At 63.8% G+C, this 55,205-nt stretch carries 59 protein-coding genes and 2 tRNA genes (2 of these 61 cut by a window edge); 48 read left to right on the top strand and 13 right to left on the bottom strand.

Annotation, left to right across the window (positions count from 1 at the left end; translation table 11 throughout):
- From BSY239_RS15300 to hisF, 21 genes are all read left to right on the top strand, one after another.
- Window positions 1-480, top strand: the 3' end of a protein-coding gene (locus tag BSY239_RS15300) for an MFS transporter (RefSeq protein WP_069047548.1). 723 nt of this gene lie to the left of the window's left edge; the window shows 480 of its 1,203 coding nt (coding positions 724-1,203); its start codon lies beyond the left edge, outside the window; the stop codon is at window positions 478-480.
- Between the two features lie 53 nt (window positions 481-533).
- Entirely contained in the window at window positions 534-1,235 is a 702-nt protein-coding gene (locus BSY239_RS15295) for a transposase (RefSeq protein ID WP_069047547.1), read from the top strand.
- Window positions 1,236-1,420: 185 nt separating this feature from the next.
- The gene (locus BSY239_RS15290) at window positions 1,421-6,199 is read left to right on the top strand and encodes a glutamate synthase-related protein (RefSeq protein ID WP_069047546.1); all 4,779 of its coding nucleotides are present in this window, start codon (window positions 1,421-1,423) and stop codon (window positions 6,197-6,199) included.
- Between the two features lie 26 nt (window positions 6,200-6,225).
- Entirely contained in the window at window positions 6,226-7,707 is a 1,482-nt protein-coding gene (locus BSY239_RS15285; protein ID WP_069047545.1) for a glutamate synthase subunit beta, read from the top strand.
- Window positions 7,708-7,795: 88 nt separating this feature from the next.
- On the top strand, window positions 7,796-8,620 hold the full coding sequence (locus BSY239_RS15280; RefSeq protein WP_069047544.1) for an ABC transporter ATP-binding protein: 825 nt from the start codon (window positions 7,796-7,798) through the stop codon (window positions 8,618-8,620).
- Window positions 8,617-9,399: a lipid asymmetry maintenance ABC transporter permease subunit MlaE gene (gene mlaE, locus BSY239_RS15275; RefSeq protein WP_442905750.1), complete on the top strand. Its 783-nt coding sequence runs from the start codon at window positions 8,617-8,619 to the stop codon at window positions 9,397-9,399. The genes BSY239_RS15280 and mlaE overlap by 4 nt, the downstream gene beginning before the upstream one ends.
- Before the next feature lie 19 nt (window positions 9,400-9,418).
- Window positions 9,419-9,898 (top strand): outer membrane lipid asymmetry maintenance protein MlaD, encoded by a 480-nt coding sequence (mlaD, locus tag BSY239_RS15270; RefSeq protein ID WP_069047543.1) that lies wholly within the window; start codon window positions 9,419-9,421, stop codon window positions 9,896-9,898.
- Between the two features lie 119 nt (window positions 9,899-10,017).
- Window positions 10,018-10,752 (top strand): MlaA family lipoprotein, encoded by a 735-nt coding sequence (locus tag BSY239_RS15265; protein ID WP_069047542.1) that lies wholly within the window; start codon window positions 10,018-10,020, stop codon window positions 10,750-10,752.
- A gap of 127 nt (window positions 10,753-10,879) precedes the next feature.
- The gene (locus BSY239_RS15260; protein ID WP_069049013.1) at window positions 10,880-11,503 is read left to right on the top strand and encodes an MlaC/ttg2D family ABC transporter substrate-binding protein; all 624 of its coding nucleotides are present in this window, start codon (window positions 10,880-10,882) and stop codon (window positions 11,501-11,503) included.
- Window positions 11,504-11,524: 21 nt separating this feature from the next.
- A complete protein-coding gene (locus BSY239_RS15255) occupies window positions 11,525-11,815 on the top strand; it encodes an STAS domain-containing protein (protein WP_069047541.1) in 291 nt (96 codons plus the stop codon).
- Window positions 11,816-11,952: 137 nt separating this feature from the next.
- Window positions 11,953-12,891 carry an ABC transporter ATP-binding protein gene (locus BSY239_RS15250; protein ID WP_069049012.1) on the top strand — a complete coding sequence of 313 codons (939 nt, stop codon included), beginning with the start codon at window positions 11,953-11,955 and terminating at the stop codon, window positions 12,889-12,891.
- Window positions 12,888-13,643 carry an ABC transporter permease gene (locus BSY239_RS15245; RefSeq protein WP_069047540.1) on the top strand — a complete coding sequence of 252 codons (756 nt, stop codon included), beginning with the start codon at window positions 12,888-12,890 and terminating at the stop codon, window positions 13,641-13,643. The genes BSY239_RS15250 and BSY239_RS15245 overlap by 4 nt, the downstream gene beginning before the upstream one ends.
- Window position 13,644: 1 nt before the next feature.
- The gene (locus BSY239_RS15240; protein ID WP_069047539.1) at window positions 13,645-13,884 is read left to right on the top strand and encodes a BolA family protein; all 240 of its coding nucleotides are present in this window, start codon (window positions 13,645-13,647) and stop codon (window positions 13,882-13,884) included.
- Between the two features lie 14 nt (window positions 13,885-13,898).
- Window positions 13,899-15,179 (top strand): UDP-N-acetylglucosamine 1-carboxyvinyltransferase, encoded by a 1,281-nt coding sequence (gene murA / locus BSY239_RS15235; protein WP_069049011.1) that lies wholly within the window; start codon window positions 13,899-13,901, stop codon window positions 15,177-15,179.
- Entirely contained in the window at window positions 15,176-15,826 is a 651-nt protein-coding gene (hisG, locus tag BSY239_RS15230) for an ATP phosphoribosyltransferase (RefSeq protein ID WP_069047538.1), read from the top strand. Before murA ends, hisG begins: the two co-directional genes overlap by 4 nt.
- Window positions 15,823-17,166, top strand: coding sequence for a histidinol dehydrogenase (gene hisD, locus BSY239_RS15225; RefSeq protein ID WP_069047537.1), 1,344 nt, complete (start codon window positions 15,823-15,825; stop codon window positions 17,164-17,166). Before hisG ends, hisD begins: the two co-directional genes overlap by 4 nt.
- Entirely contained in the window at window positions 17,163-18,251 is a 1,089-nt protein-coding gene (hisC, locus tag BSY239_RS15220; protein ID WP_069047536.1) for a histidinol-phosphate transaminase, read from the top strand. The genes hisD and hisC overlap by 4 nt, the downstream gene beginning before the upstream one ends.
- Window positions 18,248-18,877, top strand: coding sequence for an imidazoleglycerol-phosphate dehydratase HisB (gene hisB / locus BSY239_RS15215; RefSeq protein WP_069047535.1), 630 nt, complete (start codon window positions 18,248-18,250; stop codon window positions 18,875-18,877). Before hisC ends, hisB begins: the two co-directional genes overlap by 4 nt.
- 13 nt (window positions 18,878-18,890) lie before the next feature.
- Entirely contained in the window at window positions 18,891-19,550 is a 660-nt protein-coding gene (gene hisH, locus BSY239_RS15210) for an imidazole glycerol phosphate synthase subunit HisH (protein WP_069047534.1), read from the top strand.
- 18 nt (window positions 19,551-19,568) lie between these two features.
- A complete protein-coding gene (gene hisA / locus BSY239_RS15205; RefSeq protein WP_069047533.1) occupies window positions 19,569-20,309 on the top strand; it encodes a 1-(5-phosphoribosyl)-5-[(5-phosphoribosylamino)methylideneamino]imidazole-4-carboxamide isomerase in 741 nt (246 codons plus the stop codon).
- Window positions 20,310-20,311: 2 nt separating this feature from the next.
- Complete coding sequence (gene hisF / locus BSY239_RS15200; RefSeq protein ID WP_069047532.1) at window positions 20,312-21,091, top strand: imidazole glycerol phosphate synthase subunit HisF; 780 nt, start codon at window positions 20,312-20,314, stop codon at window positions 21,089-21,091.
- Window positions 21,092-21,097: 6 nt separating this feature from the next.
- On the opposite strand, the gene BSY239_RS15195 is transcribed toward hisF, so the two are convergent.
- Window positions 21,098-21,592 (bottom strand): lipopolysaccharide assembly protein LapA domain-containing protein, encoded by a 495-nt coding sequence (locus BSY239_RS15195; RefSeq protein ID WP_069047531.1) that lies wholly within the window; start codon window positions 21,590-21,592, stop codon window positions 21,098-21,100.
- A gap of 124 nt (window positions 21,593-21,716) precedes the next feature.
- Between BSY239_RS15195 and hisI the strand changes: the two genes are divergently transcribed.
- The 7 genes from hisI (at window position 21,717) to tatC (ending at window position 25,046) form a co-directional block, all read left to right on the top strand.
- Window positions 21,717-22,115, top strand: a complete 399-nt coding sequence (gene hisI / locus BSY239_RS15190) for a phosphoribosyl-AMP cyclohydrolase (protein ID WP_172823167.1) — start codon at window positions 21,717-21,719, stop codon at window positions 22,113-22,115.
- Window positions 22,116-22,122: 7 nt separating this feature from the next.
- Entirely contained in the window at window positions 22,123-22,503 is a 381-nt protein-coding gene (locus BSY239_RS15185) for a phosphoribosyl-ATP diphosphatase (RefSeq protein ID WP_069047529.1), read from the top strand.
- 12 nt (window positions 22,504-22,515) lie between these two features.
- Window positions 22,516-22,905, top strand: a complete 390-nt coding sequence (locus BSY239_RS15180) for a DUF4870 family protein (RefSeq protein ID WP_069047528.1) — start codon at window positions 22,516-22,518, stop codon at window positions 22,903-22,905.
- Window positions 22,906-22,923: 18 nt separating this feature from the next.
- Window positions 22,924-23,286: a histidine triad nucleotide-binding protein gene (locus BSY239_RS15175; RefSeq protein WP_069047527.1), complete on the top strand. Its 363-nt coding sequence runs from the start codon at window positions 22,924-22,926 to the stop codon at window positions 23,284-23,286.
- 132 nt (window positions 23,287-23,418) lie between these two features.
- Window positions 23,419-23,661 (top strand): Sec-independent protein translocase subunit TatA, encoded by a 243-nt coding sequence (gene tatA / locus BSY239_RS15170; protein WP_069047526.1) that lies wholly within the window; start codon window positions 23,419-23,421, stop codon window positions 23,659-23,661.
- A gap of 93 nt (window positions 23,662-23,754) precedes the next feature.
- A complete protein-coding gene (locus tag BSY239_RS15165; RefSeq protein ID WP_069047525.1) occupies window positions 23,755-24,249 on the top strand; it encodes a Sec-independent protein translocase subunit TatA/TatB in 495 nt (164 codons plus the stop codon).
- Entirely contained in the window at window positions 24,249-25,046 is a 798-nt protein-coding gene (gene tatC / locus BSY239_RS15160) for a twin-arginine translocase subunit TatC (RefSeq protein ID WP_069047524.1), read from the top strand. Before BSY239_RS15165 ends, tatC begins: the two co-directional genes overlap by 1 nt.
- A gap of 18 nt (window positions 25,047-25,064) precedes the next feature.
- Here the strand turns inward: tatC and BSY239_RS15155 are convergent, their stop codons facing one another.
- On the bottom strand, window positions 25,065-26,222 hold the full coding sequence (locus BSY239_RS15155) for a S1C family serine protease (protein ID WP_069047523.1): 1,158 nt from the start codon (window positions 26,220-26,222) through the stop codon (window positions 25,065-25,067).
- A gap of 143 nt (window positions 26,223-26,365) precedes the next feature.
- Between BSY239_RS15155 and BSY239_RS15150 the strand changes: the two genes are divergently transcribed.
- On the top strand, window positions 26,366-27,151 hold the full coding sequence (locus BSY239_RS15150; RefSeq protein WP_069049010.1) for a Nif3-like dinuclear metal center hexameric protein: 786 nt from the start codon (window positions 26,366-26,368) through the stop codon (window positions 27,149-27,151).
- A gap of 6 nt (window positions 27,152-27,157) precedes the next feature.
- Window positions 27,158-28,204 carry a 4-hydroxythreonine-4-phosphate dehydrogenase PdxA gene (gene pdxA / locus BSY239_RS15145; protein WP_069047522.1) on the top strand — a complete coding sequence of 349 codons (1,047 nt, stop codon included), beginning with the start codon at window positions 27,158-27,160 and terminating at the stop codon, window positions 28,202-28,204.
- Here the strand turns inward: pdxA and mscL are convergent.
- Window positions 28,194-28,622 (bottom strand): large conductance mechanosensitive channel protein MscL, encoded by a 429-nt coding sequence (mscL, locus tag BSY239_RS15140; RefSeq protein WP_069047521.1) that lies wholly within the window; start codon window positions 28,620-28,622, stop codon window positions 28,194-28,196. The genes pdxA and mscL overlap by 11 nt on opposite strands.
- A gap of 250 nt (window positions 28,623-28,872) precedes the next feature.
- Between mscL and petA the strand changes: the two genes are divergently transcribed.
- The 11 genes from petA to BSY239_RS15080 all read left to right on the top strand — a co-directional run bounded on the left by petA (window position 28,873) and on the right by BSY239_RS15080 (window position 40,088).
- Window positions 28,873-29,481 (top strand): ubiquinol-cytochrome c reductase iron-sulfur subunit, encoded by a 609-nt coding sequence (petA, locus tag BSY239_RS15135; RefSeq protein ID WP_069047520.1) that lies wholly within the window; start codon window positions 28,873-28,875, stop codon window positions 29,479-29,481.
- A 49-nt stretch (window positions 29,482-29,530) separates the two neighbouring features.
- The gene (locus tag BSY239_RS15130) at window positions 29,531-30,931 is read left to right on the top strand and encodes a cytochrome b (RefSeq protein ID WP_069047519.1); all 1,401 of its coding nucleotides are present in this window, start codon (window positions 29,531-29,533) and stop codon (window positions 30,929-30,931) included.
- A gap of 32 nt (window positions 30,932-30,963) precedes the next feature.
- Window positions 30,964-31,719 (top strand): cytochrome c1, encoded by a 756-nt coding sequence (locus tag BSY239_RS15125; protein ID WP_069047518.1) that lies wholly within the window; start codon window positions 30,964-30,966, stop codon window positions 31,717-31,719.
- Between the two features lie 115 nt (window positions 31,720-31,834).
- Window positions 31,835-32,446, top strand: coding sequence for a glutathione S-transferase N-terminal domain-containing protein (locus BSY239_RS15120; RefSeq protein ID WP_056273171.1), 612 nt, complete (start codon window positions 31,835-31,837; stop codon window positions 32,444-32,446).
- 48 nt (window positions 32,447-32,494) lie between these two features.
- Window positions 32,495-33,058, top strand: a complete 564-nt coding sequence (locus BSY239_RS15115) for a ClpXP protease specificity-enhancing factor (RefSeq protein ID WP_069047517.1) — start codon at window positions 32,495-32,497, stop codon at window positions 33,056-33,058.
- A 15-nt stretch (window positions 33,059-33,073) separates the two neighbouring features.
- A tRNA-Thr gene (locus BSY239_RS15110) sits at window positions 33,074-33,149 on the top strand.
- A gap of 409 nt (window positions 33,150-33,558) precedes the next feature.
- Complete coding sequence (locus tag BSY239_RS15100) at window positions 33,559-34,509, top strand: M23 family metallopeptidase (RefSeq protein WP_069047515.1); 951 nt, start codon at window positions 33,559-33,561, stop codon at window positions 34,507-34,509.
- Between the two features lie 164 nt (window positions 34,510-34,673).
- A complete protein-coding gene (gene secA, locus BSY239_RS15095) occupies window positions 34,674-37,427 on the top strand; it encodes a preprotein translocase subunit SecA (protein WP_069047514.1) in 2,754 nt (917 codons plus the stop codon).
- Window positions 37,428-37,493: 66 nt separating this feature from the next.
- Window positions 37,494-38,741, top strand: a complete 1,248-nt coding sequence (gene argJ / locus BSY239_RS15090; protein WP_069047513.1) for a bifunctional glutamate N-acetyltransferase/amino-acid acetyltransferase ArgJ — start codon at window positions 37,494-37,496, stop codon at window positions 38,739-38,741.
- Between the two features lie 10 nt (window positions 38,742-38,751).
- The gene (locus BSY239_RS15085) at window positions 38,752-39,630 is read left to right on the top strand and encodes an ATP-binding protein (RefSeq protein WP_069047512.1); all 879 of its coding nucleotides are present in this window, start codon (window positions 38,752-38,754) and stop codon (window positions 39,628-39,630) included.
- The gene (locus BSY239_RS15080) at window positions 39,627-40,088 is read left to right on the top strand and encodes an NUDIX domain-containing protein (protein WP_069047511.1); all 462 of its coding nucleotides are present in this window, start codon (window positions 39,627-39,629) and stop codon (window positions 40,086-40,088) included. The genes BSY239_RS15085 and BSY239_RS15080 overlap by 4 nt, the downstream gene beginning before the upstream one ends.
- A gap of 10 nt (window positions 40,089-40,098) precedes the next feature.
- On the opposite strand, the gene BSY239_RS15075 is transcribed toward BSY239_RS15080, so the two are convergent.
- From BSY239_RS15075 to BSY239_RS15040, 8 genes are all read right to left on the bottom strand, one after another.
- Complete coding sequence (locus tag BSY239_RS15075; protein WP_069047510.1) at window positions 40,099-40,302, bottom strand: DNA gyrase inhibitor YacG; 204 nt, start codon at window positions 40,300-40,302, stop codon at window positions 40,099-40,101.
- A gap of 19 nt (window positions 40,303-40,321) precedes the next feature.
- Window positions 40,322-41,077, bottom strand: a complete 756-nt coding sequence (gene zapD / locus BSY239_RS15070) for a cell division protein ZapD (RefSeq protein WP_069047509.1) — start codon at window positions 41,075-41,077, stop codon at window positions 40,322-40,324.
- A gap of 42 nt (window positions 41,078-41,119) precedes the next feature.
- On the bottom strand, window positions 41,120-41,737 hold the full coding sequence (gene coaE / locus BSY239_RS15065; protein ID WP_069047508.1) for a dephospho-CoA kinase: 618 nt from the start codon (window positions 41,735-41,737) through the stop codon (window positions 41,120-41,122).
- Entirely contained in the window at window positions 41,734-42,597 is an 864-nt protein-coding gene (locus BSY239_RS15060) for a prepilin peptidase (RefSeq protein ID WP_069047507.1), read from the bottom strand. The genes coaE and BSY239_RS15060 overlap by 4 nt, the downstream gene beginning before the upstream one ends.
- The gene (locus tag BSY239_RS15055) at window positions 42,597-43,814 is read right to left on the bottom strand and encodes a type II secretion system F family protein (protein WP_069047506.1); all 1,218 of its coding nucleotides are present in this window, start codon (window positions 43,812-43,814) and stop codon (window positions 42,597-42,599) included. Before BSY239_RS15055 ends, BSY239_RS15060 begins: the two co-directional genes overlap by 1 nt.
- 32 nt (window positions 43,815-43,846) lie before the next feature.
- Window positions 43,847-45,541 (bottom strand): type IV-A pilus assembly ATPase PilB, encoded by a 1,695-nt coding sequence (gene pilB, locus BSY239_RS15050; RefSeq protein WP_442905749.1) that lies wholly within the window; start codon window positions 45,539-45,541, stop codon window positions 43,847-43,849.
- Between the two features lie 211 nt (window positions 45,542-45,752).
- Window positions 45,753-45,829 (bottom strand) — tRNA-Pro (locus tag BSY239_RS15045).
- Window positions 45,830-45,877: 48 nt separating this feature from the next.
- The gene (locus tag BSY239_RS15040) at window positions 45,878-46,807 is read right to left on the bottom strand and encodes a polyprenyl synthetase family protein (protein ID WP_083240201.1); all 930 of its coding nucleotides are present in this window, start codon (window positions 46,805-46,807) and stop codon (window positions 45,878-45,880) included.
- A gap of 267 nt (window positions 46,808-47,074) precedes the next feature.
- On the opposite strand from BSY239_RS15040, the gene rplU reads away from it, so the two are divergent.
- From rplU to proB, 4 genes are all read left to right on the top strand, one after another.
- Complete coding sequence (rplU, locus tag BSY239_RS15035; protein WP_069047504.1) at window positions 47,075-47,386, top strand: 50S ribosomal protein L21; 312 nt, start codon at window positions 47,075-47,077, stop codon at window positions 47,384-47,386.
- Between the two features lie 13 nt (window positions 47,387-47,399).
- Window positions 47,400-47,657, top strand: coding sequence for a 50S ribosomal protein L27 (gene rpmA / locus BSY239_RS15030; RefSeq protein WP_056273119.1), 258 nt, complete (start codon window positions 47,400-47,402; stop codon window positions 47,655-47,657).
- Between the two features lie 140 nt (window positions 47,658-47,797).
- Window positions 47,798-48,868 carry an Obg family GTPase CgtA gene (gene cgtA / locus BSY239_RS15025; RefSeq protein ID WP_069047503.1) on the top strand — a complete coding sequence of 357 codons (1,071 nt, stop codon included), beginning with the start codon at window positions 47,798-47,800 and terminating at the stop codon, window positions 48,866-48,868.
- Between the two features lie 20 nt (window positions 48,869-48,888).
- The gene (proB, locus tag BSY239_RS15020; protein WP_442905804.1) at window positions 48,889-50,052 is read left to right on the top strand and encodes a glutamate 5-kinase; all 1,164 of its coding nucleotides are present in this window, start codon (window positions 48,889-48,891) and stop codon (window positions 50,050-50,052) included.
- Between the two features lie 21 nt (window positions 50,053-50,073).
- On the opposite strand, the gene BSY239_RS15015 is transcribed toward proB, so the two are convergent.
- On the bottom strand, window positions 50,074-50,604 hold the full coding sequence (locus BSY239_RS15015) for a CNP1-like family protein (protein ID WP_069047501.1): 531 nt from the start codon (window positions 50,602-50,604) through the stop codon (window positions 50,074-50,076).
- Entirely contained in the window at window positions 50,601-51,239 is a 639-nt protein-coding gene (locus BSY239_RS15010) for an RNA pyrophosphohydrolase (RefSeq protein ID WP_069047500.1), read from the bottom strand. Before BSY239_RS15010 ends, BSY239_RS15015 begins: the two co-directional genes overlap by 4 nt.
- Window positions 51,240-51,418: 179 nt before the next feature.
- On the opposite strand from BSY239_RS15010, the gene BSY239_RS15005 reads away from it, so the two are divergent.
- The 3 genes from BSY239_RS15005 to lysS all read left to right on the top strand — a co-directional run.
- Window positions 51,419-53,164 carry a proline--tRNA ligase gene (locus BSY239_RS15005; protein WP_069047499.1) on the top strand — a complete coding sequence of 582 codons (1,746 nt, stop codon included), beginning with the start codon at window positions 51,419-51,421 and terminating at the stop codon, window positions 53,162-53,164.
- Window positions 53,161-53,790 carry a lytic transglycosylase domain-containing protein gene (locus tag BSY239_RS15000; RefSeq protein ID WP_069047498.1) on the top strand — a complete coding sequence of 210 codons (630 nt, stop codon included), beginning with the start codon at window positions 53,161-53,163 and terminating at the stop codon, window positions 53,788-53,790. Before BSY239_RS15005 ends, BSY239_RS15000 begins: the two co-directional genes overlap by 4 nt.
- 79 nt (window positions 53,791-53,869) lie before the next feature.
- Window positions 53,870-55,205: the 5' portion of a lysine--tRNA ligase gene (gene lysS / locus BSY239_RS14995; protein WP_069047497.1), read on the top strand. 218 nt of this gene lie beyond the right edge of the window; only the first 1,336 of its 1,554 coding nucleotides appear in the window; it begins with the start codon at window positions 53,870-53,872; its stop codon lies beyond the right edge, outside the window.

Raw genomic sequence — 55,205 nt, 5'->3', positions numbered from 1 at the left:
GCCGGATACACGGCGGCGGCGGTGGGTGGCTTCAGTGCACTGGCCGCCGGCATCAACATGGTGGGCAACATCGGCGCTGGCCGGTTGCTGGCGCGGGGTGTGCGCCCTGGCGTGTTGTTGGCCAGTGGTTTTTGCGCCATGGGGCTTGGCTCCGTGATCACGTTTGCAGCGGCAGGGCATCCCGTGGCGCAATACCTGGCCGTGCTGGTGTTCTCAGGCGTGGGCGGGCTGATCCCCGGCACCTTGTTCGGTCTGGCGGTGGTGCTGGCGCCGGGCGAAGACACCGTGTCCACCACGGTCGGCTGGATGCAGCAGTTCTCGGCTCTTGGCCAGTTCATCGGCCCGCCGCTGGTGGCCTGGGTCGCCACCCTGGCCGGTGGCTGGCAGTCCACCTGGTGGGTCACGGGCGCTTCGTCTGTGCTGGGGCTGCTGCTGGCTGGCCGCCTGCAAGCGGCGTGGCACCAGCGGGGTGGTGTCTAATCGGGGTCAGTCTAATCGGGGTCAGATTCCAATTTCCCAGCTTCCCAAACGCCATGGCCCGCCTTCCTCGCCTCACCGTTGCCGGATATCCCCACCACGTGATCCAGCGCGGCAACAACCGCCAGCCCATCGTCAAGACCGATGCCGACCGCGAGGTGCTGCTCGAACTCATGGGCGAAAACGCGAAAAAGCACCAGGTGGCGATCAACGCCTATGTGCTGATGGACAACCACTTCCACTTGCTGCTCACACCCGAGACAGGCGAGGGTGTGCCGCTGATGATGCAGGCGGTGGGCAGGCGCTACGTGCGGTACTTCAACGACCTGTACCAGCGCACCGGCACGCTGTGGGAGGGGCGGTACAAGTCCACCCTGATCCAGACCGACCGTTACCTGCTGGCCTGCATGGCGTACCTGGACCTGAACCCCGTGCGCGCGGGCATCGTCAACGATCCCAAGCAATACGTCTGGTCCAGCCACCGCCACTTCATCGGACAGACCAGCGACCGGCGGGTGACGCCCCATCCCTTGGTGTGGAGTCTGGGGAACACGCCCTTTGCGCGGGAGGCGGCCTACACCGAATTGGTGCGTGCCGGGCTCGCCGCCGATGCACAACAGGCGATCACGCACGCCACACTGCACGGCTGGGCGCTGGGCGACGAAGGCTTTGTGGAGACCCTGCAGAAGCAGACAAGTCGGCGAATCAGCGAAGCGCGCGCCGGTCGACCTCCGATGCCACCTTCGGACGGAGGCTGATCACGATGTGCGGCGGTGCAGCTCCGCTCGGACTTGATCTGTCCCCAATTAAGATCGATCTGAAAATCGTGCGCACGAAATTGGAATCTGACCCCCATTAATCTGCTTGGCATTGTTGTTGCAATGCAATATGCTCCCCAGTCCGCGATTTGCATCAACGCCCCACGAACCGAGAAGGAAGCGCCATGACCACGGCAGCCGAGCAACAGCACCTCCAGCAACACGGTCTGTACGACCCTTCCAACGAGCACGACGCCTGTGGCGTCGGTTTCGTGGCGCACATCAAGGGCGAAAAGAGCCACGGCATCGTGCAGCAGGGCTTGAAGATTCTGGAAAACCTGGACCACCGGGGCGCGGTCGGTGCCGACAAGCTCATGGGCGACGGCGCAGGTCTGTTGATCCAGTTGCCCGACGCGCTGTACCGGGAAGAAATGGCCGCGCAGGGCGTCACCCTGCCGCCGGCCGGCGAGTACGGTGTCGGCATGATCTTCATGCCCAAGGAGCACGCGAGCCGTCTGGCCTGCGAGCAGGAAATGGAGCGCGCCATTGCCGCCGAAGGCCAGGTGCTGTTGGGCTGGCGCAATGTGCCGGTGAACCGCGACATGCCGATGTCGCCCACCGTGCGCGAAAAGGAACCCATCATTCGCCAGGTCTTCATCGGCCGTGGCAACGACGTGATCGTGCAGGACGCGCTGGAGCGCAAGCTGTATGTGATCCGCAAGACGGCCAGTGGCGCGATCCAGCGCCTCAAGCTCACGCACAGCAAAGAGTATTACGTGGTCAGCATGAGCAGCCGCACCGTGGTCTACAAGGGCCTGCTGCTGGCCGATCAGGTGGGCACCTACTTCCGCGATCTGCAAGACGAGCGTTGCGTCTCTGCCCTCGGTCTGGTGCACCAGCGCTTCTCCACCAACACCTTCCCCGAATGGCCACTGGCCCACCCCTACCGCTATGTGGCGCACAACGGCGAGATCAACACCGTCAAGGGCAACTACAACTGGATGAAGGCGCGCGAGGGCGTCATGTCCTCGCCCGTGCTGGGCGCCGACCTGCAGAAGCTGTATCCAATCAGCTTTGCCAGCCAGTCCGACACCGCCACGTTCGACAACTGCCTGGAGCTGCTGACCATGGCGGGTTACCCGCTGGCCCAGGCCGTGATGATGATGATCCCCGAGCCCTGGGAGCAGCACACCACCATGGACGAGCGCCGCAAGGCGTTTTACGAATACCACGCCGCCATGATGGAGCCGTGGGACGGCCCGGCTTCCATCGTCTTCACCGACGGCCGCCAGATCGGCGCCACGCTCGACCGCAACGGCCTGCGTCCTTCGCGTTACTGCATCACCGACGACGACTTCGTGATCATGGGCTCCGAGTCCGGCGTGCTGCCCGTGCCCGAAAACAAGATCGTGCGCAAGTGGCGCCTGCAGCCCGGCAAGATGTTCCTGATCGACCTGGAGCAGGGCCGCATGATCGACGACGAGGAGCTCAAGGCCAACCTCGCCAACAACAAACCCTACAAGCAGTGGATCGACAATCTGCGCATCCGCTTGGACGATGTGGACACCCCGGTGGCCGGTGAATCGGCGCAAGAGCAGCGCATCAGCGCCACCGAGCCGCAGACTGGCGGCATGGAAAACGTCGCCCCCGAGTTGCTGGACCGCCAGCAGGCGTTTGGATACACGCAGGAAGACATCAAGTTCCTGATGAGCCCCATGGCCGCCAATGGCGAAGAGGGCATCGGGTCCATGGGCAACGACAGCCCGCTGGCCGTGCTCTCCGACAAGAACAAGCCGCTGTACAACTACTTCAAGCAGTTGTTCGCGCAAGTGACCAACCCGCCGATCGACCCGATCCGCGAAGCGATCGTGATGTCGCTGGTGTCTTTCATCGGCCCCAAGCCCAACCTGCTCGACATCAACCAGGTCAACCCGCCGATGCGCCTGGAAGTGAGCCAGCCCGTGCTGGACTTCGCCGACATGGCCAAGCTGCGCGACATCGAATCGGCCACGCAGGGCAAGTTCCGCAGCCACACGCTGGACATCACCTATCCCGCAGACTGGGGTCGTGAAGGTGTTGAAGCCAAGCTGGCCTCGTTGTGCGCCGGCGCGGTGGACGCGATCAAGAGTGGCAAGAACATCCTGATCATCAGCGACCGATCGATCAGCGCCACGCAGATCGCCATTCCCGCGTTGCTGGCTCTGTCCGCCATCCACCAGCACCTGGTGCGCGAAGGTCTGCGCACCACGGCCGGCCTGGTGGTGGAAACCGGTACTGCGCGCGAAGTGCACCACTTCGCTGTGCTCGCGGGCTACGGCGCCGAGGCCGTGCACCCCTACCTGGCCATGGAAACGCTCAACGCGATTCACAAAGGCCTGCCGGGCGACCTGAGCGCCGAGAAGGCGATCTACCAGTACGTCAAGGCCATCGGCAAGGGCCTGTCCAAGATCATGTCCAAGATGGGCGTGTCGACCTACATGTCCTATTGCGGCGCGCAGCTGTTCGAAGCCATCGGCCTGAACAGCGCCACCGTGGAGAAGTACTTCACTGGCACCTCCAGCCGCGTGGGCGGCATTGGCGTGTTCGAAATCGCCGAGGAAAGCATCCGCATGCACAAGGCGGCCTTCGGCGACGACCCGGTGCTCGCCACCATGCTCGACGCCGGCGGCGAATACGCCTGGCGCGCCCGCGGTGAAGAGCACATGTGGACGCCCGACGCCATCGCCAAGCTGCAGCACAGCACGCGCGCCAACAACTGGAACACCTACAAGGAATACGCGCAGCTCATCAACGACCAGAGCCGCCGCCACATGACCCTGCGCGGCCTGTTCGAGTTCAAGATCGATCCCGCCAAGGCCATCCCGATCGACGAAGTGGAACCGGCGAAAGAGATCGTCAAGCGTTTCGCCACCGGCGCCATGTCGCTCGGCTCCATCTCCACCGAGGCGCACGCCACGCTGGCCGTGGCCATGAACCGCATCGGCGGCAAGAGCAACACGGGCGAGGGCGGTGAAGACGCGCTGCGTTACCGCAACGAGCTCAAGGGCATCCCGATCAAGCAGGGGCAGACCATGTCCGACCTGCTGGGCAAGGACACCTTTGAAGTCGACTACGTGCTGCAGGCCGGCGACTCCATGCGCTCCAAGATCAAGCAGGTGGCCTCGGGCCGTTTCGGTGTCACGGCCGAGTACCTCAACAGCGCTGACCAGATCCAGATCAAGATGGCCCAGGGCGCCAAGCCCGGCGAGGGCGGTCAGCTGCCCGGCGGCAAGGTGAGCGACTACATCGGCAAGCTGCGCCACAGCGTGCCGGGCGTGGGCCTCATCAGCCCGCCGCCGCACCACGACATCTACTCCATCGAAGACCTGGCGCAGCTGATTCACGACCTGAAGAACGTGGCGCCGCATTCCAGCATCAGCGTCAAGCTGGTCTCTGAAATCGGTGTGGGCACCATCGCCGCGGGCGTGGCCAAGTGCAAGGCCGACCACGTGGTGATCGCCGGCCACGACGGTGGCACCGGCGCTTCGCCCTGGTCGTCCATCAAGCACGCCGGCAGCCCGTGGGAAATCGGTCTGGCCGAAACGCAGCAAACGCTGGTGCTCAACCGCCTGCGCAGCCGCATCCGTGTGCAGGCCGACGGCCAGATGAAGACCGGTCGCGACGTCGCCATCGGCGCGCTGCTGGGCGCCGACGAATTCGGCTTCGCCACCGCACCGCTGGTGGTCGAGGGCTGCATCATGATGCGCAAGTGCCACCTCAACACCTGCCCGGTGGGGGTGGCCACGCAAGATCCGGCGCTGCGCAAGAAATTCAGCGGCAAGCCCGAGCACGTGGTGAACTACTTCTTCTTCATCGCCGAAGAAGTGCGCCAGATCATGGCGCAGCTGGGCATCCGGAAGTTCGACGACCTGATCGGCCGCGCCGACCTGCTCGACATGAAGCAGGGCGTCGAACACTGGAAAGCGCGCGGCCTTGACTTCAGCCGCCTGCTGGCCCTGCCCAACGTGCCGGCCGACGTGCCGCGCCTGCACACGCAGGAGCAGGAACACGGTCTGGACAAGGCGCTGGACAACATCCTGATCGCCAAATCGCGCGCGGCCATCGACAAAGGCGAGCGTGTCCAGTTCATCGAGGTGGCGCGCAACGTCAACCGCTCGGTGGGCGCCATGCTCTCGGGCGCGGTGACCAAGGTGCACCCCGAGGGGCTGCCGGACGATTCCATCCGCATCCAGCTCGAGGGCACAGGCGGCCAGTCGTTCGGCGCTTTCCTGGCCAAGGGCATCACGCTGTATTTGATCGGTGATGCCAACGACTACACCGGCAAAGGCCTCTCCGGTGGCCGCGTGGTGGTGCGCCCGAGCATCGACTTCCGTGGCGAAGCCGCGCGCAACATCATCGTTGGCAACACCGTGATGTACGGCGCCACCACCGGTGAAGCCTTCTTCAGTGGTGTGGCCGGCGAGCGCTTCGCGGTACGCCTCTCCGGTGCCACGGCGGTGGTCGAAGGCACGGGCGACCACGGTTGTGAATACATGACCGGCGGCACCGTGGTGGTGCTGGGCAAGACCGGGCGCAATTTCGCCGCCGGCATGAGCGGCGGCGTGGCCTATGTGTACGACGAAGACGGTCAGTTCGCCAAACGCTGCAACACCGCCATGGTCAGCATGGAGAAAGTGCTGTCTGCCAAAGAGCAGGAAGCCACCATGGACAAGGCGATCTGGCACCGCGGTCAGAGCGACGAAGCGCAGTTGAAGAAGCTGCTCGAAGAGCACAACCGCTGGACCGGCAGCAAGCGCGCGCGCGAACTGCTGGACACCTGGGCGCAGTCGCGCGAGAAGTTCGTGAAGGTCTTCCCGAACGAGTACAAGCGCGCGCTGGGTGAAATCCACGCCCGAAAGAACGCTGCTGAGGTGACCACCAAGGCCCAGGCCACGGCGAAAAAAGCCACCGTCGCCGCCAAATAAGCCAACGCAATCGAAGGACACGCATCATGGGAAAAGTCACCGGCTTCATGGAATACGAGCGTCTGGAAGAGGGCTACAAGCCCGTGCCCGAGCGCCTGAAGCACTACAAGGAATTCGTCGTTGCGCTGGATGACCAGCAGTCCAAGGTGCAGGCCGCGCGCTGCATGGACTGCGGCACGCCGTTCTGCAACAGCGGCTGCCCGGTCAACAACATCATTCCGGACTTCAACGACCTCGTGTACCAGGGCGACTGGAAGAACGCGATCACCGTGCTGCACAGCACCAACAACTTCCCCGAGTTCACCGGCCGCATCTGCCCCGCACCGTGCGAGGCCGCCTGCACGCTCAACGTGAACGACGATCCCGTGGGCATCAAGTCGATCGAGCACGCCATCATCGACCGCGCCTGGGCCGAAGGCTGGGTGCAGCCGCAACCGCCGCGCCACAAGACCGGCAAGAAGGTGGCCGTGGTCGGTTCCGGCCCGGCCGGTATGGCCGCTGCCCAGCAGCTCGCGCGCGCCGGCCACGACGTGACCCTGTTCGAGAAGAACGACCGCGTGGGTGGCCTGCTGCGCTACGGCATTCCCGACTTCAAGATGGAGAAGACCCACATCGACCGCCGCGTCGCGCAGATGGAGGCCGAAGGCGTGGTGTTCCGCACCGGCGTCATGGTCGGCACCCTGCCCAAGGACACCAAGGTGACCAACTGGGCGCAGGAGACGATCACGCCCGAGCAGCTGCAGAAGGACTTCGATGCCGTGCTGCTCACGGGCGGTTCCGAACAGAGCCGTGACCTGCCGGTCCCCGGCCGCGACCTCGATGGCGTGCACTTCGCCATGGAATTCCTGCCGCAGCAAAACAAGGTCAACGCGGGTGACAAGCTCAAGGGCCAGTTGCGCGCCGACGGCAAACACGTGATCGTGATCGGTGGTGGCGACACCGGGTCCGACTGCGTGGGCACCAGCACGCGCCACGGCGCCGTGAGCGTGACCCAGTTCGAGGTGATGCCCCAGCCGCCCGAGCAGGAAGACAAGCCCCTGGTGTGGCCTTACTGGCCGCTCAAGCTGCGCACCAGCTCCAGCCACGACGAAAGTGCCGAGAAGGGCATCCTCCAGCGCGAGTTCGCCATTTCCACCAAGGCCTTCAAGGGCGAAAAGGGCAAGGTCACCGGCCTGACCACCGTGCACGTCGAAATGAAAGACGGCAAGCTGGTCGAGATTCCCGGCACTGAAAAAGAGTACAAGGCCGACCTGGTGCTGCTGGCCATGGGCTTTGTGAACCCGGTGGCCAGCATCCTGGACGGCTTCGGCGTGGACAAAGACGCCCGTGGCAACGCCAAGGCCAGCACCGAGTTCACCGGCGGCTACGCCACCAACGTGCCCAAGGTGTTTGCCGCCGGCGACATGCGCCGTGGTCAGAGCCTGGTGGTCTGGGCGATCCGCGAGGGCCGCCAGGCCGCACGCTCGGTCGACGAATTCCTGATGGGTTTTTCTGATCTGCCGCGCTGAAAACAAACGAAACAAAGCGAGCCTCGGGGTTTACCCCAAATCCCGTATCATTCAAAAGGCCGGGCATCGATTGCCCGGTTTTTGTTTGATGCCCACCGACAACGCACCTCCTCTGGTCGAACTGCGCAACCTCACCTTCGGGTACGGGGAGCGCGCCATCCTCGACAACATCACGCTGACCGTGCCCCGCGGCAAGGTCACGGCGCTCATGGGTGCGTCCGGCGGCGGCAAAACCACGGTGTTGCGCCTCATTGGCGGGCAGCTCCGTGCGCAAAAAGGGCAGACGCTCTTTGATGGACAGGACATCACGGTGATGCGGGCCGAAGCCCTGTACGCCGCGCGCCGGCGCATGGGCATGCTGTTCCAGTTCGGCGCACTGTTCACCGACATGAGCGTGTTCGACAACGTCGCCTTTCCACTGCACGAACACACGAAGCTGCCCGAAGCACTGGTGCGCGACATCGTGCTCATGAAGCTCAACGCGGTGGGTCTGCGCGGTGCGCGCGACCTGATGCCGAGCGAACTGTCCGGCGGCATGGCTCGCCGCGTGGCGCTGGCCCGGGCCATCGCGCTCGACCCCGAGCTCGTGATGTACGACGAGCCCTTCGCCGGTCTGGACCCGATTTCGCTGGGCACCGCCGCCCGGCTCATCCGCCAGCTCAACGATGCCATGGGCCTGACCAGCATCGTGGTCTCGCACGATCTGGATGAGACCTTCCACATCGCCGACCAGGTGATCGTGCTGGCCAACGGGAAGATTGCCGCCCAGGGCACCCCTGAGGAAGTGCGCCACAGCGAGGACCCGCTGGTCAAACAGTTCGTCAACGCCTTGCCCGACGGCCCGGTGCGCTTTCACCACCCCGGCCCCAGCCTCGAAGACGACTTCGGCAACGGCCACAAGGAGGCGGCATGACCGTGGCGTGGATCGCCCGCCTGGGCTTCGCGGTGCGCCACCAGATCACCGACATCGGCACATCCACGCGCCTGCTCGCCCGACTGCTGCTGCTGCTGGGCGCGGCCCTGCGCCGCCCGGCGCTGCTGCGCGACCAGATCCACTTTCTGGGCAACCACTCGCTGGCCCTGATCGGTGTCTCGGGCCTGTTTGTCGGCTTCGTGCTTGGCCTGCAGGGCTACTACACGCTGCGCATCTACGGTGCCACCGAAGCGCTGGGCCTGCTGGTCACGCTCTCGCTGGTGCGTGAACTCGGGCCTGTGATCACCGCGTTGCTGTTTGCCGGACGCGCCGGCACCTCGCTCACCGCCGAGATCGGCCTCATGAAAGCCGGCGAACAGCTCAGTGCCATGGAAATGATGGCGGTGGACCCGGTGCGCCGCGTGCTCGCCCCGCGCTTCTGGGCCGGTGTGATCGTCATGCCCTTGTTGGCCGGCATCTTCAGCGCGGTTGGCGTCGTCGGCGGCTGGGTGGTGGGCGTGCTCATGCTGGGTCTGGACGGTGGCGCCTTCTGGAGCCAGATGCAGGGCGGGGTGGACGTGTGGGCCGATGTGGGCAACGGCGTCATCAAGAGCGTGGTGTTCGGTTTTGCCGTGACCTTCGTGGCCTTGCTCCAGGGCTTCAGCGCCCACCCCACGCCCGAGGGCGTGTCGCGCGCGACCACCCGCACCGTGGTGGTGGCCTCGCTGGCCGTGCTGGCGCTCGATTTCATCCTCACCGCCACGATGTTCAGCATCTGAGCGTCATCCGGAGACCAACATGCAAACTTCCAAAAACGACATCTGGGTCGGCCTGTTCGTGCTGATCGGCGCAGTGGCCATCCTGTTCCTGGCCCTGCAGTCGGCCAACCTGCTGAGCCTGAACTTCGAGAAGACCTACCAGGTGGTGGGCCGCTTCGACAACGCCGGCGGCGTCAAGCCCAAGGCCGCAGTGCGCAGCGCGGGTGTGGTGGTCGGGCGGGTTGAGTCGATCACGTTCGACGACACCACTTTCCAGGCCCACATCACCCTGGCACTCGAATCCAGATACAAGTTTCCCAAGGACAGCTCGCTGAAGATCCTCACGAACGGGCTGCTGGGCGAGCAGTACATCGGCATCGAGCCCGGTGGTGATACCGAGAACATCGCCGCGGGCGCCGTGATCACGCAGACGCAGTCGGCGGTGATCCTGGAGAACCTGATCAGCCAGTTTCTCTTCAACAGCGCGGCCAACAGCGGCGACGCCAAGCCCGCCGAGTAAGCCCAGCAGGGCTTTTGGCGGCGCTTGCGGACAAGACGCCGCAACCTGACAAGAATGCAGCCTGCTGAAGCAACAACGACGCAACAACGATTCGGGCGCAGCGCCCAGGGGGTTCCATGATGAAAAACAAACTCAAGCACACCGGCCGGTCCCCGGCTCTGCTGGCCAGCGCCCTGGCCCTGGCGGTGCTCACCGGTTGTGCCACGGGCCCCGATGCCAACCCGCAAGATCCGCTGGAGCCGTTCAACCGCGGTGTGTACCGCTTCAACGACGCCGTGGACACGGCGGTGCTCAAACCGGTGGCCACGGTCTACAAAGACGTCACCCCCAGCCCGGTGCAGACGGGCGTGAACAACTTCTTCAACAACCTGGGCGACCTGTGGTCGGCGGCCAATGCGGGTCTGCAACTGCGCCCGCGCGAAGCCACCGAAAACCTCATGCGCTTCAGCGTGAACAGCGTGTTCGGCCTGGCCGGCGTGCTGGACATCGCGACCGAAATGGGCATTCCCCGCACCCGTCTGGACTTTGGTCAGACCCTGGGCCGCTGGGGTGCGCCTTCCGGCGCCTACCTCGTGCTGCCGATCTTCGGACCTTCGTCCGTGCGTGACGGCACCGGCCTGGTGGTCGACATGAGCGTGGATCCGGTCTCCGGCATGAACGACGTGTCGGCGCGCAATTCGCTCACCGCGCTGCGCGTGGTCGACACCCGCGCAGGCCTGCTGCGCGCCAGTTCGCTGCTGGAAGAGGCCGCACTCGACAAATACAGCTTCACACGCGATCTCTACCTCAACCGCCGCCAAAGTCAGATCGATGACATGATTGACAAGGGTATCGGCCTGGATGATGGGGAGTGAGGGCGAGTGAGGCGCCGATACGTCTCGCAACGAATGCAGTGGAACTGCTTCATATTTCTGCCCCTCTGATGCACTACGCTGCATTTTCTGCAGTCGGGCCCTTGGCCTCCAAAGGAAAACAACCATGATGAAACGCCGCTCCTGGCTCTCCGCCCTCGTGATCACCGCCGCTGGTGTGATGTCTCTGCCCGCTCTGGCGCAGGAAGAGGCACCCGATGCCTTGGTCAAGCGCATTTCCAGCGACGTGCTGGCCTCGGTGAAGGCCGATCCCGCCATCCAGGCTGGCGATGTGAACCGCATCGTGGCGCTGGTGGATTCCAAGATCCTGCCCAGCGTGAACTTCACGCGCATGACGTCCTCGGCGGTCGGTCGCTTCTGGCGCCAGGCCACACCCGAGCAGCAAAAGCAGCTGCAGGACGAGTTCAAGATCCTGCTCGTGCGAACCTACTCGGGTGCGCTCGGTGAGGTGAAAGACCAGACCGTGACCTTCAAGCCCATGCGCTCCAAGCCCGAAGACACCGAGGTGGTGGTGCGCTCCGAAGTGCGTGGCAAGGGCGATCCGATCCAGCTCGACTACCGCATGGAAAAAACGGCCACCGGCTGGAAGATCTATGACATCAACGTGCTTGGTGTCTGGCTGGTGGAAACCTACCGCACCCAGTTCGCGCAGGAAATCAACGCCAAGGGCATCGATGGCCTGATCGCGTCGCTGGTCCAGCGCAACAAGTCCAACGTCGCCAAGACCAGCTGATCCGTGACGTCTGCCCTGTCCATGGTCGCTGACCCTGTGGCCTTTGCGGCGGCTCTGCCGGCAGAGGTCACGCTGGCCGACGCCGGCAAGACCCTGGTGGAGCTCCAGCACGCGCTGTCCCAGCAGGTCGGCCCGGTGGTGATGCTCGATGCGGCTTCGCTGCGCGTGTTTGACTCATCGGCCGTGGCCGTGCTGCTCGAGCTGCGCCGCCAGCTGCGGGCGCAGGGCAAGACGCTGCAGGTGAGCAACTGGCCGCGGCGGCTGGAAAGCCTCATGGGCCTGTATGGCGTGAGCGAGTTGCTCGCGCCCTGAGCGCTTTGGGAGCGCCACTGGCGCTGGGCCTGGCCCCGTGTCCCGTGCGGACACCCCACCGGGCCTAAAATACGCGGTTCCCCAACCGCCGCCCGATGCCTTGTGCGCGGCCCATGACCTCCGTGGTTTCCTCGCGCATGCCCGCCGTTTCCTTCCAAGACGTCTCCAAAAGCTACCCGTCCTCGCGCGGCACCGTGCAGGCACTGCAGTCGGTGTCGTTCGATATCGAGGCCGGTGAATTTTTCGGCCTGCTCGGCCCCAACGGCGCCGGCAAGACCACGTTGATCAGCATCCTGGCCGGTCTTGCCCGTGCCTCGTCGGGCCGCGTGCTGGTGCACGGCAGCGACGTGCAGACCGATTACCAGGCCGCGCGCCGCCAACTCGGCGTGGTGCCGCAAGAACTGGTGTTCGACCCCTTTTTCAACGTGCGCGAGGCCTTGCGCATCCAGTCGGGCTACTTCGGCATCCAGCGCAATGACGCCTGGATCGACGAGCTGCTCGAAGGCCTGGGCCTCACCGACAAGGCCAACGCCAACATGCGCCAGCTTTCGGGCGGCATGAAGCGCCGGGTGCTGATCGCGCAGGCGCTGGTGCACAAGCCGCCGGTGATCGTGCTCGACGAACCCACCGCCGGTGTGGACGTGGAGCTGCGCCAGACCTTGTGGCAGTTCATCTCCGATCTCAACAAGCGCCTGGGCAGCACGGTGCTGTTGACCACGCATTACCTCGAAGAAGCCGAGGCGCTGTGCGGGCGCATCGCCATGCTCAAGCAGGGCAGGGTGGTGGCGCTCGAATCCACTTCGGCCTTGCTGTCGCGCGCCGCATCCAACGTGTTGCGTTTCAAGACCGACGCGGCCTTGCCCATCGATCTGGCCGTTCAGGCTCGCATCACCGGCCGTGTGGTGCAGCTGCCGGCCAACGACGCGCTGGCGGTCGAGCGCATCCTGGCCCGCTTGCGCGAGGCGGGGGTGGCGCCCGAGGACATCGAGATCCGCAAGGCCGATCTGGAAGATGTGTTCCTCGACCTCACGGGCGCACAGCCTCGGGCAACGAACCCTGTCGAGGTGCCAGCATGACCGGGTGGCAGACGCTCTTCTACAAGGAAGTGCTGCGTTTCTGGAAGGTGGGCTTCCAGACCGTGGCCGCGCCGGTGATCACCGCCATCCTGTACCTGATGATCTTCGGCCACGTGCTCGAAGACCGGGTGCAGGTGTACGACTCGGTGAGCTACACCGCTTTCCTGCTGCCCGGGCTGGTGATGATGAGCGTGCTGCAGAACGCGTTCGCCAACAGCTCGTCGTCGCTGGTGCAGAGCAAGATCATGGGCAACCTGGTGTTCCTGCTGCTCACGCCGCTGTCGCACCGCGCCTGGTTCGTGGCCTACGTGGGTTCGTCCATCGTGCGTGGCCTGGCCGTGGGCACCGGCGTGATGGTGGTGACCTGGTGGTTCGCGCAGCCTTCGCTCGTGGCGCCGCTGTGGATCCTGGCGTTCGGCTTCATGGGCGCGGCCTTGTTGGGCGCGCTCGGTTTGATTGCCGGCCTGTGGGCCGAGAAGTTCGACCAGATGGCCGCGTTCCAGAACTTCATCATCGTGCCCATGACCTTCCTCTCGGGCGTGTTCTACTCGATCCACTCCCTGCCGGCGTTCTGGCAACAGGTGAGTCACCTCAACCCGTTTTTCTACATGATCGACGGCTTTCGCTATGGCTTCTTCGGCAAAAGCGACGTGTCCCCCTGGATCAGCCTGACGTTGGTGGGTGGGGCGCTCGCCATCGTGAGCGCGATCGCGCTGCACCTGCTCAAGACCGGCTACAAAATTCGCCACTGACATGACCGCTGAACAACTGCAATCGCTCATCGCCGCCGGCCTGCCGTGCGAACACCTCGAAGTCACCGGTGACGGCCGCCACTGGGCGGCGGTGATCGTCTCGCCCGCCTTTGAAGGCCTGCGCCTGATCAAACGCCACCAGGCCGTCTACGGCACGCTGGGTGGACGCATCCAGACCGACGAGGTGCACGCCTTGTCGATGAAGACCTACACCCCCGCCGAATGGGCGGCCCAACCCTGAACCGATCGCCAGGCATGGACAAACTCCGAATCACGGGTGGGCGCACGCTGCAAGGCGAAGTCACCATCTCCGGCGCCAAGAACGCCGCCTTGCCCGAGCTGTGCGCCTCCCTGCTCACCGCCGACCCGGTCACGCTGAACAACGTGCCGCGCCTGCGCGACGTGGCCACCATGCGCCAGCTGCTCGACAACATGGGCGTGCAGACGCAGACGCACGGCGAGCGTGGCGGCATCACGCTGCAAGCGGCCGATCCGATCCTGGCCGAAGCGCCGTACGAGCTGGTCAAGACCATGCGCGCCTCGGTGCTGGTGCTCGGGCCGCTGCTGGCGCGTTTTGGCCATGCCCGCGTGTCGCTGCCGGGTGGTTGCGCCATCGGCTCGCGTCCGGTGGATCAGCACATCAAGGGCATGCAGGCCATGGGCGCCGAGATCGTGGTCGAACACGGCTACATGGTCGCGAAACTGCCCGCCGGCAAGACGCGGCTGCACGGCGCTCGCATCGCCACCGACATGGTCACCGTCACCGGCACCGAGAACTTCCTCATGGCCGCGGCGCTGGCCGAGGGCGAGACCCTGCTGGAAAACGCGGCGCAGGAGCCCGAGATCGGCGACCTGGCCGAGATGCTGATCGCCATGGGCGCCAAGATCGAGGGCCACGGCACCAGCCGCATCCACATCCAGGGCGTGGACCGCCTGCACGGCTGCACCCACCAGGTGGTGGCCGACCGCATCGAGACCGGCACCTTCCTGTGCGCCGTGGCCGCCACGGGGGGAGACGTGGTGCTGCGCCACGGCCGCGCCGACCACCTCGACGCCGTGATCGACAAACTGCACGAAGCTGGCGCCGAGATCGAAGCCGGCAAGGACGCCGGTGGTGATTTCATCCGCGTGCGCGCGGCGGGCCGCCTGAAGGCCCAGAGCTTCCGCACCACCGAGTACCCGGGCTTTCCCACCGACATGCAGGCCCAGTTCATGGTGCTCAACTGCATTGCCGACGGCACCAGCAAGGTGACCGAGACCATCTTTGAGAACCGCTTCATGCACGTCAACGAGCTGGTGCGACTGGGTGCGCACATCCAGGTCGACGGCAAGATCGCCGTGGTCGAGGGCATTTCGCGGCTGTCGGGTGCCACCGTCATGGCGACCGACCTGCGGGCCTCGGCCAGCCTGGTGATCGCAGGGCTCGTGGCCGAGGGTGACACCATCGTTGACCGCATCTACCACCTGGACCGTGGGTACGACCAGATGGAAGAGAAACTGCGCGGCATCGGCGCCGACATAGAACGCATCAAATGATCACGCTAGCTCTCTCCAAAGGCCGCATCTTCGACGAGACCCTGCCGCTGCTCAAGGCCGCCGGCATCGAGGTGCTGGAAGATCCCGAAAAGTCGCGCAAGCTGATCCTGGCCACCAGCAACCCGCAGGTGCGTGTGGTGCTGGTGCGTGCCAGCGATGTGCCGACCTACGTGGAACACGGTGGTGCCGATCTGGGCGTGACCGGCAAGGACACGCTGATCGAACACGGTGGCCAGGGCCTCTACCAGCCGCTGGACCTGAACATCTCGCGCTGCCGCGTCAGCGTGGCCGTGCGCGCCGACTTCGACTACGCCTCGGCCGTGCGCCAGGGCTCGCGACTGAAGGTGGCCACCAAGTACACGCACATCGCGCGCGAGTTCTTCGCCAGCAAGGGCGTGCACGTGGACCTGATCAAGCTCTACGGCAGCATGGAGCTGGCACCGCTGACCGGTCTGGCCGACGCCATCGTCGACCTGGTGTCCACCGGCAACACGCTCAAGGCCAACCACCTGGTCGAGGTCGAACGCATCATGGACATCAGCGCACGCCTTGTGGTCAACCAGGCCTCGCTGAAGCTCAAGCAAGCCGCCATCCGTCCCATCATCAACGCCTTTGCGCAAGCCATCGAACAAGGCACGCCCGCATGACCTTCACCGCCCGTCCCGCCCGCCTGTCCACCACCGCCGCCGATTTCGAGGCGCAGTTCGCGGCCCGGCTGCATTGGTCGGCCGAGACCGACGGTGCGATCGAGGAGCGTGTGGCCGGCATCCTGAACGACGTGAAGACGCGCGGTGATGCTGCGGTGCTGGAATACACCGCCCGTTTTGATGGCCTCGATGTGGCAAGTCTGGGCCAGCTGGAACTCACACAGACCGAGTTGAAGGCCGCCTTCGACGGTTTGCCCGACGCACAGCGCGATGCCCTGCAGGCCGCGGCCCGCCGGGTGCGCAGCTACCACGAGGCCCAGAAAAAGGCGGGCGGCGAGAGTTGGAGCTACCGCGACGAAGACGGCACGTTGCTGGGCCAGAAGGTCACGCCGCTGGACCGCGTGGGCATCTACGTGCCCGGCGGCAAGGCAGCGTACCCGTCGAGCGTGTTGATGAACGCGATTCCCGCCCATGTGGCCGGCGTGGCCGAGATCATCATGGTGGTGCCCACGCCCCGCGGCGAGAAGAACCCATTGGTGCTCGCCGCCGCCTATGTGGCCGGCGTCTCGCGCGCCTTCACCATCGGGGGCGCGCAGGCCGTGGCGGCGCTGGCCTACGGCACGGCCACCGTGCCCAAGGTCGACAAGATCACCGGCCCGGGCAACGCCTATGTGGCCAGCGCCAAGAAGCGCGTGTTCGGCACCGTGGGCATCGACATGATCGCCGGCCCGAGCGAAATCCTCGTGCTGGCCGACGGCAGCACGCCCGCCGACTGGGTGGCGATGGACCTGTTCAGCCAGGCCGAGCACGACGAGTTGGCGCAGAGCATCCTGCTGTGCCCCGACGCCGCTTACATCGACGCGGTGCAGGCCGCCATCGACCGCCTGCTGCCCACCATGCCGCGCGCGGCCATCATCGCCAAGAGCTTGAGCGACCGCGGCGCGCTGATCCACACACGGAGCATGGAAGAGGCCTGCGCGATCAGCAACCGCATCGCGCCCGAGCACCTGGAGGTGTCGAGCAGCGAGCCGCACCGCTGGGAGCCGCTGCTCAAACACGCGGGCGCCATCTTCCTGGGCGCCTACACCAGCGAGAGCCTGGGCGACTATTGCGCCGGCCCCAACCACGTGTTGCCCACCAGCGGCACCGCGCGCTTCAGCTCGCCATTGGGCGTGTACGACTTCCAGAAGCGCAGCAGCCTCATCGAGGTGAGCCAGGCCGGCGCCCAGAGCCTGGGTCTGATTGCCGCCGAGATGGCGTACGGCGAAGGGCTGCAGGCGCACGCGCGTGCGGCCGAGATGCGGCTCAACGAAGTGCCACCGATGCGGAGTACCCCATGAGCATGAACCCTCTGAACATGATCCGCCAGGACGTGCAGTCCATGCACGCCTACGCCGTGCAGGACGCCACCGGCATGGTCAAGCTCGATGCGATGGAAAATCCGTATGCGCTGCCGCCCGAGCTGCAGGCCGCGCTCGGTGCGCGCCTGGGCGCTGTGGCGGTGAACCGCTACCCCGGTCCGCGCGTGGAAGACCTCAAGGCCGCGCTGGCACGCTACGTGGACCTGCCCGCCGGCTGCAGCCTGATGCTGGGCAACGGTTCGGACGAACTCATCTCGCTGCTGACCCTGGCCTGCGACCTGCCGGGTGCCACCGTGCTGGCACCGCTGCCCGGCTTCGTCATGTACGCCATGAGCGCGCAGCTGCAAGGACTGAAATTTGTGGGTGTGCCGCTCACGGTCGACTTCGAGCTGGACGAGGCGGCCATGGTGGCGGCCATGCGTGAGCACAAGCCCGCCATCACCCACATCGCTTACCCCAACAACCCCACGGCCAATCTGTGGAGCGCGGACACCATCCGCCGCCTCATCGATGAGGCGGCCAGCTTCGGCGGCTTGGTGGTGATGGACGAGGCTTATCAGCCGTTCTCCAGCCGCAGCTGGCTCGACGAGATTCGCGCCCATCCGGCGGCCAACGCCAATGTGCTGCTCATGCGCACGCTCTCCAAGTTTGGCCTCGCCGGCGTGCGTCTGGGCTACCTGCTCGGGCCGCAGGCGTTGGTGCAGGAAGTCGACAAGCTGCGCCCGCCCTACAACGTGAGCGTGCTCAATGCCGAATGCGCGCTGTTCGCGCTGGAACACACCGAGGTGTTTGCGCAGCAGGCCGCGCAGATCTGCGAACAACGCACCGTGTTGATCGACGCCCTGCGCCGGATGCCGGGCTTTGAGCCCTTCCCGAGCGACGCCAACATGGTGTTGGTGCGTGTGCCCGATGCGCAACGTTGTTTTGACAGCCTCAAGACCCAGGGCATTCTGGTGAAGAATGTTTCTAAAATGCACCCACTGCTGACCAACTGTCTGCGGCTGACGGTGGGCACACCGTCTGAGAATGCCTCGCTGATCCGCGCCCTCCAAACCACTCCATGACCTCCACGCCTTCCGCATCCGTCCCCGCAGGAACCCATGACCGCGTGGCATTCGTGCAGCGCAACACCTCGGAAACGCAGATCGGCGTGCGTGTGAACCTCGACGGCACCGGTGCCGCCACGCTGGCCACCGGCATCGGTTTCTTTGACCACATGCTCGACCAGATCGCCCGCCACGGGCTGATCGACCTCGAGATCCAGGCCGTGGGCGACCTGCACATCGACGGCCACCATACGGTGGAAGACGTGGGCATCACGCTGGGCCAGGCCTTTGCGCAGGCCGTGGGCGACAAAAAAGGCATCCGCCGCTACGGCCACGCCTATGTGCCACTGGACGAAGCGCTCTCGCGCGTCGTCATCGATTTTTCGGGCCGCCCGGGCCTGCACATGCGCGTGCCGTTCAAGAGCGGCATGGTCGGCGGTTTCGACACCCAGCTCGCCTTCGAGTTCTTCCAGGGTTTTGTGAACCACGCCGGCGTCACCCTGCACATCGACAACCTGCACGGCGAAAACGCCCACCACCAGGCCGAAACCGTGTTCAAGGCATTTGCCCGCGCCGTGCGCATGGCGCTGGAGCGCGACCCGCGCATGGGCGACGTGATTCCCTCGACCAAAGGTTCGCTGTAACCCCTTCCTGGCCATGAAACGCAAGACAGTCGCCGTGGTGGACTACGGCAGCGGCAACCTGCGCTCCGTGTCGCAGGCCGTGCAACACGTGGCACGCTCGGCAGATGTGGAGGTGCTGGTCACCTCGCGTGCGCAGGATGTGCTGGACGCCGACCGCGTGGTGCTGCCCGGCCAGGGTCACATGGCCGACTGCATGAACGAGCTGGCCGCTTCCGGATTGAAAGAAGCCGTGCTGCATGCCGCTGCCAACAAGCCGCTGTTCGGCGTGTGCGTGGGCATGCAGATGCTGCTGGACCGCAGCGAAGAAGGCCCGACCGACGGGCTGGGCCTGATTCCCGGCGAGGTCGTTCGTTTTCGGCTTGAAGGACGTCTGCAGGCCGATGGCAGCCGCTTCAAGGTGCCCCAGATGGGCTGGAACCCGGTGTTCCACGACCTGGGCCGCCCCGTGCACCCGCTGTGGGCCGGTATCCGGGATGGCTCCTATTTTTATTTCGTGCACAGCTTTTATGCTCGGCCTGTCCAGGCCTTGCACTGTGTGGGCGAAGCCGACTATGGTGGCCGCTTCGCCGCAGCGATTGCCCGCGACAACATTTTTGCCACCCAGTTTCACCCCGAAAAAAGTGCCGACCAGGGGCTGGCGCTTTACCGCAACTTCCTTTCCTGGAACCCCTAGGCCTTTCACCACACCATCATGCTGCTGATTCCTGCCATTGATCTGAAAGACGGCCAGTGCGTTCGCTTGAAACAAGGCGACATGGACCAATCCACCGTGTTCGGTGAAGACCCGGCGGCCATCGCGCGCAGCTGGGTCGACAAGGGCGCGCGCCGCGTGCACCTGGTGGACCTCAACGGAGCGTTTGCCGGCAAACCGAAGAACGAACAGGCCATCCGCGCCATCCTCAAAGAGGTGGGGTCCGAGGTGGACGTGCAGCTCGGCGGCGGAATCCGAGATCTCGACACCATCGAGCGCTACCTGGATGCCGGCTTGCGCTACGTGATCATCGGCACCGCTGCGGTCAAGAACCCCGGCTTCCTACAGGACGCCTGCACCGCGTTCGGCGGCCACATCATCGTGGGACTGGACGCCAAGGACGGCAAAGTCGCCACCGACGGCTGGAGCAAGCTCACCGGCCACGAGGTGGTCGATCTCGGCAAGAAGTTCGAGGACTACGGTGTCGAAGGCATCATCTACACCGACATCGGCCGCGACGGCATGCTCTCGGGCATCAACATCGAAGCCACGGTGAAGCTGGCGCAGGCGCTGTCCATCCCTGTCATCGCCTCGGGCGGCCTGTCCAACCTCGAAGACATCCGTGCCCTGTGCGCGGTGGAAGACGAGGGCGTCGAAGGCGTGATCTGCGGTCGTTCGATCTACAGCGGCGACCTGGATTTTGAAAGGGCTCAAAACCTTGCAGACGAGTTGAACGGCTGAGCATGCTCGCCAAACGCATCATTCCCTGCCTGGACGTGACCGGTGGCCGCGTGGTCAAGGGCGTCAACTTCGTGGAGCTGCGCGATGCCGGCGACCCGGTGGAAATCGCGGCGCGGTACAACGAGCAGGGCGCCGACGAGCTCACCTTCCTCGACATCACGGCCACCTCCGACGGGCGCGACCTGATCCTGCACATGATCGAAGCGGTGGCCTCGCAGGTCTTCATTCCGCTCACCGTCGGGGGTGGCGTTCGCACCGTGGAAGACGTGCGCCGCCTGCTCAACGCCGGGGCCGACAAGACCAGTTTCAATTCGGCGGCGCTCGCCAACCCGCAGGTGATCCGCGACGCCTCGGCCAAGTACGGTTCGCAATGCATCGTGGTGGCCATCGACGCCAAGCGCCGCCATGGGGACGACCTGGCGCTGCGCGGCGAGGGCTGGGACGTGTACAGCCACGGCGGTCGCAAGAACACCGGCCTGGATGCGGTGGCGTGGGCGCGCCAGATGGCCGAGCACGGCGCCGGCGAGATCCTGCTCACCAGCATGGACCGCGACGGCACGAAATCGGGTTTTGACCTGGCGCTCACGCGCGCCGTGGCCGATGCGGTGGACGTGCCGGTGATCGCCTCGGGCGGCGTGGGCAACCTCGACCACCTGGCTGACGGCGTGCAGCAGGGCGGTGCCGACGCCGTGCTGGCCGCCAGCATCTTCCACTACGGTGAGTTCACCGTGGCGCAGGCCAAGGCCCGCATGGCCGAACGCGGGATCCCGGTCCGGCTCTGACCGGTTTCAGGTCCGGTCGTTGCGCAGCTGGTACTGCCGCTCCAGGCGGTCTTCGAGTTCACCCAGGCTCGCACTGAGACCATTGCCGTTCTGCTCGATCACCTCGGTCATGGCGGCTTGCAGGCGGTCCACCTTCAGGTGCAGCTTCTCGGCCAGATCGATCTCCCGCGCGGCCGTGGCCTGCATCTCGGCTTGCAGGAACGTGCGCAACTCGGTGAAACGGGAGGCCTCGGCCTTGTCGGCCAGCGTGCGTTGCTCCGACGCTTCGCGCGTAACGCGGCGCACTTCCATCATGTGCGTGGTCTGCTGGTAGACCAGCGCGGCCAGAAACACGATCAGCACCACGGCAAGCATCGCCAGGAGCACGAGGCCAAGCGGCGCCTGCACCTCTGTGAAGCCGAAGTTCAAGGCCGTGGGTTGCAGGATCTGGGCGAAGTTGAGTGCCACGAAGCCGGCGACCAGCAGGATGAACAGGATGAGGAGGAGGGTGCGGATTTTCATGGGTTTCCTGTGCGCGTGCTGCGCAGTGGCAAGTGATCGGATCGGGCATCGGTCTCGTCAGAACCGGTCTCATCGTAGCGACTTTGCCCGCGCTGACACATCGGGGCACAAATGCCCATGTTAGATTCGTTGCATGAACTGGTTGGACGAAGTGAAGTGGGATGCGCAGGGCCTCGTGCCCGTGATCGCGCAGGAGGCGGCCACGGGTGATGTGCTCATGTTCGCGTGGATGAACCGCGAGGCGCTGGAGAAAACGGCCGAGTTGGGGCGCGCGGTGTATTTCAGCCGCTCGCGCAACAAGCTGTGGTTCAAGGGCGAAGAGTCGGGCCACGTGCAGACCGTGCACGACATCCGCATGGACTGTGACAACGACGTGGTGCTGCTCAAGGTCACCCAGCTGGGCCACGAGCCCGGTATTGCCTGCCACACGGGTCGTCACAGCTGTTTTTTCCAGCGCCTGGACCGAGATCAGTGGCATGCGGTCGAGCCGGTGCTCAAAGACCCCGAATCCATTTACAAGTGAGCCGCGCATGAACCCCACCGACGACCTGGAGCGTCTGGCCGCCGTGATCGAAAGCCGCAAGCCGGCCAGCGGCGGCAATCCCGAGAAGAGTTATGTCGCCCGGCTGCTGCACAAAGGGCCGGACAGCTTCCTCAAGAAGATCGGCGAAGAAGCCACCGAAGCCGTGATGGCCGCCAAGGACCTGGACCACGGCGGCGACCCGCAAAAGCTGGTGAATGAGGTGGCCGACCTCTGGTTTCATTGCATGATCGCGCTGGCCCACTACCGGCTCGGACCGGCCGATGTGGTGGCCGAGCTGGTGCGCCGCGAAGGCTTGAGCGGCCTGGAAGAAAAAGCCATGCGCAAGGTGCGGGCGCGCGAAGCCGGCACCGAGTCCGATGCCCAATGAGAGGACACCACCATGAGCGACATCATCGACGTTGAACCGGTCGACAGTGAACGCGCCCAGTCCCTCAAGACGATTGGCTGGGTCAGTTACATCCTGCACCTCATCGTGGCGGTGGGCGCGGTGTTGCCCGCCACCCAGCCCGGCGTGGCCTTGCTGATCGTGGCGCTGGTCATCGATCTGGTGAAAAAAGGCGATGCCGAAGGCACCTGGCAGGCCAGCCATTTTTCCTGGCGCATCCGCACCGTGATCTGGGCCGCCGTGCTCTACCTGGTCACGTTGCCGCTGTGGCTGCTCTTTGTGCTGCCGGGCTGGATTGCCTGGGGCGTCATCTCCATCTGGTTCCTCTACCGCATCGTCAAGGGCATGGTGCGCATGAACGCCAACCAGGCCATGCCCGATTGAATACTCTGCGCTGCCGACATGACCGCACACGACCCCAACTGCATCTTCTGCAAGATCATCGCTGGCCAGATTCCGTCGAGGAAGGTGTACGAGGACGAAGACCTCTTTGCCTTCCACGACATCCATCCCTGGGCGCCGGTGCATTTCCTGCTGGTGCCCAAGCTGCACATTGCGTCCATGGCGCAGCTCGGGCCCGAACACGAGCGGCTCATGGGCCGGATGATGGTGCTCGCGCCCAAGCTCGCTACGGAGCAGGGCTGCAACCCGTATCCCGAGGGCGGTTTTCGCATCCTGTGCAACACGGGCAGCGAGGGCGGACAGGAGGTTCACCACCTGCATGTGCATGTGATGGGCGGCCCCAGACCCTGGTTGCGCGGCTGACCTCGCCGCCGTTGGCGCCGCAGCCCGCGGCGACGGTGCTGGAATTGCCTGCCCAACGGGCTTGAACTACTGCACGGGCTTAGAATCCCACCCACAGCGCACTGCGCAACACCTCAATATCTGGAGTAAACCATGGGTTCGTTTTCAATCTGGCATTGGCTCATCGTGCTGCTCATCGTGGTGATGGTGTTCGGTACGAAGAAGCTCAAGAACATCGGCTCTGATCTGGGCGGCGCTGTCAAGGGCTTCAAGGACGGGATCAAGGAAGGCGGACAAAACCCCGCCGACACCGCATCGGCCCCGGCCGGCCAAGTGACCCAGGAAACCCGCGCCGACAAGAACGCCATCGACGTAGAAGCCAAGCAAAAAAGCTGATCTTCCCGAGCGCTGCGGTGACACCACTCGCCGCCTGAGCGTCCACCCCCCAGGCTCGTTCCGAGCCCGAACCGCCCGCAGGATGGCCGACACATGATTGATTTGGGCATTTCCAAACTCGCCCTCATCGGGGCTGTGGCGTTGATCGTCATCGGCCCCGAGAAGTTGCCGCGTGTGGCGCGCACCGTCGGTGCCCTGCTGGGCAAGGCGCAGCGCTATGTGGCCGACGTGAAGTCCGAGGTCAGCCGCTCCATGGAGCTCGAAGAGCTCAAGAAAATGAAGGATTCGGTGACCAGTGCCGCGCGCGACGTGGAGCAGTCGGTGCAGAGCGGCGCCAGCGATTTCGAGAAGTCGTGGTCCGATGCCACCGCCGGGCTCGATGACAGCAACAGTTCGTCCTACAGCTCGAACGACAGCCTCGGTTCACTCGAACCACCGGTGTACAAACACCCCAAAAAGAACTGGCGGCTCAAGCAGAAAGCCATGCCCCAGTGGTTCAAGGCCCGCACCGGGGTGCGTACTCGCACCCAATCCGGCGCGGCCCGCGTGGCCCGCTTTCGGCCCCGCTCCTCTTCCGCCCCCCGCTGATGTCCGACACCGAAAAATCCACCGACGAACTCGCCGGTTCCGAACAACCGTTCGTGCAGCACCTGATGGAGCTGCGGGACAGATTGCTCTACGGTGTCATTGGTCTTGCGATCTGCATGGCCCTGTTGGCGTTCTGGCCCGGCCCCAGCGGATTGATCGACTTGATTGCCGTGCCCATCCGTGCACACATGCCACCGGACGCCAAGCTGATTGCCGTGGGCGTGTTCTCGCCCTTTTTCGTGCCCATCAAGGTGCTGGCCATGGCGGCCCTGCTGCTGTCGCTGCCGTGGTGGATGTACCAGGTGTGGGCCTTCGTGGCGCCGGGCCTCTACAGCCATGAAAAGCGTTTTGCCATCCCGCTGATCGTGCTGGGCAGCTTGCTGGCTTACGTGGGCATCGGTTTTGTCCAGTTCTTCGTGCTGGACAAGATGTTCGGCTTCATCCAGCAGTTCACACCCGCCAGTGTGGCCGCCACGCCCGACATTGCCTCGTACGTGGAGGCCATCCTGTCGCTCTACCTCGCCTTTGGCCTGGCTTTCCAGGTGCCCATCGTGGTGGTGCTGCTGGTGAAGATGAACATGGTGACGGTGGACAAACTCAAGGAGTTCCGCGGCTACTTCATCGTGGTGGCTTTCGTGATTGCAGCGGTGGTCACGCCGCCCGACGTGATCTCGCAACTCGCCCTCGCCGTGCCCATGTGCATCCTGTACGAAATCGGCATCTGGGGCGCGCAGTGGTTCATCAAGGCGGCTGCTCCCACCGAAGCCGAGGCCGCCGAAAAGGAATCCGCTTCCTGAACAGCGGCCTTCATCGCCTCATCGTGCAGACGCCTGGCGCGCAACGTTGCGCCGACCCGGCGTGACCTGCACCTGAAGCTTGCCTTCGCGGCGCGTCACATCCAATGGCGAGGCCGTTCCCGGTTGCAGCGCTGCCACTGCAGACAGCAGTTGGGGCACCGTGCTCACAGGTTTGCCACCCACCGCAGTGATCACGTCACCGGGACGGATGCCGGCTTGTGCGGCCGGGCCGTTCTGCAAGACCCCTGTGATCACCACGCCGGCACCAGGCGCCAGACCAAAGCTTTCTGCCAGTTCGGGTGTGAGGTCTTGAGGCTCCACACCAATCCATCCGCGTGTGACCTGACCGTCTCGCACGATCGCGTCCAGCACGTTGCGCGCGGTGGACGTGGGGATGGCAAAACCAATGCCCATCGATCCACCCGAGCGCGAATAGATGGCCGTGTTGATGCCCATCAGGTGCCCTTTGACGTCCACCAGCGCCCCGCCCGAGTTCCCCGGGTTGATCGCGGCGTCGGTCTGGATGAAGTTCTCGAAGGTGTTGATGCCCAGTTGTGTGCGACCCAACGCACTCACGATGCCGCTGGTCACGGTCTGCCCGACGCCGAACGGGTTGCCGATGGCCAGCACCTGATCGCCGATTTCCAGGGCGTCGGAGTTACCCAGCGTGATCACGGGCAGGTCGGTCAGCTCGATCTTCAGGATGGCAAGGTCGGTTTCCGGGTCGGTGCCGATCACCTTGGCCGCACTCTTGCGACCGTCGTTGAGGATGACCTCGATTTCGTCGGCTTCCTCGATCACGTGGTTGTTGGTCAGCACATAACCCGCCGGGCTCACGATGACGCCCGAACCCAGGCCGGTTTGCGGCTGGCTCTGAGCCTGGTCGCCGAAAAAGAAGCGAAACCAGGGGTCGGCGCTCTGCGCACCACTGACCGCAGCCTTGCTGGTGTTGATGCTCACCACCGCGGGCGAAGCAGCCCGCGCGGCGCTGCGAAAACTGGACGAAGCGTCGACCGCGGCGGGTGCTGTGCCCAGCGAGGGCGCTTCCAGCACCGGCACCACCGAGGCCACGGACGCCGAGCGCCCGAGCCACTGGGGCTGCAGGGTGGCCACCACAAACAGGGCCGCCACCAGCACGGTGACGGTTTGGGCGAACAGGAGCCAGAGTCGTTTCATGGGGGAGCTGGATAAGGGTTGGATACGGCACTCATTGTCCTGCAAATGGGTGCTGGCATGCGGTGTTCAATCCCGCCGGGCATGGCGCAGGTGCGGTGTCAGAATGGACGGCCTTTGTGGCCCACAGCCGAACCGAAAATCCCATGCCCACCGATCGTTCTCCGCCGCCTGCCGTTTCCCGCGAGGCCCTCGCCCATACGCTGGACCAGTTGCTCCAGCCCGCGCTGTTCAAGGACTATGGTCCCAACGGGTTGCAGGTCGAAGGCCGCGCGGAGGTGCGCAAGCTTGTGAGCGGGGTGACCGCCAGCCGTGCCTTGATCGATGCTGCGATTGCCGAAGGCGCCGACGCCATCCTGGTGCACCACGGCCTGTTCTGGCGCGGCCAGGACGGTCGTGTGACAGGCTGGATGAAGCAGCGCCTGTCGCGCCTGCTGGCCCACGACATCAACCTGCTGGCCTACCACCTGCCGCTGGACGCGCACGCCGAGCTGGGCAACAACGCGCAACTCGCACAGCACCTGGGGGTGACGCTCTACACCGATGCGCGCGGACGCTTTGGCGAGCAGTCGCTGGGCTTCATGGGCCACAGGCCGTCGGCGTCGGCAGCCGCATTGGCCGATCACGTGGCCGGGCAATTGGGTCGCGCCGTCACACTGGTGGCCGAACCCGATCGGCCGGTGCGGCACGTTGCCCTGTGCACGGGCGGGGCGCAGGGCTACTTCGAGTCCGCCATTGCCGCCGGTGCCGATGTGTTCATCACCGGCGAGATCTCGGAGCCACAGGCCCACTACGCCCGCGAATGCGGCGTGGCCTATATCGCCTGTGGGCACCATGCGTCCGAGCGCTACGGCGCACCGGCGGTGGGCGCACATGTGGCGTCCCAGCTTGGGTTGGAGCATGTGTTCATCGACATCGACAACCCGGCTTGAACCCCGATGAAGCCAGCCTCTCGCCCTCTGCACGGTTCTTGCCCCATCGTTTTGACCATGGGGGACCCGGCCGGCATCGGCCCGGAGATCATTGTCAAAGCCTTCGCCGAACGACCCGCGCTGTTGCGGCAAATCGTGGTGGCCGGCGACGTGCAGACCTTGCACCAGGCGGCGCGCCGGCTGGCCACCGGGTCAACACCTTTGATGCTGGCGGAGATTGCCGAGGTCGATCAACTTGCGGCGGTGCCCCCGGGTTGCATGGCGGTGGTGCAGGCGTGCAAGCTGAACCAGCCGGTGGAGATCGGGCGTATCAGCGCGCATGCCGGTCGGGCGGCCGCCGATTGCATCGAATGGGCCGCCCAGGCCGCGCTGCGGGGTCGGGCGCGCGCCGTCGTGACCGCGCCGATCCACAAGGAGGCCCTGGCCGCCGCGGGCGTCGAGTATCCAGGACACACCGAACTGTTGCAGGCGCTCAGCGCGGCGCACCTGGACGTGTCTGTGGCCGAAATGCCGGTGCGCATGATGTTGAGTTGCCCCGGTCTGAGCACGGTGCTCGTGAGCATCCACGTGTCGCTCCGTCAGGCGCTGGACGCGGTGACCACCGAGCAGGTGTTGCAAACCATCCGAATCACACACGCGCATTTTCTGCACATCGGTGTGGCGGCACCACGGATTGCCGTCGCGGGGCTCAACCCGCACGCGGGGGAGGGCGGTTTGTTCGGGGTGGAAGATCGTGACGGGATCGCCCCGGCCATTGAGCGCGCGCGGCAGGAGGGGGTGGATGCCAGCGGCCCGCACGCCCCGGACACCGTGTTCATGCGGGCGCGGCAAGGTGCCTTCGATGTGGTCGTGGCCATGTACCACGACCAGGGGCTCATCCCGGTGAAGCTGCTGGGCCTGGACCACGGCGTGAACACCACATTGGGTTTGCCCTTTGTGCGCACCAGCCCCGACCACGGCACGGCGTTCGACATCGCAGGCACCGGGCGCGCCAGCCCCTCCAGCTTGCTGGCCGCGATCGACGCGGCCCTGGCGGCCAGCGTTACTTCTTGAGGCTGTCGCGGATTTCGCGCAGCAGCACCACATCTTCAGGCGTGGCCACCGGGGCGGGTGGCGCAACCGGGGTCTCGCGCTTGAGTCGGTTGACCTGCTTGACCATCATGAAGATGATGAACGCGAGGATGGTGAAGTTGATGGCCACGGTGATGAAATTGCCATAGGCCAGCGTGGGCACGCCAGCGGTCTTGAGCGCCGCCAGCGTGGGAGCCGTGCCCTCGGGCACCTTGCCCAGCGCCACATACAGATTGGTGAAGTCGAGGTTCCCGAAGATCGAGCCCACCAGCGGCATGATGATGTCGTCCACCATCGAGGTGACGATCTTGCCGAACGCGCCTCCGATGATCACGCCCACGGCCAGATCGATGACATTGCCCTTGACGGCAAATTCCTTGAATTCCTGCATCACACTCATGCTGCTTCCCCTCGGCTGGATGGTTGTCGTTTCTGCCCGTTGCCCCGCTCCCGGGGTGGGCGAAATCGATTCTCACACAAGGGTTGCCGCCAGCGCGACACCCAGGCGTTGAAAGAGACCCTTTGCCCCGCAAGCCTGACCGCAATAGCCCAGTCCGCTGCCCCGGCAACCGGGGGTTGCCTTGGTGTGCTCCAGTACAATGCCGGGTTGTCCCTGATGTACCGTCCTGAAGTCTCATTGAAAGAGTTCCATGAGTGAAGCTACCGCCCAAGCGCCTGCGAGCAGCAGCCGCCGTACCTGGCTGATCACGTCCTGCGCCATGGGTGGCGTGGGTGCAGCCGCAGTTGCTGTGCCCTTCGTGAGCACCTTCCAGCCGTCCGAGCGTGCCAAGGCCGCCGGTGCTGCCGTCGAGGTCGACATTTCCGGCATCCAGCCCGGTGAAAAAATCGTGGTTGAGTGGCGCGGCAAGCCGGTGTGGATCCTGCGTCGCACGCCCGAGCAGCTTGCCGCACTTGAAACCATCGAAGGTGAGCTGGCCGATCCCAACTCGAACCGCACCGCCTACCCGACGCCCGAGTACGCCAAGAACCGCCATCGCTCGATCAAGCCCGAATTTCTGGTCACTGTGGGTATCTGCACCCACCTGGGTTGCTCGCCCGGTGACAGGCTGACACCCGGTCCCCAGCCCTCGTTGCCGGATGACTGGAAAGGTGGCTTCCTGTGCGCATGCCACGGCTCCACCTTCGACGTGGCGGGCCGCGTGTTCAAGAACAAGCCGGCTCCAGACAACCTGGAAGTGCCTCCGCACTACTACCTGTCGGACACCAGGCTGCTGGTCGGTGAAGAGAAGCAGGCCTGAGCCACAGCGGTTCCGAGCGACATCAGACAACGCCACACAGAGGCAACCCATGGCTGAATTCAAAGAAGTTTCCCCCAACGCCCCGATCGCCGAAAAGGCGCTGAACTGGGTCGACAACCGGTTCCCGCTCTCCAAGCTCTACAACGAGCACCTGGCCGAGTACTACGCGCCGAAGAACTTCAACTTCTGGTATTTCTTCGGTTCGCTCGCACTGCTCGTGCTTGTGATCCAGATCGTCACCGGCATCTTTTTGGTCATGCACTACAAGCCCGACGCTGCTCTGGCTTTTGCATCGGTCGAATACATCATGCGCGACGTGCCCTGGGGCTGGTTGATCCGCTACATGCACTCCACCGGCGCTTCGGCGTTCTTCGTCGTGGTGTACCTGCACATGTTCCGTGGCCTGATCTACGGCAGCTACCGCAAGCCACGCGAGCTGGTCTGGGTGTTCGGTTGCGCCATCTTCCTGTGCCTGATGGCCGAAGCCTTCATGGGTTACCTGTTGCCCTGGGGCCAGATGTCCTACTGGGGCGCGCAGGTGATCGTGAACCTGTTCGCCGCCATTCCCTTTGTCGGTCCTGATCTGGCGCTGCTGATCCGTGGTGACTTCGTGGTGGGTGATGCCACGCTCAACCGCTTCTTCAGTTTCCACGTCATTGCAGTTCCGTTGGTGCTGCTGGGCCTGGTCGTGGCGCACATCATCGCGCTGCACGAAGTGGGTTCCAACAACCCCGACGGCGTGGAGATCAAGGCGAAGAAAGATGCCAAGGGCATCCCGCTGGACGGCATTCCTTTCCACCCCTACTACACCGTGCACGACGTGCTCGGCGTGTCGGTGTTCCTCATGCTGTTCTCCGCGATCATCTTCTTCGCGCCCGAGTTCGGTGGTTATTTCCTCGAGTACAACAACTTCATCCCGGCCGATCCGCTGGTCACGCCGCTGCACATCGCACCGGTCTGGTACTTCACGCCGTTCTATTCGATGCTGCGCGCCATCACCAGCGAGATGATGTTCGCCTTGGTGGCCATCGTTGTGATTGCCGCCGTGCTCGGCGCGCTCAAGGCCAAGGTGTCCGGCGCCATCAAGGGCGGCATCGTGATCGCTGCGGTCGTCTTGGTGGCGCTCATGCTCGCCATCGACGCCAAGTTCTGGGGTGTGGTTGCCATGGGCGGCGCCGTCATCATCCTGTTCTTCCTCCCCTGGCTGGACCACAGCCCGGTGAAGTCGATCCGTTACCGCCCGACCTGGAACAAATACCTGTACGGCGTGTTCGTCATCAACTTCCTGATCCTGGGTTACCTGGGTGTGCTGCCACCATCGCCAATCGGCGAGCGTGTGTCCCAAGTCGGCACCTTGTTCTACTTCGGCTTCTTCCTGCTGATGCCTTGGTGGAGCCGCCTGGGCGAGTTCAAGCCCGTGCCCGACCGCGTCACCTTCCAGCCCCACTGAACCCCGAAGAGCCAATTCAGAGAGTCAAGCAAATGAAAAAAATCCTCTTGGGCTTCGCGCTGGCATTGGGTATGTCGGGCGCAGCCGTGGCCGCCGGCGGAAGCATTCCGCTGGACAAGGCACCCCAGCGCACCAACGACATGGCCGCCCTGCAAAACGGCGCCAAGCTGTTCGTGAACTACTGCCTCAGCTGCCACTCTGCAGCGTTCATGCGCTACAACCGCCTGCGCGACATCGGCCTGAACGACAAGCAGATCGCAGAAAACCTCACGTTTGCCACCGACAAGATCGGTGACACGATGAAGGCGTCGATCGATCCGAAGCAGGCCAAACAATGGTTCGGTGTGAACCCGCCCGACCTGACCTTGATTGCCCGCTCGCGTTCGAGCAAGGCGGGCACGGGCGCGGACTACGTCTACACCCTGCTTCGCACCTACTACCGCGACGACACCAAGCCCACCGGCTGGAACAACCTGGCCTTCCCCAACATCGGCATGCCCAACCCCTTGTGGGAGTTGCAGGGTGAGCAGCGCCCGGTGATGGAGAAGGTGATGAGCCACGGCCACGAGGTCGAGCGCGTCAAGGGTTGGGCCACCGTCAAGCCCGGCACCATGAGTGCTGCCGAGTACGACAACAACGTGGGCGACCTGGTGGCCTATCTGCAATGGATGGCCGAGCCGGCTCAAAACAGCCGCGTGCGCCTCGGCGTGTGGGTGATGTTGTTCCTGGCCGCGTTCACCGTGGTGGCCTGGCGCCTGAATGCCTCGTTCTGGAAAGACATCAAATAATCCCATCCGACAGGGTCGGCGGCGATGTCCGCTGGCCTGTCTGTTCCGCAGTGGTTTGCAGTGTCCGTATGACACGAACGCAAACCACTGTTTTTTGCTTTAAGGAGACACCCTCATGATGGTCTTGTACTCGGGCACCACCTGCCCGTATTCCCACCGCTGCCGCTTCGTCTTGTTCGAAAAAGGCATGGACTTCGAGATCCGGGATGTCGACCTCTACAACAAGCCTGAAGACATCAGCGTCATGAACCCGTACGGCCAGGTGCCCATCCTGGTCGAGCGCGACCTCATCCTGTATGAGTCGAACATCATCAACGAGTACATCGACGAGCGCTTTCCCCATCCCCAGCTGATGCCCGGGGACCCCGTGGACCGTGCCCGTGTGCGCCTGTTCCTGCTGAACTTCGAGAAGGAGCTGTTCACGCACGTGTCCATGCTCGAATCGCGCGCGACCAAAGGCAACGAAAAGGCGCTGGAGAAGGCACGCGCACACATCCGCGACCGCCTCACGCAGCTGGCCCCGGTGTTCTTGAAAAACAAGTTCATGCTGGGCGACAACTTCTCCATGCTGGATGTGGCCATCGCCCCGCTGTTGTGGCGCCTGGATTTCTACGGCATTGAGCTCAGCAAGAACGCCGCGCCTCTGCTCAAGTACGCCGAACGCATCTTCTCGCGCCCGGCTTACATCGAAGCGCTGACGCCTTCCGAGAAAGTGATGCGCAAGTGATGGTGGACCCGGTTTCGACCGGGTCATCTTCTGGCACAGTGACCTTGCATGAGCCCCGCTGACACGGACATCCCCTCCACCCGCCCGTACCTGATTCGTGCCTTGCACGAGTGGTGCTCGGACAACGGGTTCTCTCCGTACATCGCGGTGCAGGTGGACGCGTCCGTGCAGGTGCCGATGGAGTTCGTGAAGAACGGCGAGATCGTGCTCAACGTCGGCGTGGACGCCACGAGTTCGCTCAGGCTGGGCAACGATTTCATCGAGTTCAAGGCGCGCTTCGGCGGCGTGGCACGCGAGATCGTGGTGCCCATCAGCCATGTGGTGGCGATCTACGCGCGCGAGAACGGACAGGGCATGGCTTTCCCGGCGCCTGCACCTGCCACCCTGTACGCGGTCAAGTCGGGTGCGCCTGCAGATGGGCTGGCTCCGGATGAGCACACGGATGGCAGCCCGGATGTCACATCACGCAGTCCGCTGCGTTCGGTCAAAAGTGACGTCAATAGCGAAGGTCAGGCAGACGATGCCGCCGGTCAAACAGACGAACCGCCCGAGCCCCCCACCGATGGTCCCGGGCGCATGCCGGGTCGGCCGCAGCTCAAGCGCGTCAAGTAAACTCGTGCCCTCTTTGCCGCTTTAGCTCAGTTGGTAGAGCAATCGCCTTGTAAGCGATAGGTCGTCTGTTCGAGTCAGACAAGCGGCACCAAGACCCACACGCCGGCCATTGGCCCTCACGCGAGGCGCGTTCATCGCCCCGGCATTTGGACTTTGATGCGGATTGCGTTAACCTGCGCACCGCTTTGGGTCAGCGCCCGTTGGAACGCTGGCAGCAGTTGCCTCAGTTTGGTCGAGGCGGCGGCGCTGCCCACCAGGAGACACCATTCCTGTTCGTTCAACGGGCCAGCCACCACGTGCTGGCGCATCGCCGGCGGTATCAGGTGCTGAATCTGCTCCATGCAGTGTTGGGACTCGCGGATGCGTTCCCTCAACAAGGCCAACGATGGCGCAGCGCCCACAGCCTGTTCCAGGCTGAAGACGTTTCGGGGTCGTTGATCGGTGGCCATGTGGTTCGACGGGATGGGTGCTCGCTGCCCACCGCAAGGAAAGGTTTCAGAGTGCACATCATTATCACGGACGCCTGGCTGGCCAAGAGCCGCGCATTGCACCTCAGTGGCATCAAGCTCGTGGGCGCGGCTGCTTTGGCAGCTGTGATGTTGATGCTGGCATCGATTGCCACCTACCACTGGTTCTTTCTCGAGGGCGTTCGCCAGGGTTGGCCTGGCTTTGCTTCGGTTGCCAAGCTGGTTCATCCGAACGACGCAGGCTCCAAGGACGCCTACATGCGCGCCAATCTGGACGCCATGGCACGCAAGCTGGGCGAGATGCAGGCCCGCATGATTCAAATCGATTCGCTCGGTGAACGCGTGGCCGGTTTGGCTGGGCTGAATCCGGCGGAGTTCAAGAATGCGCCTGGATCCGGCGGCTCGCTGGTGGCCAGTCGCGACATCAGCATGCAGGAATTGATGCAGGCCCTGGACACCGTCGAAGTTTCCAGCGGCTCAAGGGTTGACTGGCTCACCGTGGTGGAGTCCCGCCTGTTCGACCAGAAAATTCGCCAGACGCTCATTCCCACCGAGAAGCCGGTCGACGGCGTTCGGGTGGGCTCATCTTTCGGTTTTCGCATCGATCCCATCACGGGTCACTCGGCCTTGCACACCGGGCTTGATTTCCCGGCCGATGTAGGCACGCCGATTCTGGCCGCCGCCGGCGGTGTGGTCGTCGTGCAGGAGTACCACTCGGCTTACGGCAACATGATCGAGATCGACCATGGCAACGATTTGATCACCCGTTACGCCCACGCCTCCCAGACCTTTGTGAAGAAGGGAGACATCGTCAAACGTGGACAGAAGATCGCCAGTGTCGGCTCCACGGGCCGCTCCACCGGCCCTCACCTGCACTTTGAAGTCTGGGTGGCGGGCGTTCCGCAAGATCCCCAGCGTTTCCTGGACGCGGGGGAAAAGATCGCGTCCGCCAAGCCCGCCGTGCCGGGTCCGCGCAAGCCTTGAACGCAGGCCTGCCACGGCAGGTAAAATCGCCGCTTTGCTCTTGAAAGCCCCGCGTTCGCCGGCACATCATTGGCGCCGGGCGCACGCCCTCCAGGTTCGCAAGAACTCTCCACTTTCTTTTGCCTGCCCGGCACCCTCTGGGTGTCTGGTGCAGGCCCGCATGTATGGCCACAAACTTCCTCACCAAACTTTTTGGTAGCCGCAACGACCGACTGCTCAAGACCTACCGCAAAACGGTGGAGCGCATCAATGGTCTGGAGGCGGAGTTTGAAAAGCTCAGCGATGACGAGCTCCGTGGCAAGACCGAATCCTTCAAGCAGCGCATAGCGCAGGGCGAGAGCCTGGATGCCTTGTTGCCGGAAGCTTTTGCGGTCGTGCGCGAAGGCAGCAAGCGCGTCATGAAGATGCGTCATTTCGACGTGCAGCTGGTGGGTGGACTCGCCTTGCACCACGGCAAGGTGGCCGAGATGCGCACGGGCGAGGGCAAGACCCTGACGGCCACATTGCCGGTGTACCTGAACGCACTGACCGGCAAAGGTGTGCATGTGGTAACGGTGAACGACTACCTGGCCAGCCGCGACGCACAGTGGATGGGACGCCTCTACAACTTCCTCGGTCTCTCGGTCGGCATCAACCTGCCGCAAGCGCCGCGAGAAGAGAAGCAGGCCGCTTACCGTTCCGACATCACCTACGGCACCAACAACGAGTACGGCTTCGACTATTTGCGCGACAACATGGTGTACGAGGCTGCTGACCGCGTTCAGCGCGGCCTGAACTTCGCCATCGTCGACGAGGTGGACTCGATCCTGATCGACGAAGCCCGCACGCCACTGATCATCAGCGGTCAGGCCGAAGACCAGACGCAGACCTACATGGCCATCAAGCAGCTGGTGCCGCATCTGGTGCGTCAGGAAGGCGAAGCCGATGTGCGCACGGGCGAGGGCGTCATCAAGCCGGGTGACTTCACGGTGGACGAGAAGGCGCATGCCATTCACATGACCGAGCAAGGCCATGAACACGCCGAGCAGCTGCTCAGCCAGGCGGGTCTGTTGCCAGAAGGCGCGTCGCTTTACGACCCGGCCAACATCGCACTGCTGCACAACCTGGTCACCTCGCTCAAGGCCCACCACCTCTACCACCGCGACCAGCACTACGTGAACCAGAACGGCGAGATCGTGATCGTCGACGAGTTCACCGGTCGCTTGATGACCGGGCGGCGCTGGAGTGACGGCCTGCACCAGGCGGTCGAAGCCAAGGAAGGTGTGGCCATCCAGCCCGAGAACCAGACGCTGGCGTCCATCACCTTCCAGAACTACTTCCGCCTGTACGGCAAGCTCTCGGGCATGACCGGCACGGCCGACACCGAGGCCTATGAATTCCAAGAAATCTACAGCCTGGAGACGGTGGTGATTCCGCCGAACCGCCTGAGCAAACGTGTTGATCAGCTGGACCGTGTCTACAAGACCACGAAAGAAAAGTACGTCGCGGCCATTCAGGACATTCGTGAGTGCCATGAGCGTGGCCAACCTGTGCTGGTGGGCACCTCGTCGATCGAGAACTCGGAAATCATCGCCGAGCTGTTGGTCAAGGAGGGCCTGCCCCACGAGGTGCTGAACGCCAAGCAGCATGCACGCGAGGCAGACATCATCATCCAGGCGGGCCGCCCGGGTGGCATCACCATCGCCACCAACATGGCCGGTCGCGGCACCGACATCGTGCTCGGCGGCAACCTGGAGAAGATGGTTGACGCGGTGCAGAACGACGCCTCCCTGGACGACGCCACCAAGGCTGCGCGCATTGAAACACTGCGCCAGAACTGGCAAGCCGATCACGAGAAGGTCAAGGCACTGGGTGGCTTGCGCATCATCGCCACCGAGCGTCACGAATCGCGCCGCATCGACAACCAGCTGCGGGGCCGTTCGGGTCGTCAGGGCGATCCGGGTTCGTCGCGTTTCTATTTGAGTCTGGACGATTCGCTGATGCGCATCTTCGCGGGCGACCGCGTGCGCGCGATCATGGACCGCCTGAAGATGCCCGAGGGCGAGGCGATCGAGGCCGGCATCGTCACGCGCAGCATCGAAAGCGCGCAGCGCAAGGTCGAGGCCCGCAACTTCGACATCCGCAAGCAGCTGCTGGAATACGACGACGTGTCCAACGACCAGCGCAAGGTGATCTACCAGCAGCGCAACGACATCCTGGATGCCGTATCGCTGCGCGCACAGATCGATTCTTTGCGTGATGGTTGTTTTGCCGATCTGGTGCACCAGTACGTGCCCGAAGGCAGTGTGGAAGAGCAATGGGACCTGCCGACACTGGAGCGCGTGCTGCGCGAAGAGTGGGCGGTGGATGTGCCGGTGACGACCTGGGTGTCTGACGCCGAGTCGATCGACGCGGAAGAGGTCGCCGAGCGTGTCGTGGCTGCAGCCAAGGCGGCGTTCGAAGCCAAGGTTCAGATCGTGGGCGAAGTGAACTTCACCCAGTTCGAGCGCGTGGTGCTGCTGCAGACCATCGACGGGCAATGGCGCGAACACCTGTCTGCGCTGGACTACCTGCGCCAGGGCATTCATCTGCGCGGATATGCGCAGAAACAGCCCAAGCAGGAGTACAAGCGCGAGGCCTTTGTGCTGTTTGGTCAGTTGCTGGACACCGTGAAGAACGATGTGACACGCGTGTTGATGAACGTGCGTGTGCAGTCCGCCGAGCAGATGGCGCAGGCGGCCGACCAGATGGAAGAGCGCGCAGAGCAGATCGCCAATGTGACCTACACCGCGCCCACCGAAACCGGTGAAGCCGAGACGGTGGGTGCGGCCGGCGCTGCACCGCGTCCCGTGGGCGATGTGCCGCGCGTGGGCCGAAACGATCCTTGCCCCTGCGGCAGCGGCAAAAAATACAAGCAGTGCCACGGCAAGCTGGACTGATGCGCCGGGACCCAGGGTCCCGCAGGTTCCACTGACTGGCTCAACCCTGAATCCACGGAGTCCCCCATGCCCGTTCAACTCGAGACGCCCTCGGCCATCGACCTGTTCCCCATCGCAGGTGTGCGCATCGGTGTGGCTGAAGCCGGCATCCGCAAGGCCAACCGCAAAGACCTCACGGTGTTCTTGCTGGACGAAGGCTGTGCGGTCGGTGCGGTGTTCACCCAGAACCGCTACGCCGCAGCCCCGGTGCAGGTGTGCCGCGAACACCTGGCCGCTGGGCAGGGCGTGCGAGCGCTGGTGATCAACACCGGCAACGCCAACGCCGGCACGGGCGAGCCGGGTCTTGCGAATGCACGTCAGACCTGCACCGCTTTGGCTTTGTCCCTGGGGGTGCGCCACGAGCAGGTGCTGCCGTTTTCCACCGGTGTGATCATGGAGCCGCTGCCGCTCGATCGCCTGCTCGCGGGTTTGCCGGCCGCCCTCACCGACGCGGCGCAACCGCAAAACGACAGCGGCGCGCAGTGGCTGCTGGCTGCCCAGGGCATCATGACCACCGACACCCTGCCCAAGGCCTGCAGTCAGCGCATGACCATCGATGGACAGGTTGTGCACGCCACCGGCATCGCCAAAGGGGCCGGCATGATCCGCCCGAACATGGCGACCATGCTGGGTTTCCTGGCCACCGACGCCGCCGTGGCGCCCGCACTCATGAACGAGCTGGCCCGCCGCCTGGCCGACGCCTCGTTCAACCGCGTCACGGTGGACGGCGACACGAGCACCAACGATTCGTTTGTGGTGGTGGCCACCGGTCAAGCGGGCCACGCTCCCATCACCGACCTGAACAGCCCGGCGGGACAGGCGCTGGTGGATGGCTTGACGAATGTGGCGCGTTTTCTCGCGCATGCCATCGTGCGCGACGGAGAAGGCGCCACGAAGTTCATCACCATCCAGGTTGAAGGCGGTCGCACCACCGCCGAATGCCTGTTGGCAGCCTACGCTGTCGCACATTCGCCCCTGGTCAAGACCGCGTTCTTTGCCAGCGATCCCAATCTCGGCCGCATTCTCGCCGCCGTGGGCTACGCCGGCATTCACGATCTTGATGTGAGCGGCATCGAGCTGCACCTGGGCGATGTGCACGTGGTCACCCAAGGCGGTCGCCATCCCGACTACCGTGAAGAAGACGGTCAGCGCGTGATGAAGCAAACCGAGATCCTGGTGCGCATTGGCCTGGGTCGTGGCAGCGCCACCGAGACGGTGTGGACCTGCGATTTCAGCCACGACTACGTGACCATCAACGCCGACTACCGGTCCTGAGTCGCGTGCCATGAACGAACAATTTGAACGCTTGCTCGCGCGTGCCGAGCAGTTGATGACCCGCATCGAATCGGTGCTGCCCCAACCCATGCAGGCACCCGACTGGTCGGCTGCGGTGGCTTGGCGCTACCGCAAACGTTCGAGCGGCCACGGCGCGCTGGAGCCGGTGCGCCACGTGGGTGCCATGCGCCTGAGCGATCTGCAGGAGATCGATGGACAGAAAGAAAAGATCCAGCGCAACACGCTGCAGTTCGTGCAGGGCCTGCCGGCCAACAACGTGTTGCTCACCGGAGCGCGCGGCACCGGCAAGTCCTCGCTGATCCGGGCCTGTCTCAATGAATACGCGCCGCAGGGCCTGCGCCTGATCGAGGTCGACAAGGCCGAGCTGGTGGACCTGCCCGACATCGTCGATGTGGTGTCCGAGCGGCCCGAGCGCTTCATCGTTTTTTGCGACGACCTCAGTTTTGAAGACGGTGAGCCCGGCTACAAGGCGCTCAAGTCCATCCTCGACGGTTCGGTGTCCGCAGCCAGCCCCAACGTGCTCATCTACGCCACGAGCAACCGGCGCCACCTCTTGCCCGAGTACATGAAGGAAAACCTCACCTACACCCACACCGCTGAAGGTGAGGTGCATCCAGGTGAGGTGGTGGAAGAGAAGATCTCGCTCTCGGAGCGGTTTGGTCTGTGGGTGAGCTTTTACCCGTTCAGCCAGGACGAATACCTCACCATCGTGGCGCAGTGGCTCTCGTCGTTCGGTGTGCCCGCTGCCGACATCGACGCAGCGCGTCCCCAGGCGCTGGTGTGGGCATTGGAGCGCGGTTCGCGCAGCGGACGCGTGGCCTACCAGTTCGCCCGCGACTACGCCGGCACGCACGCTTCAAAGGCATGAATTCCAAGGTCCTCGTCGTGGATGCCGACCCCGGCGTTGAACGACCGGTGGACCGGCCCGTGGTCGACGTGGCAGTGGGTTTGCTGATCGCGCCCGACGGCCATTTTCTGCTCACCTCGCGCCCGGTGGGCAAGGTGTATGCGGGCTACTGGGAATTTCCGGGCGGCAAACTCGAAGCCGGCGAGTCGGTCGAACAAGCCTTGCGCCGTGAACTGCAGGAAGAGATCGGTGTGACCATCGGCGCGGCCCACACGTGGCGCGACAGCCTGGTCGACTACCCGCACGCGCTGGTGCGCCTGCACTTCTGCAAGGTGTTTGACTGGACGGGTGCACTTCAGATGCGCGAGGGCCAGCAGTTCAGCTGGGAGACCTTGCCGGCGCGCTGCGCGCCAATTTTGCCGGGCACGGTGCCGGTGCTGGAGTGGCTTGCGCTTGAGCGCGGGCTTGAACTGAACTGACGCCGTTCGCTCACGACGTCCCGAAGTCCGGGTCGTTCTGGCTGTCCTGCTCGGGAAGTTTGAAACTTTCGGTGGCCCAGGCACCAAAGTCCATGTTCTTGCAACGCTCGCAGCAGAACGGCCGAAAGGCGTTGCTGGGTGCGTAGATGCTGGGGCCACCACACCCCGGGCAGCGAACGATCTTCTGTGGGCTGGTGCTGGCGTTCGCAGACATGGGATTCCGGCGGCAACGTTCAGGCGCAGAGCGTGAGCTCAAACGCGGTGTCGTCCTGCGCCGAGTGCAGGCGGTCGTCATCGCCTTGGCGCATCAAGCGAACCGACAACATCAATCGATTGCCGCTGATCTCGGGAATCAGACCGGAGCTCGGGTCCATGCGCAGTCGCAGCAACTGGAAGGTGCGGCCCTGGGGCAGGGTTTGCTGGAACTGCCCACCCGGCGCCACGACCTTTTGCGGCGAACCCGAATCCCGCAGCATCTTGAGCAGCAGGACGATGGACTCGGCCAGCGGCGCCAGCGGCACCGACCAGCGCTGCAGGTCCGCCTGGCGTTCTGCGGCACTGTGGTGCTGCCACTTGTAATAGGCCGGCAGATCGAATTCGCAGGTGCCCGCGGGGATGCCGATGCGGCTGCGGATGCTCATCAACCAGTCGTTTTCGGTCAAGGACTGACCTGTTTTGCCCACCAGACCGCTGAGCTGGGAAAAGCAGTCTTCCAGCTGGTCAATGGCTTCGTTGAGCGCCTGCTCCGAGATCATCGGATTCCCACGGTAGGAAATGAGCTGCTGCTTGTGCCGCTCGAGGTCTTTCAGAACGTCGGACTTCATGTCTGCCCGGGACGCCACTTCGATGATTTCGAAAATGGTCTGGATCGCGAAGTGGTGGTCCAGCGGGTGCTGGCGCGGAACCAATTCGACCATGCGCCGGAACAGTTGTTCAAGTCGCAGGTAGGTGCGGATGCGTTCGTTGAAAGGGTATTCGTACAGGATCACAGCAGCGTGGGTTCGCAGGGCGGGGCAGCGGGTGGGCGTTCATCATAGCCCGAACCGTTTGGCCAGCGCCTGAGCGAGGTGTTGCAGGTTGTCCAGGCCCTCTCCTTCGTTGAACACCACGAAGTCTGCGGCGGCCAGGCGCTGTTCGCGCGAACACTGGTTGCGCATGGCGGCCTCGATCGTGGTCAGATCCCATCCACTGCGCTGTGTGACCCGCCGAATCTGTGTGGCGGGAAGGCAGTCGACCACCAGCACCCGATCCAGTTGCCCCCGCCAGTGCGGCGACTCCACCAACAGCGGCACGTCGAAGATCAGGACACGGGATGTGGCCTGCAGCGCCAGCTTCCGAATCTCTTGCCCAACCAGTGGATGCACGATGTTTTCCAGCACCTTGCGTTGTTCGGGCTGTGAGAACACAAGGGCACGCATGCGGGCCCGGTCGAGTGCGCCATCGGCATCAATGAATTCCTGGCCAAATGCCTGTGCAATCGCCGCAATGGCTGCGCCGCCGCTGGCCGTTGTAGCGCGCGACACCGCATCCGCATCGATCACGTCAGCACCCAGGGACTGGAGCATGTTCGCCAGCGTGCTCTTGCCGCTGCCGATACCGCCGGTGAGCCCCAGCCTGAGGACTTGTCGCGCTGGAGTCGCCGTGCTCACAAGCCAATCACGGCCAGGATGGCCGACGGCCCGAAGATCATGGCGGTGAGGCCGGCGAGCGCCAGGAAGGGGCCGAACGGCACGTACCCGCCTTCGCGCAGCTCACCTCTGAATTTGATGGCGATGCCGATCACCGCCCCGATGACCGAGGCCATGAGGATGATGGGGATGAGGGCCTGCCAGCCAAACCAGGCGCCCAGGGCGGCGAAGAGTTTGAAGTCGCCGTAGCCCATGCCTTCCTTGCCGGTGGTGAGCTTGAAGGCCCAGTACACCAGCCACAACGAGAGGTAGCCTCCCACGGCGCCCCACACCGCATCGGGCAGAGCGGTATCGGTCAGCTTCAGACCCGCCGCGCACAGGCCTGCCCACAACAAGGGAAGCGTGATGTCGTCCGGCAACAAGGTGGTGTCCCAATCGATGCAGGCCAACGCCAACACGGCCGCGGAAAATCCGCACCAGGCAAGCGCTTCCCAACTGCCGCCCCAGTTCCAGCCGCACCAGGCAAACAGTGCTGCGCAGGTCACCTCCACCGCCGGGTAGCGGGCACTGATCGGTGCCGCGCATTGGCTGCATTTGCCGCGCAGTGCGAGGTAGCTGAAGAGCGGGATGTTCTCGAACCAGCGAATCTGGTGGCCACAGTGGGGGCAGCGCGAGCGCGGCACCATGAGGTTGAACGGCTGGGCTGTGGCAGCCGCCGTGTCGGAAGCCGTGGCGTTTTCAGGATGGAGTTCCGCGCACTCGGCGGCCCAGTGCAACTCCATCATCTTGGGCAGGCGGTGGATCACCACATTGAGAAAGCTGCCCACCAGCAAGCCGAGAAGACCCAGCAGCGCCGCTTCCGGCGCACCCGCACCGAGCATCAAACCACCTGACCCAACTTGAAGATGGGCAGGTACATCGACACCACGATGCCACCGATGACCGTGCCCAGCACCACGATGATGATGGGCTCCATCAGGCTGGAGATGCCGGCCACCATGTCGTCCACTTCCGCCTCGTAAAAGTCGGCTGCCTTTCCAAGCATGTGGTCGATCGAGCCGGATTCTTCACCAATGGCGCACATCTGCAGCACCATGGACGGAAAGATGTTGGCGTTGGTCATCGCGTTGGTCAGGCTGGTCCCGGTGGACACCTCCTGCTGGATGCGCTCGGTGGCAATTGCATAAACGGAGTTGCCCGAAGCGCCGCCCACCGAGTCGAGCGCTTCCACCAGCGGAACACCGGCAGCGAACATGGTCGACAACGTGCGGGTCCAGCGCGCAATCACCGACTTCTCGATCAGCACACCGAAGATCGGCAGCTTGAGCAAGACACGGTCCATGAATCGCTGCACCTTTTCATTGCGGCGCCAGGCCTGCATGAAAAAGTAGAAGCCGCCGCCTAGGCCACCGAAGATCAGCCACCAGTATTCCGTGAAGAACTCGCTCATCGCGATCACGAACAGGGTGGGAGCGGGAAGGTCTGCGCCGAACGAACTGAACACTTCCTTGAAGGAGGGGATCACGAAGATCATGATCACGGCGACCACCACGAAGGCCACGATCACCACCGCGATGGGGTACATCAGCGCCGACTTGATCTTTGACTTGAGGGCCTCGGTCTTCTCCATGTAGACCGCGAGGCGGTCCAGCAACTCTTCCAGAATACCGGCGGCTTCGCCGGCTTCCACCAGATTGCAGTACAGACTGTCGAAGTAGAGGGGGTTCTTGCGGAAAGCCGCACTCAGCGAGGTGCCGGTCTCAACGTCGGTGCGGATGTCGTTGAGCAGCTTGGTCACGCTGGGGTTGGGGTTGCCACGTCCGACGATGTCGAACGCCTGCAGCAAGGGGACACCCGCCTTCATCATGGTGGCCAGTTGGCGCGTGAAGATCGCGATGTCTTTCGGCTTGATGCGCTTGCCCGAGCTCATGCGGCGCTTCTTCACCTTGCTCGGGATGATGCCCTGGCGACGCAGCGCCGCCAGCACCTGGTTCTCTCCCACGGCACGGGTCTCACCGCGAACCGTCTTGCCGTTGCGGTCTTTGCCTTCCCACTCGAAAACGACGTCTTTGATGCTCTTGGTTGCAGCGGTTGCCATGGGTTCCTCTCAGGCGTGTGTCTGGCGCAGCGTCATTCGTTGGTGACGCTGAGCACTTCTTCCAGTGAAGTCAGGCCCAGCTTCACCTTGAGCAGTCCGGATTCGCGCAATGTGCGAACGCCTTCCTTGCTGGCCTGTTGGGCGATGTCCAGCGCGCTGCCGCCGCGCAGGATGATGCGTTGAATTTCTTCGGAGATCGGCATCACCTGGTAAATACCGACGCGCCCCTTGTAGCCGTTGTTGCATGCCGAGCAGCCCACGGGACGGTAGGGCGTCCAGGTGCCGTCAAGGTCGTCTGCCTTGAAACCCGCATCCACCAAAGCCTTGCGGGGCACATCCAGGGTGGCCTTGCAAACACCGCACAGGCGGCGAGCCAGTCGCTGCGCAGTGATCAGGATCACACTGGACGCAATGTTGAACGTGGGAATGCCCATGTTCATCATGCGTGTCAGCGTGGTCGGTGCATCGTTGGTGTGCAGCGTCGACAACACCATGTGGCCGGTTTGTGCGGCCTTGATGGAGATGTCTGCTGTCTCCAGGTCGCGAATCTCACCGACCATGATCACGTCGGGATCCTGCCGCAGGAAAGCCTTCAGAGCAGCCGCGAAAGTCAGGCCGGCCTTCTCGTTCACGTTGACCTGGTTCACCCCGGGCAAATTGATCTCCGAGGGATCTTCTGCCGTCGAGATGTTGATCCCGGGTTTGTTCAGGATGTTGAGGCAGGTGTAGAGCGACACGGTCTTGCCTGAACCCGTGGGCCCGGTCACCAGCACCATGCCATAGGGGCGGCCGATCGCGGCCATCAACCGCTCTTTCTCTTCCGGTTCGTAGCCCAGCGCATCGATGCCCACCTTGGCACTGCTGGGATCCAGGATACGAATCACGATCTTCTCGCCGAAGAGCGTGGGCAGGGTGCTCACCCGGAAGTCGATCACCCGGTCCGGTCCGATCTTGAGCTTCATCCGACCGTCTTGCGGCACGCGTTTCTCGGAGATGTCCATGCGGGAGATCACCTTGATGCGCGAGGCCAGCTTGTCCTTGATGGCGATCGGGGGCGAGGCGATCTCGCGGAGTTCGCCGTCCACCCGGAAACGCACACGGTAGGTGTGTTCGTAGGGCTCAAAATGCAGGTCGGAGGCGCGCATGTTGAACGCGTCGATCAGCATCTTGTGAAGGAACTTGACCACCGGCGCGTCGTCGACCTCGGAAGCCTTGTCGTTCGCGTCCGTGACCACGGTTTCGGTGGACGCTTCATCGAATTCGAAGTCGCCTCCGATGATGTTGTCCATGGTCTCCGCGACGCTGGTGGTTTGCGCATCCACCAGCTTGCTGAGCTTGTCGTATTCGGCAATCACCCAATCCACGCCCATTTGCGTGGCGAACTTGATCTTTTCCGCCGCCTGTTGATCGGCAGGGTCCGCCGTGGCCACCATCAGGCGGTTGTTGCGCTTGCTCAGAACGACGATGCGGTAGTCGGCGCAGATTTTTGCGTCCAGCAGGCCACTGGGCAAACGCTGCACATCGATCGCATCCAGGTCCAGCAGTGGGGCGGAGAACGCCGCCGACATGGTGTGCGCGAGGTCTGCAGCGGAGACGGCGCCTGAACCCGTCAATTCAGCGATGAAGCTTGAGCGGCCACTCTGGGCTTTGCGGTAGAGGTCTTCTGCGGCCTTTTGCCCGAGCTTGCCAGCCGACACCAATGCACGGCCCAGGCCCGGCAGGGCCATGGACGGAGATTCCTGGGTAACAGATTCAACGGACGCCATAGCCCCGTAATCTAGCGTAAATCAACGACTTGGCCGCCAATTTGGAGGCAAGTTGTGCTGAATATGCGGATTCGCGCCGATGGGCGTTGTATCGAGGTTGCGGCGCCCGCGCCGGTCGTTCGAAATGCCCCGTTCATCGGTCCCGGTTCCAGCTTGACTGATGGGTCCAAACTGGTCGGGGTGAGAGGATTCGAACCTCCGGCCTCTACGTCCCGAACGTAGCGCTCTACCTGGCTAAGCTACACCCCGAATAACCCGATGGGTCAACGAAAAAGCGGCCTTGCACCGCTCTGGAGATCAGGAGCGGCGCCCCAACAAATCCGACGCCAATTGTAGCAAGGCGGCGCTGTAGGCATTGTCGGGGAGCTGCTTTGCAGCGTCGATCGCGCGCTGCGCCTCGGCATCGGCGCTGGCACGGGCTTCCTTCAGTGCGCCGGTGTCGAGAATGATGGAGCGGATGTCGTCAAGATGGGCCACATCGCCCTCCTCGATGGCTTGTCTGATCAGCAGCTTCTGCGCATCTGACGCCGTTCGCAGCGCGCAAATGATGGGCAAGGTGACCTTGCCCTCTCGCAAGTCGTCGCCCAGGTTCTTGCCCAACTCCTCGGCGCTGCCTTCGTAGTCAAGCACGTCGTCGATCACCTGGAAGGCGGTCCCGAGAGCCTGACCATAGCTGGCGCACAAAGCCTCTGTGGGCCCATCGGCCTTCGCCAGAATTGCTGCAAGCCGGGCGCTGGCTTCGAACAACTTCGCCGTCTTGGACCGGATGATCCGCAAATACGCCGCTTCGTCGATGGAGGCGTCGTGCATGTTCATGAGCTGAAGCACCTCACCCTCGGCGATCACGTTGGTTGCGTCGGAGAGCACCTGCATGACCCGCATGTCATTCACGTCCACCATCATCTGGAACGCCCTCGAGTAGAGGAAGTCCCCCACGAGCACGCTCGCGGCGTTGCCAAACCGTTCGTTGGCCGTTTCCCGCCCCCGGCGAAGTGTGGACTCGTCCACCACATCGTCGTGCAACAGCGTGGCTGTGTGAATGAATTCCACCACCGCCGCCAGCGTGTGCCGGTGGGGGCTCTGGCTTTCGATGGCTCCGCTCAGCATCAGCAGCAAGGCTGGACGCAAGCGCTTGCCCCCGGCCGAGATGATGTACTGCGCCACTTCCCTGACCAGCGGCACTTCCGTGGTGAGCCGTTCGTGGATCACCTCATCGACCCGGGCCATGTCCGGTTGGATCAGTTCGAGCGGGTTGCCGGGTTTCGAGATGGGAGTGGTCAAAATTCGGGCCGGATGGAGAGTGGAGGGGGATGCCGGGCCGTGTGGATTATAGAAACGAGCCGAACTCCCTCGGGTCATCCGGGAGTGTGGGAGGTGGCTGGAGGGTGCGTGGAGAGCTCCCTTGCCGAGGGCCGATGAGCATGCTAAACTCGCGGGCTCAGCGGAATTGGGTCCGCTGGATTTCCATTCGTGGAATTTTTACAAGAGGTTCATATGTACGCGGTCATAAAAACCGGTGGCAAACAGTATCGTGTTGCTGCTGGCGAAAAAATTAAAGTAGAACAGATTGCTGCGGATGTGGGCCAAGAGATCGTGTTTGACCAGGTTCTGGCTGTCGGCAACGGCACCGAGATCAAGATCGGCACTCCCTTGGTTTCCGGCGCAACAGTAACGGTCACAGTGTTGGCCCATGGCAGACACGACAAAGTGCACATCTTCAAGATGCGCCGGCGCAAGCACTACCAGAAGCGCCAAGGTCACCGTCAAAATTTCACCGAACTGCAGATCTCGTCGATCGCAGGCTGAGGAGTAGGTCAACATGGCACAGAAAAAAGGCGGCGGCTCAACGCGAAACGGGCGCGATTCCAAGCCCAAGATGCTCGGCGTGAAAGCGTTCGGCGGCGAACTGGTCAGCGCAGGCTCGATCATCGTGCGTCAGCGCGGCACCAAGTTCCATCCCGGCCTCAACGTCGGCTTGGGCAAAGACCACACGATCTTTGCCACGGTGGACGGCCACGTGTCGTTCGCTGTGAAAGGCGAACTCAATCGCCAGACCGTCAGCATCACACCCGTTTGATCGGGCCACTGCAGGTGCCGCCGGATTTTTTAAAGTCTCGGGGGCGTTTGCTCAGTGCTGACGTGTAAATGCAGAAGGCCCGCCCAAGCGGGCTTTTTGTTTTGGATTTTTAGTGGGGACGCGTCCCTGGAAAGCATGTCATGAAATTTGTGGATGAAGCCACCATCGATGTCGCTGCGGGCGATGGCGGCAACGGCTGCGCATCTTTCCGGCATGAGAAGTACAAGGAGTTCGGCGGCCCCGACGGTGGCGACGGCGGGCGCGGTGGGCATGTCTATGCTGTGGCGGACGCGAGCCTGAACACGCTGGTCGACTTCCGTTTCACGCGCCGCTTTGAAGCTGAGCGCGGCGAACACGGCAAGGGCTCCGACATGTTCGGTGTCAAGGGTGGTGACATCGTCTTGAAGATGCCGGTGGGCACCATCATTGCCGATGCCGAAACGGGTGAAACGCTGCACGAGTTGCTGCAGCCGGGCGAACAAGTGACCATTGCCAAAGGCGGCGATGGTGGCTTCGGCAACATGCATTACAAGAGTTCCACCAACCGGGCGCCTCGGCAGAAGACGCCGGGCTGGGCCGGTGAGAAACGCACCTTGAAGCTGGAACTCAAGGTGCTGGCCGACGTGGGTTTGCTCGGCATGCCGAACGCAGGCAAGTCCACCTTGATCTCTGCCATTTCGAACGCCCGCCCCAAGATCGCCGATTACCCGTTCACAACGTTGCATCCGAACCTCGGTGTGGTCCGGGTGGCGCCCGAAAAGAGCTTCGTGGTCGCCGACGTGCCGGGTTTGATCGAAGGTGCCTCCGAAGGGGCTGGACTGGGCCATCAGTTTCTGCGCCATCTGCAGCGCACCCGGTTGTTGCTGCACATGGTGGATGTTGCGCCGTTTGACGAAGGTGTTGATCCGGTCGTGCAGGCCAAGGCCATCATTGCAGAGCTCAAGAAGTACGACCAGAAGCTGTATGAAAAGCCGCGCTGGCTGGTGCTCAACAAGCTGGACATGGTGCCGCTCGACGAACGAGAGGCCAAAGTCAAGGACATCGTGAAACGTCTCAAGTACAAGGGACCTGTGTTCGAGATCTCGGCCCTAACGCGCGAAGGCTGCGAGTTTCTCGTGCAAAAGGTGTACGAGCACATCGCCAAGGTCCACCAGGCGACCCTGGCACCGGTGGACATCGATCCCCGGTTTGACACGCCCCTGCCCAGCTGAAGCTTTTTTTGATGTCGACCATGCTCCTTGCAGACAACACGGGTTTGGCGCCGTTGCGCGCCAGCGGTCCACTGAAAACGGCGCGCCGCATTGTGGTCAAGGTCGGTTCTTCGCTCGTGACCAACGAGGGTCGAGGTCTCGACGAGGAGGCGATTGGCCAGTGGAGCGAGCAACTCGCGGCCCTGGTCAAGGACGGTCGGGAGCTCATCATGGTGAGCAGTGGCGCGGTGGCCGAAGGCATGAAGCGCCTGGGCTGGACGGTGCGCCCCAAGGAGATCAACGAGCTGCAAGCCGCTGCCGCCGTCGGGCAGATGGGACTGGTCCAGATGTACGAGACCAAGCTGCGCGAGCACGGTGTGGGCAGCGCGCAGGTGCTGCTCACCCACGCCGATCTGGCCGACCGCGAACGCTATTTGAATGCCCGCTCAACCCTGCTGACTTTGCTGCAGCTGGGCGTGGTGCCGGTGATCAACGAGAACGACACGGTCGTCAACGACGAAATCAAGTTCGGTGACAACGACACCTTGGGCGCCCTCGTGGCCAACCTGGTGGAAGCCGATGTGCTCGTGATCCTCACGGACCAAAAGGGTCTGTACACGGCCGACCCGCGGCGTGATCCTGCTGCGCAATTCGTCCATGAAGCGCGTGCGGGGGACCCTCAGCTCGAAACCATGGCCGGTGGTGCGGGCAGCGGCATCGGCAAGGGCGGCATGATCACCAAGATCCTGGCGGCCAAGCGCGCGGCCGGGTCGGGCGCATCGACCGTGATCGCCTGGGGGCGCGAGCCGCAGGTGTTGATCCGCTTGTGCGAAGGCGAGGCCATCGGCACTTGCCTGGTGGCCAACACGCCGAAGAACCAGGCGCGCAAACGCTGGATGTCGGATCACTTGCAGCTGCGTGGTGCGGTGTTGGTCGATGACGGTGCTGTGGGCAAGATCGTGGGCGAGGGCAAGAGCCTGCTGCCGATCGGCATGACCAGCGTGGAAGGCGATTTCTCGCGTGGCGACGTGATCGCTGTGCGCGATGGTCGCGGCGTTGAAGTGGCGCGTGGGCTGGCGAACTACGCCAGTTCGGAAGCCCGACTGCTGTGTCGCAAATCGTCGGCAGACTTCGAGCGCTTGCTTGGTTATGCCGCAGAGCCCGAAATGATCCACCGCGACAACCTGGTGCTGGCGCGCGTCTGAGCGCTCAGACCTGCGTGCCGGTCAGCGGTTGTCGATGCGGTCGCTCTTCAAGGCCGCCAGGATCTTTTGGACATTCCCCGTGACGGTGCGGCCCTCGCACACACCCTGCCGCGCGAGGATCATGGCCGGGCGGGTGGGGCCCCTGAAAGACAGCGCCTTCCAGTCGGCGTCGGGGCTGGCGTTCCAGGTGCCTTTGTCGTTCAATCGTCCGTAGGTCTTGGTTTCCGCAGTCGCGCATCGGATGCCTTGGTACAGCACATTGAGTGCCCCGCTGCTGCTGCGTGCCACCATCACATAACGAACGACGCCGTCTTCTCCCACGGTCAGGGTGTTGGGGTCGATGCCATAGGTCAGCGCCGACGCCTTCATCACTTCGAAGGGGATGAGCGCCTCGGTGCTGAACGAGGCGGGTGGCGCGGCGGCCGCTTCGGTCCAGACCTTCTCGTCCGTGTATGACGTCTGAGCGTCTGCAAAAAACGGTGCGGTGCCGATCAGGGAAAAAGCCAGAGCCGACGTCATCGACTTCGGAAAGCGTCGGAACAAATCAATCATTTGAATGGGGAATTCACAGCGCGTTCATCGCTCTGGGGGTCGGGGTCAAAGCTGGCGCCCGGGGGCAGTTCCAGCCCCATGGGGGCACACAGGTGCGAAGGCATGTCGTCGCCGTCGTCGCGTTGTCGCATGCCACCGCGCAGGTAGCGGTTGCGGTGGTCGGAACGCGGCAGGTAGCGTGAGAGTTCGGTCAGCGCCATCTCATAGACGCCGCGTTTGAACTCGACCACCACATCCAGCGGCACCCAGTAATCGTGCCAGCGCCAGGCATCGAACTCCGGGTGGCTGGTGGCGCGCAGATTCAGGTTCCAGTCTTGCGCCACCAGGCGCAGCAGGTACCAGATCTGTTTCTGTCCTTTGTAATGACCGCGCGCATCCCGGCGGATGAAGCGGTCCGGCACTTCGTAGCGCAACCAGTCTCGCGTGCGGGCCACGATGTTCACGTGCTCGGGCATGAGGCCCACTTCCTCGTGCAACTCGCGGTACATCGCCTGCTCAGGTGTCTCGCCCCGGTCGATGCCACCTTGCGGAAACTGCCAGGAGTGGGACCGGATGCGTTTGCCCCAGAACACCTGGTTTCGCTGGTTGAGCAGAATGATGCCGACATTGGGCCTGAAGCCTTCTCTGTCAAGCATAATCAACCCCAAATTTTTAAACTGTGTTCATTATGCATCGCGCCGTGCGAGTTGCGAAGTGATCACACACCTGTTGCATCTCCGGGCACAGGTGGAACATCCCGGCGTCGGGTGTTCTGTCCACCGGGCCCCACCCACGATTTTCCAACCACTGCCCGCCGGCAGAATCAAGCTCGCCCATGAAAGCCTCCCAGTTCTTCATCTCGACCCAGAAGGAAGCCCCTGCCGACGCCGAAGTGGTGAGCCACCAGCTCATGACACGCGCCGGCATGATCAAGAAACTCGGCGCCGGCATTTACAGCTACATGCCCATGGGCTTGCGCGTGATCCAGAAGGTGGAAGCCATCGTGCGCGAGGAGATGAACCGCGCCGGCGCGGTGGAGCTCACCATGCCGGTGATCCAGCCGGCCGAGCTGTGGCAGGAGACGGGCCGGTTCGAGAAGATGGGCCCGGAGTTGCTGCGCATCAAGGACCGGCACGACCGCGACTTCATCGTGCAGCCCACCAGTGAAGAGGTGGTGACCGACATCGCGCGTCAGGAACTGCGCAGCTACAAACAGCTGCCGAAAAATTTCTACCAGATACAGACCAAGTTTCGCGACGAGCGCCGGCCGCGTTTCGGTCTGATGCGCGGGCGTGAATTCATCATGAAGGACGCCTACAGCTTCGACCGCGACGAAGCGGCGGCCAAGGCGAGCTACCAGGTGATGGCCGCGGCCTACCGCCGCATCTTCGACCGCTTTGGTTTGCGCTACCGCGCTGTGGCGGCCGACAGCGGTGCCATCGGCGGTGACCTGAGCGAAGAGTTCCAGGTGATCGCGGCCACGGGCGAAGACGCCATCGTGTACTGCCCGAACAGCGACTACGCGGCCAACATGGAAAAGGCCGAATCGGCGGCGCCCAGCGCGTCGCGCCCTGCGGCGGCCAACGCCATGACCAGGACGCCCACACCGGGCAAGAGCACCTGCGCCGATGTGGCCGCGCTGCTGGGCGTGCCCCTTGCGACCACGGTGAAGTCGCTGGTGCTGGCCACCGACACGCTCAACGAAGCGGGTGAGGACGCGCAGAGCCAGGTGTGGCTGCTGCTGCTGCGCGGCGACCACGACATGAACGAGGTCAAGGTGAACAAGGTGCCGGGGCTGAACGCCGGTTTCCGTTTCGCCAGCATTCCCGAGATCGAAGAACACTTCGGCTGCCGCCCCGGGTACCTGGGCCCGATCGGCTTGAAGAAACCGGTGAAGCTGGTGGTGGACCGCGAAGTGGCCGTGATGGCCGACTGGATCTGTGGCGCCAACGAGCCCGACTTCCACATGACCGGTGTGAACTGGAGCCGTGATCTGCCGGAGCCCGATCTGGTGGCCGACCTGCGCAACGTGGTGGAGGGCGACGCATCGCCCGACGGTCAGGGCCAGCTCGCCATCGAGCGTGGCATCGAGGTGGGCCACGTGTTCTACCTGGGCACCAAATACAGCAAGGCAATGAGCGCCACCTTCCTCGGTGAAGACGGCAAACCCGCGCACTTCGAGATGGGTTGTTACGGCATCGGCATCACGCGCCTGCCGGCCGCAGCCATTGAGCAAAACCACGACGAACGCGGCATCATCTGGCCCGACGCTCTGGCGCCATTCACGGTGGTGGTGTGTCCCATCGGCATGGACCGCAGCCCCGAGGTGAAGGCCGCAGCCGAACAACTGCACGCCGATCTGCTGGCGGCCGGCGTCGATGTCATCCTGGACGACCGGGGCGAGCGCCCGGGCGCCATGTTCGCCGACTGGGAACTCATCGGTGTGCCGCACCGCGTGACCATCGGCGACCGGGGCTTGAAGACCGGGCAGGTGGAGTACCAGCACCGCCGCGATGCCGCCGCCACGCAGGTGGCCCTGGCCGACGTGCTTGCCTTGCTGAAGGGCAAGCTCGGCGCATGAAGCCCATGGCCTGGTCGCGCCGCGACTGTCTGCTGGGGGCAGCGTCGCTGGGTCTGGGCACCTGGCCCACCTGGGGGCACGCAGGAGGTCAGCTCGAGGAACCTTTGGCCGACTCCGTGCGCGGTGCGCTGAGCGCCGCCATTGCCAACAGCGCGCCGCCGGTGCCCGAGTTTGCCGACATGGAAAAGCGCCTGGCCTACCTGCGCTGGCTGGGCACCAGCAGCGACCGGCTGCAGCGCCGCAAGGCCGACTTTCAAACGCGCATCGAGTTCCTGCAGACCGTCTGGTACGAAACGCGTCGCGCTGGCCTGGACACCACCATGGTGCTCGGTTTGATCCAGGTGGAGAGTGCTTTCCGCAAGTTCGCCATCTCGCGCGTGGGTGCGCGCGGCTACATGCAGATCATGCCGTTCTGGTCGCGCCTCATCGGCGACGGTGACCCGAGCCGACTCTTCAACATGCAGACCAACCTGCGTTTTGGCTGCGTGATCCTGCGCCACTACCTCGACCGCGAGCGCGGCGACACCTTCATGGCGCTGGGCCGTTACAACGGCAGCCGCGGCAGGGCCGAGTACCCGAATGCGGTGTACGCAGCCGCCAAGAACTGGACGCACCCAGACGCCTGACAGCGGTGCCCCGGGGCGGTTTCGGCTGAAAACTACAATCGAGGGTTGCGCACACCGGTGCCCAACCCTCTTTTCACTCATGACCCAAGCCCACACAACCGACTCCAGCGCTCCGGCGCACGACGACAACCAGCTGATCGCGGAGCGCCGCGAGAAGCTCAAGGCGATGCGCGAAGCGCAGCAGCGGGGCGAGGGCGTGGCTTTTCCGAACGACTTCAAGCCCACCGACAAGGCGGCCGGGTTGTTCGCGGTGCACAGCGAGACCACCAAGGAAGTGCTCGAGGCCAACCCGGTGCGCGCGTGCGTGGCTGGTCGCATGATGCTCAAGCGCGTGATGGGCAAGGCCAGCTTTGCCACGCTGCAGGACGCCTCGTTCGGCCCCAGCGGAGGCCGCATCCAGATCTACCTGAACAACGACAGCGTGGGCGAGGCCCTGCACAACGCGTTCAAACACTGGGATCTGGGCGACATCGTGGCGGCCGAGGGCGTGCTGTTCCGCACCCGTACCGGTGAGCTCACGATCCACGCCGACAGCGTTCGCCTCATCACCAAGAGCCTGCGTCCGCTGCCCGACAAGTTCCACGGCATCGCCGATCAGGAAATCAAGTACCGCCAGCGTTACGTGGACCTCATGACCGACGAGAGCGCGCGCCAGCGCTTCGTCAACCGCAGCCGTGGCATCACCAGCCTGCGTGGTTTCATGGTCAGCCACGGGTTCCTCGAAGTCGAGACGCCGATGCTGCACCCGATCCCGGGGGGCGCCAACGCCAAGCCGTTCAAGACGCACCACAACGCGCTCGACCAGGAAATGTTCCTGCGCATCGCGCCCGAGCTCTACCTCAAGCGCTTGCTGGTCGGTGGTTTCGATCGCGTGTTCGAGATCAACCGCAACTTCCGCAACGAAGGCATCAGCGTTCGCCACAACCCCGAGTTCACCATGATGGAGTTCTACGCGGCGTACTGGAATTACCAGGACCTGATGAGCTTCACCGAAGAACTCATTCGCCACGTGGTGCGCGAAGTGCGCGGCGATGTGCCGCTGACCTACCAGGGCCAGCCGGTGGATGTGAGCTCGCCGTTCGAGCGGCTCACCATTCGCCAGGCCATCCTCAAGCACACCGAGGCGGGCGACAACGTGGACAGCATGGAGTGGTTGTTGAACCAGCTGAAGAAGCTGGGTCTGAGCGAGGCCAAACACCAGCTCTCCACGCGCAGTCTGGCCAGCCTGCAGGTGATGTACTTTGAAGAGAAGGTCGAGGACAAGCTCTGGAACCCGACCTTCATCATGGACCACCCCACCGAGATTTCCCCGCTGGCGCGCGCCAACGATGCGAATCCCGAGGTCACCGAGCGCTTTGAGCTCTACATCACCGGCCGCGAGTTCGGCAACGCGTTCTCGGAGCTCAACGACGCCG

This window comes from Hydrogenophaga sp. RAC07 (assembly GCF_001713375.1).
GTDB lineage: Bacteria > Pseudomonadota > Gammaproteobacteria > Burkholderiales > Burkholderiaceae_C > Hydrogenophaga.
The sequence above is the reverse complement of the archived record's forward strand: the minus strand, read 5'-3'. Positions and strand labels throughout refer to the sequence as shown.

Excerpts from the sequence above, each read along its gene's own strand:
- BSY239_RS15000 (WP_069047498.1), top strand. The coding sequence starts at position 53,161 with ATGAAGCCCATGGCCTGGTCGCGCCGCGACTGTCTGCTGGGGGCAGCG.
- BSY239_RS15285 (WP_069047545.1), top strand. The coding sequence starts at position 6,226 with ATGGGAAAAGTCACCGGCTTCATGGAATACGAGCGTCTGGAAGAGGGC.
- BSY239_RS15240 (WP_069047539.1), top strand. The coding sequence starts at position 13,645 with ATGACCGCTGAACAACTGCAATCGCTCATCGCCGCCGGCCTGCCGTGC.
- BSY239_RS15165 (WP_069047525.1), top strand. The coding sequence starts at position 23,755 with ATGATTGATTTGGGCATTTCCAAACTCGCCCTCATCGGGGCTGTGGCG.
- BSY239_RS15120 (WP_056273171.1), top strand. The coding sequence starts at position 31,835 with ATGATGGTCTTGTACTCGGGCACCACCTGCCCGTATTCCCACCGCTGC.
- BSY239_RS15195 (WP_069047531.1), bottom strand. The coding sequence starts at position 21,592 with ATGAAAATCCGCACCCTCCTCCTCATCCTGTTCATCCTGCTGGTCGCC.
- BSY239_RS15245 (WP_069047540.1), top strand. The coding sequence starts at position 12,888 with ATGACCGGGTGGCAGACGCTCTTCTACAAGGAAGTGCTGCGTTTCTGG.
- BSY239_RS15130 (WP_069047519.1), top strand. The coding sequence starts at position 29,531 with ATGGCTGAATTCAAAGAAGTTTCCCCCAACGCCCCGATCGCCGAAAAG.
- BSY239_RS15155 (WP_069047523.1), bottom strand. The coding sequence starts at position 26,222 with ATGAAACGACTCTGGCTCCTGTTCGCCCAAACCGTCACCGTGCTGGTG.
- BSY239_RS15260 (WP_069049013.1), top strand. The coding sequence starts at position 10,880 with ATGAAACGCCGCTCCTGGCTCTCCGCCCTCGTGATCACCGCCGCTGGT.
- mscL (WP_069047521.1), bottom strand. The coding sequence starts at position 28,622 with ATGAGTGTGATGCAGGAATTCAAGGAATTTGCCGTCAAGGGCAATGTC.
- BSY239_RS15125 (WP_069047518.1), top strand. The coding sequence starts at position 30,964 with ATGAAAAAAATCCTCTTGGGCTTCGCGCTGGCATTGGGTATGTCGGGC.
- pdxA (WP_069047522.1), top strand. The coding sequence starts at position 27,158 with ATGAAGCCAGCCTCTCGCCCTCTGCACGGTTCTTGCCCCATCGTTTTG.
- mlaE (WP_442905750.1), top strand. The coding sequence starts at position 8,617 with ATGACCGTGGCGTGGATCGCCCGCCTGGGCTTCGCGGTGCGCCACCAG.
- BSY239_RS15005 (WP_069047499.1), top strand. The coding sequence starts at position 51,419 with ATGAAAGCCTCCCAGTTCTTCATCTCGACCCAGAAGGAAGCCCCTGCC.
- hisC (WP_069047536.1), top strand. The coding sequence starts at position 17,163 with ATGAGCATGAACCCTCTGAACATGATCCGCCAGGACGTGCAGTCCATG.
- hisD (WP_069047537.1), top strand. The coding sequence starts at position 15,823 with ATGACCTTCACCGCCCGTCCCGCCCGCCTGTCCACCACCGCCGCCGAT.
- rpmA (WP_056273119.1), top strand. The coding sequence starts at position 47,400 with ATGGCACAGAAAAAAGGCGGCGGCTCAACGCGAAACGGGCGCGATTCC.
- BSY239_RS15265 (WP_069047542.1), top strand. The coding sequence starts at position 10,018 with ATGAAAAACAAACTCAAGCACACCGGCCGGTCCCCGGCTCTGCTGGCC.
- BSY239_RS15180 (WP_069047528.1), top strand. The coding sequence starts at position 22,516 with ATGAGCGACATCATCGACGTTGAACCGGTCGACAGTGAACGCGCCCAG.
- BSY239_RS15115 (WP_069047517.1), top strand. The coding sequence starts at position 32,495 with ATGAGCCCCGCTGACACGGACATCCCCTCCACCCGCCCGTACCTGATT.
- BSY239_RS15250 (WP_069049012.1), top strand. The coding sequence starts at position 11,953 with ATGCCCGCCGTTTCCTTCCAAGACGTCTCCAAAAGCTACCCGTCCTCG.
- BSY239_RS15075 (WP_069047510.1), bottom strand. The coding sequence starts at position 40,302 with ATGTCTGCGAACGCCAGCACCAGCCCACAGAAGATCGTTCGCTGCCCG.
- hisA (WP_069047533.1), top strand. The coding sequence starts at position 19,569 with ATGCTGCTGATTCCTGCCATTGATCTGAAAGACGGCCAGTGCGTTCGC.
- argJ (WP_069047513.1), top strand. The coding sequence starts at position 37,494 with ATGCCCGTTCAACTCGAGACGCCCTCGGCCATCGACCTGTTCCCCATC.
- tatC (WP_069047524.1), top strand. The coding sequence starts at position 24,249 with ATGTCCGACACCGAAAAATCCACCGACGAACTCGCCGGTTCCGAACAA.
- BSY239_RS15295 (WP_069047547.1), top strand. The coding sequence starts at position 534 with ATGGCCCGCCTTCCTCGCCTCACCGTTGCCGGATATCCCCACCACGTG.
- BSY239_RS15055 (WP_069047506.1), bottom strand. The coding sequence starts at position 43,814 with ATGGCAACCGCTGCAACCAAGAGCATCAAAGACGTCGTTTTCGAGTGG.
- BSY239_RS15280 (WP_069047544.1), top strand. The coding sequence starts at position 7,796 with ATGCCCACCGACAACGCACCTCCTCTGGTCGAACTGCGCAACCTCACC.
- secA (WP_069047514.1), top strand. The coding sequence starts at position 34,674 with ATGGCCACAAACTTCCTCACCAAACTTTTTGGTAGCCGCAACGACCGA.
- BSY239_RS15175 (WP_069047527.1), top strand. The coding sequence starts at position 22,924 with ATGACCGCACACGACCCCAACTGCATCTTCTGCAAGATCATCGCTGGC.
- tatA (WP_069047526.1), top strand. The coding sequence starts at position 23,419 with ATGGGTTCGTTTTCAATCTGGCATTGGCTCATCGTGCTGCTCATCGTG.
- BSY239_RS15290 (WP_069047546.1), top strand. The coding sequence starts at position 1,421 with ATGACCACGGCAGCCGAGCAACAGCACCTCCAGCAACACGGTCTGTAC.
- hisG (WP_069047538.1), top strand. The coding sequence starts at position 15,176 with ATGATCACGCTAGCTCTCTCCAAAGGCCGCATCTTCGACGAGACCCTG.
- murA (WP_069049011.1), top strand. The coding sequence starts at position 13,899 with ATGGACAAACTCCGAATCACGGGTGGGCGCACGCTGCAAGGCGAAGTC.
- BSY239_RS15010 (WP_069047500.1), bottom strand. The coding sequence starts at position 51,239 with ATGCTTGACAGAGAAGGCTTCAGGCCCAATGTCGGCATCATTCTGCTC.
- cgtA (WP_069047503.1), top strand. The coding sequence starts at position 47,798 with ATGAAATTTGTGGATGAAGCCACCATCGATGTCGCTGCGGGCGATGGC.
- BSY239_RS15040 (WP_083240201.1), bottom strand. The coding sequence starts at position 46,807 with ATGGCCCGGGTCGATGAGGTGATCCACGAACGGCTCACCACGGAAGTG.
- hisB (WP_069047535.1), top strand. The coding sequence starts at position 18,248 with ATGACCTCCACGCCTTCCGCATCCGTCCCCGCAGGAACCCATGACCGC.
- BSY239_RS15080 (WP_069047511.1), top strand. The coding sequence starts at position 39,627 with ATGAATTCCAAGGTCCTCGTCGTGGATGCCGACCCCGGCGTTGAACGA.
- proB (WP_442905804.1), top strand. The coding sequence starts at position 48,889 with ATGCTCCTTGCAGACAACACGGGTTTGGCGCCGTTGCGCGCCAGCGGT.
- hisH (WP_069047534.1), top strand. The coding sequence starts at position 18,891 with ATGAAACGCAAGACAGTCGCCGTGGTGGACTACGGCAGCGGCAACCTG.
- rplU (WP_069047504.1), top strand. The coding sequence starts at position 47,075 with ATGTACGCGGTCATAAAAACCGGTGGCAAACAGTATCGTGTTGCTGCT.
- pilB (WP_442905749.1), bottom strand. The coding sequence starts at position 45,541 with ATGGCCCTGCCGGGCCTGGGCCGTGCATTGGTGTCGGCTGGCAAGCTC.
- BSY239_RS15060 (WP_069047507.1), bottom strand. The coding sequence starts at position 42,597 with ATGCTCGGTGCGGGTGCGCCGGAAGCGGCGCTGCTGGGTCTTCTCGGC.
- BSY239_RS15015 (WP_069047501.1), bottom strand. The coding sequence starts at position 50,604 with ATGATTGATTTGTTCCGACGCTTTCCGAAGTCGATGACGTCGGCTCTG.
- BSY239_RS15085 (WP_069047512.1), top strand. The coding sequence starts at position 38,752 with ATGAACGAACAATTTGAACGCTTGCTCGCGCGTGCCGAGCAGTTGATG.
- BSY239_RS15255 (WP_069047541.1), top strand. The coding sequence starts at position 11,525 with ATGGTCGCTGACCCTGTGGCCTTTGCGGCGGCTCTGCCGGCAGAGGTC.
- BSY239_RS15185 (WP_069047529.1), top strand. The coding sequence starts at position 22,123 with ATGAACCCCACCGACGACCTGGAGCGTCTGGCCGCCGTGATCGAAAGC.
- mlaD (WP_069047543.1), top strand. The coding sequence starts at position 9,419 with ATGCAAACTTCCAAAAACGACATCTGGGTCGGCCTGTTCGTGCTGATC.
- petA (WP_069047520.1), top strand. The coding sequence starts at position 28,873 with ATGAGTGAAGCTACCGCCCAAGCGCCTGCGAGCAGCAGCCGCCGTACC.
- BSY239_RS15150 (WP_069049010.1), top strand. The coding sequence starts at position 26,366 with ATGCCCACCGATCGTTCTCCGCCGCCTGCCGTTTCCCGCGAGGCCCTC.
- hisF (WP_069047532.1), top strand. The coding sequence starts at position 20,312 with ATGCTCGCCAAACGCATCATTCCCTGCCTGGACGTGACCGGTGGCCGC.